Annotated in this window: 47 protein-coding genes and 1 riboswitch (1 of these 48 running past the window's edge); of the genes, 20 read left to right on the top strand and 27 right to left on the bottom strand. The window is 55.6% G+C overall.

Going from position 1 to position 57,671, the window contains the following annotated elements; translation table 11 throughout:
* The 5 genes from thiC to ACW8F6_RS10595 all read right to left on the bottom strand — a co-directional run.
* A protein-coding gene (gene thiC / locus ACW8F6_RS10615; RefSeq protein WP_491575840.1) for a phosphomethylpyrimidine synthase ThiC crosses the window boundary here: on the bottom strand, positions 1–523 show its start. 1,322 nt of this gene lie to the left of the window's left edge; the window shows 523 of its 1,845 coding nt (coding positions 1–523); it begins with the start codon at positions 521–523; its stop codon lies beyond the left edge, outside the window.
* A gap of 82 nt (positions 524–605) precedes the next feature.
* Positions 606–721, bottom strand: a riboswitch (TPP riboswitch).
* A 158-nt stretch (positions 722–879) separates the two neighbouring features.
* Positions 880–1,362 (bottom strand): Lrp/AsnC family transcriptional regulator, encoded by a 483-nt coding sequence (locus ACW8F6_RS10610; protein WP_290264912.1) that lies wholly within the window; start codon positions 1,360–1,362, stop codon positions 880–882.
* A gap of 326 nt (positions 1,363–1,688) precedes the next feature.
* A complete protein-coding gene (locus ACW8F6_RS10605; protein WP_491575839.1) occupies positions 1,689–2,387 on the bottom strand; it encodes a PEP-CTERM sorting domain-containing protein in 699 nt (232 codons plus the stop codon).
* 252 nt (positions 2,388–2,639) lie between these two features.
* Positions 2,640–4,043: a PepSY domain-containing protein gene (locus ACW8F6_RS10600; RefSeq protein ID WP_491575838.1), complete on the bottom strand. Its 1,404-nt coding sequence runs from the start codon at positions 4,041–4,043 to the stop codon at positions 2,640–2,642.
* 81 nt (positions 4,044–4,124) lie between these two features.
* On the bottom strand, positions 4,125–6,233 hold the full coding sequence (locus ACW8F6_RS10595; protein ID WP_491575837.1) for a TonB-dependent receptor: 2,109 nt from the start codon (positions 6,231–6,233) through the stop codon (positions 4,125–4,127).
* 421 nt (positions 6,234–6,654) lie between these two features.
* On the opposite strand from ACW8F6_RS10595, the gene ACW8F6_RS10590 reads away from it, so the two are divergent.
* Entirely contained in the window at positions 6,655–6,945 is a 291-nt protein-coding gene (locus ACW8F6_RS10590; protein ID WP_491575836.1) for a YciI family protein, read from the top strand.
* A gap of 271 nt (positions 6,946–7,216) precedes the next feature.
* Positions 7,217–8,176 (top strand): D-2-hydroxyacid dehydrogenase, encoded by a 960-nt coding sequence (locus ACW8F6_RS10585; protein ID WP_491575835.1) that lies wholly within the window; start codon positions 7,217–7,219, stop codon positions 8,174–8,176.
* Positions 8,177–8,179: 3 nt separating this feature from the next.
* Here ACW8F6_RS10585 and ACW8F6_RS10580 read toward each other — a convergent pair whose 3' ends face one another.
* Together ACW8F6_RS10580 and putA are read right to left on the bottom strand one after the other, a co-directional pair.
* A complete protein-coding gene (locus ACW8F6_RS10580; protein ID WP_491575834.1) occupies positions 8,180–8,674 on the bottom strand; it encodes a GNAT family N-acetyltransferase in 495 nt (164 codons plus the stop codon).
* A gap of 135 nt (positions 8,675–8,809) precedes the next feature.
* Positions 8,810–11,974 (bottom strand): bifunctional proline dehydrogenase/L-glutamate gamma-semialdehyde dehydrogenase PutA, encoded by a 3,165-nt coding sequence (gene putA / locus ACW8F6_RS10575; RefSeq protein WP_491575833.1) that lies wholly within the window; start codon positions 11,972–11,974, stop codon positions 8,810–8,812.
* Positions 11,975–12,126: 152 nt separating this feature from the next.
* On the opposite strand from putA, the gene ACW8F6_RS10570 reads away from it, so the two are divergent.
* From ACW8F6_RS10570 to ACW8F6_RS10560, 3 genes are all read left to right on the top strand, one after another.
* The gene (locus tag ACW8F6_RS10570; protein ID WP_491575832.1) at positions 12,127–12,615 is read left to right on the top strand and encodes an Lrp/AsnC ligand binding domain-containing protein; all 489 of its coding nucleotides are present in this window, start codon (positions 12,127–12,129) and stop codon (positions 12,613–12,615) included.
* A gap of 105 nt (positions 12,616–12,720) precedes the next feature.
* The gene (locus ACW8F6_RS10565) at positions 12,721–13,884 is read left to right on the top strand and encodes an acyl-CoA dehydrogenase family protein (RefSeq protein ID WP_491575831.1); all 1,164 of its coding nucleotides are present in this window, start codon (positions 12,721–12,723) and stop codon (positions 13,882–13,884) included.
* A gap of 51 nt (positions 13,885–13,935) precedes the next feature.
* On the top strand, positions 13,936–14,712 hold the full coding sequence (locus tag ACW8F6_RS10560; protein ID WP_491575830.1) for an SDR family NAD(P)-dependent oxidoreductase: 777 nt from the start codon (positions 13,936–13,938) through the stop codon (positions 14,710–14,712).
* Between the two features lie 20 nt (positions 14,713–14,732).
* On the opposite strand, the gene ACW8F6_RS10555 is transcribed toward ACW8F6_RS10560, so the two are convergent.
* The 3 genes from ACW8F6_RS10555 to ACW8F6_RS10545 form a co-directional block, all read right to left on the bottom strand.
* The gene (locus tag ACW8F6_RS10555; protein ID WP_491575829.1) at positions 14,733–17,114 is read right to left on the bottom strand and encodes a putative bifunctional diguanylate cyclase/phosphodiesterase; all 2,382 of its coding nucleotides are present in this window, start codon (positions 17,112–17,114) and stop codon (positions 14,733–14,735) included.
* Positions 17,115–17,181: 67 nt separating this feature from the next.
* Entirely contained in the window at positions 17,182–18,411 is a 1,230-nt protein-coding gene (locus ACW8F6_RS10550) for an MFS transporter (RefSeq protein ID WP_491575828.1), read from the bottom strand.
* Positions 18,412–18,500: 89 nt separating this feature from the next.
* The gene (locus tag ACW8F6_RS10545) at positions 18,501–19,808 is read right to left on the bottom strand and encodes a metal-dependent hydrolase family protein (protein WP_491575827.1); all 1,308 of its coding nucleotides are present in this window, start codon (positions 19,806–19,808) and stop codon (positions 18,501–18,503) included.
* Positions 19,809–20,105: 297 nt separating this feature from the next.
* On the opposite strand from ACW8F6_RS10545, the gene fabV reads away from it, so the two are divergent.
* The 5 genes from fabV (at position 20,106) to ACW8F6_RS10520 (ending at position 24,543) form a co-directional block, all read left to right on the top strand.
* Entirely contained in the window at positions 20,106–21,296 is a 1,191-nt protein-coding gene (gene fabV / locus ACW8F6_RS10540) for an enoyl-ACP reductase FabV (protein WP_491575826.1), read from the top strand.
* A 130-nt stretch (positions 21,297–21,426) separates the two neighbouring features.
* On the top strand, positions 21,427–22,341 hold the full coding sequence (locus ACW8F6_RS10535) for an MBL fold metallo-hydrolase (protein ID WP_491575825.1): 915 nt from the start codon (positions 21,427–21,429) through the stop codon (positions 22,339–22,341).
* A 10-nt stretch (positions 22,342–22,351) separates the two neighbouring features.
* Positions 22,352–23,395, top strand: a complete 1,044-nt coding sequence (locus tag ACW8F6_RS10530; protein ID WP_491575868.1) for an NADP(H)-dependent aldo-keto reductase — start codon at positions 22,352–22,354, stop codon at positions 23,393–23,395.
* 35 nt (positions 23,396–23,430) lie between these two features.
* Positions 23,431–23,928 carry an outer membrane beta-barrel protein gene (locus ACW8F6_RS10525; protein ID WP_491575824.1) on the top strand — a complete coding sequence of 166 codons (498 nt, stop codon included), beginning with the start codon at positions 23,431–23,433 and terminating at the stop codon, positions 23,926–23,928.
* 18 nt (positions 23,929–23,946) lie between these two features.
* Positions 23,947–24,543, top strand: coding sequence for a glutathione S-transferase family protein (locus tag ACW8F6_RS10520; protein WP_491575823.1), 597 nt, complete (start codon positions 23,947–23,949; stop codon positions 24,541–24,543).
* Here ACW8F6_RS10520 and ACW8F6_RS10515 read toward each other — a convergent pair.
* The 13 genes from ACW8F6_RS10515 to ACW8F6_RS10455 form a co-directional block, all read right to left on the bottom strand.
* Complete coding sequence (locus tag ACW8F6_RS10515) at positions 24,533–25,438, bottom strand: patatin-like phospholipase family protein (RefSeq protein ID WP_491575822.1); 906 nt, start codon at positions 25,436–25,438, stop codon at positions 24,533–24,535. The genes ACW8F6_RS10520 and ACW8F6_RS10515 overlap by 11 nt on opposite strands.
* Positions 25,435–28,569, bottom strand: a complete 3,135-nt coding sequence (locus ACW8F6_RS10510) for an efflux RND transporter permease subunit (RefSeq protein ID WP_491575867.1) — start codon at positions 28,567–28,569, stop codon at positions 25,435–25,437. Before ACW8F6_RS10510 ends, ACW8F6_RS10515 begins: the two co-directional genes overlap by 4 nt.
* A 3-nt stretch (positions 28,570–28,572) precedes the next feature.
* Positions 28,573–29,625, bottom strand: coding sequence for an efflux RND transporter periplasmic adaptor subunit (locus ACW8F6_RS10505; protein ID WP_491575821.1), 1,053 nt, complete (start codon positions 29,623–29,625; stop codon positions 28,573–28,575).
* Positions 29,626–30,091: 466 nt separating this feature from the next.
* Positions 30,092–31,066 carry a hypothetical protein gene (locus ACW8F6_RS10500; protein WP_491575820.1) on the bottom strand — a complete coding sequence of 325 codons (975 nt, stop codon included), beginning with the start codon at positions 31,064–31,066 and terminating at the stop codon, positions 30,092–30,094.
* An 11-nt stretch (positions 31,067–31,077) separates the two neighbouring features.
* Positions 31,078–31,413 (bottom strand): PadR family transcriptional regulator, encoded by a 336-nt coding sequence (locus ACW8F6_RS10495; RefSeq protein WP_491575819.1) that lies wholly within the window; start codon positions 31,411–31,413, stop codon positions 31,078–31,080.
* A 404-nt stretch (positions 31,414–31,817) separates the two neighbouring features.
* Positions 31,818–32,693: a GIN domain-containing protein gene (locus tag ACW8F6_RS10490; RefSeq protein ID WP_491575818.1), complete on the bottom strand. Its 876-nt coding sequence runs from the start codon at positions 32,691–32,693 to the stop codon at positions 31,818–31,820.
* Positions 32,694–32,704: 11 nt separating this feature from the next.
* Entirely contained in the window at positions 32,705–34,072 is a 1,368-nt protein-coding gene (locus ACW8F6_RS10485) for a hypothetical protein (protein WP_491575817.1), read from the bottom strand.
* Positions 34,069–34,941: an ABC transporter ATP-binding protein gene (locus ACW8F6_RS10480; protein WP_491575816.1), complete on the bottom strand. Its 873-nt coding sequence runs from the start codon at positions 34,939–34,941 to the stop codon at positions 34,069–34,071. Before ACW8F6_RS10480 ends, ACW8F6_RS10485 begins: the two co-directional genes overlap by 4 nt.
* Positions 34,941–35,312 carry a GntR family transcriptional regulator gene (locus ACW8F6_RS10475; RefSeq protein WP_491575815.1) on the bottom strand — a complete coding sequence of 124 codons (372 nt, stop codon included), beginning with the start codon at positions 35,310–35,312 and terminating at the stop codon, positions 34,941–34,943. Before ACW8F6_RS10475 ends, ACW8F6_RS10480 begins: the two co-directional genes overlap by 1 nt.
* A 31-nt stretch (positions 35,313–35,343) precedes the next feature.
* Positions 35,344–36,258 carry a head GIN domain-containing protein gene (locus tag ACW8F6_RS10470; RefSeq protein ID WP_491575814.1) on the bottom strand — a complete coding sequence of 305 codons (915 nt, stop codon included), beginning with the start codon at positions 36,256–36,258 and terminating at the stop codon, positions 35,344–35,346.
* Positions 36,259–36,286: 28 nt separating this feature from the next.
* Positions 36,287–36,616, bottom strand: a complete 330-nt coding sequence (locus ACW8F6_RS10465; RefSeq protein WP_491575813.1) for a hypothetical protein — start codon at positions 36,614–36,616, stop codon at positions 36,287–36,289.
* Positions 36,617–36,919: 303 nt separating this feature from the next.
* Positions 36,920–38,890: a hypothetical protein gene (locus ACW8F6_RS10460; protein WP_491575812.1), complete on the bottom strand. Its 1,971-nt coding sequence runs from the start codon at positions 38,888–38,890 to the stop codon at positions 36,920–36,922.
* Between the two features lie 108 nt (positions 38,891–38,998).
* Positions 38,999–39,319 carry a hypothetical protein gene (locus ACW8F6_RS10455; protein WP_491575811.1) on the bottom strand — a complete coding sequence of 107 codons (321 nt, stop codon included), beginning with the start codon at positions 39,317–39,319 and terminating at the stop codon, positions 38,999–39,001.
* 182 nt (positions 39,320–39,501) lie between these two features.
* Here ACW8F6_RS10455 and ACW8F6_RS10450 point away from each other — a divergent pair, with 182 nt between their 5' ends.
* The 8 genes from ACW8F6_RS10450 to ACW8F6_RS10415 all read left to right on the top strand — a co-directional run bounded on the left by ACW8F6_RS10450 (position 39,502) and on the right by ACW8F6_RS10415 (position 48,406).
* Positions 39,502–39,927, top strand: coding sequence for a GNAT family N-acetyltransferase (locus ACW8F6_RS10450; protein WP_491575810.1), 426 nt, complete (start codon positions 39,502–39,504; stop codon positions 39,925–39,927).
* A 91-nt stretch (positions 39,928–40,018) separates the two neighbouring features.
* Positions 40,019–41,506: a glycosyltransferase family 39 protein gene (locus ACW8F6_RS10445; protein ID WP_491575809.1), complete on the top strand. Its 1,488-nt coding sequence runs from the start codon at positions 40,019–40,021 to the stop codon at positions 41,504–41,506.
* Entirely contained in the window at positions 41,503–42,819 is a 1,317-nt protein-coding gene (locus tag ACW8F6_RS10440; RefSeq protein ID WP_491575808.1) for a phosphatase PAP2 family protein, read from the top strand. Before ACW8F6_RS10445 ends, ACW8F6_RS10440 begins: the two co-directional genes overlap by 4 nt.
* Complete coding sequence (locus ACW8F6_RS10435) at positions 42,819–44,051, top strand: glycosyltransferase family 9 protein (protein WP_491575807.1); 1,233 nt, start codon at positions 42,819–42,821, stop codon at positions 44,049–44,051. The genes ACW8F6_RS10440 and ACW8F6_RS10435 overlap by 1 nt, the downstream gene beginning before the upstream one ends.
* Before the next feature lie 152 nt (positions 44,052–44,203).
* Complete coding sequence (locus ACW8F6_RS10430) at positions 44,204–45,766, top strand: SulP family inorganic anion transporter (RefSeq protein ID WP_491575806.1); 1,563 nt, start codon at positions 44,204–44,206, stop codon at positions 45,764–45,766.
* Between the two features lie 118 nt (positions 45,767–45,884).
* The gene (locus ACW8F6_RS10425) at positions 45,885–47,186 is read left to right on the top strand and encodes a M20/M25/M40 family metallo-hydrolase (protein ID WP_491575805.1); all 1,302 of its coding nucleotides are present in this window, start codon (positions 45,885–45,887) and stop codon (positions 47,184–47,186) included.
* Positions 47,187–47,276: 90 nt separating this feature from the next.
* Positions 47,277–47,648, top strand: coding sequence for an antitoxin Xre/MbcA/ParS toxin-binding domain-containing protein (locus ACW8F6_RS10420; RefSeq protein WP_491575804.1), 372 nt, complete (start codon positions 47,277–47,279; stop codon positions 47,646–47,648).
* A complete protein-coding gene (locus ACW8F6_RS10415; protein WP_491575803.1) occupies positions 47,648–48,406 on the top strand; it encodes an RES family NAD+ phosphorylase in 759 nt (252 codons plus the stop codon). Before ACW8F6_RS10420 ends, ACW8F6_RS10415 begins: the two co-directional genes overlap by 1 nt.
* A gap of 37 nt (positions 48,407–48,443) precedes the next feature.
* Here the strand turns inward: ACW8F6_RS10415 and ACW8F6_RS10410 are convergent, their stop codons facing one another.
* Entirely contained in the window at positions 48,444–49,025 is a 582-nt protein-coding gene (locus ACW8F6_RS10410) for a YfiR family protein (RefSeq protein WP_491575802.1), read from the bottom strand.
* 1 nt (position 49,026) lies between these two features.
* A complete protein-coding gene (locus tag ACW8F6_RS10405) occupies positions 49,027–51,318 on the bottom strand; it encodes a TonB-dependent receptor plug domain-containing protein (RefSeq protein WP_491575801.1) in 2,292 nt (763 codons plus the stop codon).
* A gap of 212 nt (positions 51,319–51,530) precedes the next feature.
* Here ACW8F6_RS10405 and ACW8F6_RS10400 point away from each other — a divergent pair, with 212 nt between their 5' ends.
* A complete protein-coding gene (locus ACW8F6_RS10400; RefSeq protein ID WP_491575800.1) occupies positions 51,531–54,857 on the top strand; it encodes a hybrid sensor histidine kinase/response regulator in 3,327 nt (1,108 codons plus the stop codon).
* A 31-nt stretch (positions 54,858–54,888) separates the two neighbouring features.
* Here the strand turns inward: ACW8F6_RS10400 and glpK are convergent, their stop codons facing one another.
* On the bottom strand, positions 54,889–56,400 hold the full coding sequence (gene glpK, locus ACW8F6_RS10395; RefSeq protein ID WP_491575799.1) for a glycerol kinase GlpK: 1,512 nt from the start codon (positions 56,398–56,400) through the stop codon (positions 54,889–54,891).
* A 146-nt stretch (positions 56,401–56,546) separates the two neighbouring features.
* Between glpK and tal the strand changes: the two genes are divergently transcribed.
* Positions 56,547–57,476, top strand: a complete 930-nt coding sequence (gene tal, locus ACW8F6_RS10390) for a transaldolase (RefSeq protein WP_491575798.1) — start codon at positions 56,547–56,549, stop codon at positions 57,474–57,476.
* A gap of 85 nt (positions 57,477–57,561) precedes the next feature.
* Here tal and ACW8F6_RS10385 read toward each other — a convergent pair.
* A partial coding sequence (locus ACW8F6_RS10385) for an IS3 family transposase (RefSeq protein ID WP_491575866.1) occupies positions 57,562–57,671 on the bottom strand: 110 nt, incomplete at its 5' end.

Raw genomic sequence — 57,671 nt, 5'->3', positions numbered from 1 at the left:
CCTGACCGGGGTGCTGGTGACCGTACACGGGTTTGTCTGCCTGCTCGGCGCGCGCCATGTTTTCGCGCAGGGCGATGTACTCCATCTCGGGGGTAATAATGCCCTGCCGCGCGTAGTGCATTTGCGTCACATTGGCGCCGGCTTTGCCAATGCGCGGTTGGTGTTGTCCATTAAAGCGAAAGTTTTCCAGGGCGATATTTTGTGCGCGCTGGCGGCTGTAGGGTGCGCTGGGTTCGCGCAACAGCTGGGTGTCGTTGCGCTCTTCAATCCAGTGTTGGCGCATTTTCGGCAGACCGGCGCTGACATCGATATTGGCCTTTGCATCTGTGTAGGGGCCGGAGGTGTCGTACACCCGCACTGGTGGGTTGTGTTCAATGCCGTCGTCTTTCAGGCGCGTATCGCTCAACGCAATTTCACGCACCGGCACGCGCAGATCTGGGCGGCTGCCCTGCAGATAGACTTTTTTGGAGCCCGTAAGTGGGCCGGTGGTAATGGCGTGGGGGTGATCGGTGGTTTTTGACATAACAGCATCCCTCAGTTGGTTTCTGCCTTTGGCAGGCGTTAACTTTCGGGGCTGCTACAACCACAACAACAAACGACGGACAGGTCGTTCATCACTTGATTCCTACGCAGGTCTTAACCTGATCAGGTGCAGCGGGTTCTTATGGCCAAAGCCCAAGTCTCAGCCCTTGCAATTAGCAGGGCACCCCGACAAGTGTGCGCGCAAGGTTAACCAGTTGCGGGTTGCGCTGCAAGATCATTGTTGCGGCTTTGCAGGCACTGACGTGCACGGCACGCTGTGTAGAAACCAAAAAGCGAGGCCGGTGCCTCGCTTTTTAGGTAAATCATTGGGCGGCCGGCGCCTGCCCGGGAGCCGCATCAGCGCGGCATGAATTCCAGTGGCAGCTCGGTTTTGTAGCGCACCTGCTTGATGGAAAAGCTGGATTTGATGTGGTCGATGCCGGGCACCTGGGTCAGCTTGTCGTCCAGAAAGCGTTGGTAAGTTTGCAGGTCGGGTACTACCACGCGAATCAGGTAGTCAAAATCACCGGTCATCAAGTAGCACTCCATTACTTCCTGCCACTCGTTAACGGTGTTTTCAAAGGTTTCCAGCTCGCTTTTCACCTGGTGGTTGAGCGTCACCTGAATAAACACGCTTACCGGTAAGCCTACTTTTGAGGGTTCCAGTAAGGTAACAGCCTGGCGAATAAAGCCTTCATCGCGCAGGTTTTTCACCCGGCGCGAGCAGGGCGAGGGCGACAGGCACACCTTGTCGGCCAGCTCGATGTTGGGAATGGTGGCGTTGCCCTGCAGAATGTCCAGGATTTTGCGGTCTGTGCTATCGGGAATGTAATTGGCCATAGTGCGACTTTTGATCGTTAGTTTTATGGGAAGCCCCTGGTTGTTGATCGGGCCTGGCTAATGTCCACCTGTTTGCGACAGGGTGATGTGCAAACGGGGTGAACACGGCCGTTATGCGGCCTCAAGCCACGATCCTCGGGTGCCAAGTGGCGGCAACTTTAGGGCTTTTTGAGAACGAAATAAAGCGTTCTTGGTAAAAATTTAGTACAAATTGGTCATTTTTTCACGGTTGGTGCAATAAATGACTAGTAAGTCTTTTGAGCGTGCATTTCTATAGACGAAAAAAAAGCAGCTTTCCGCTGCTTTTTTTTACACTTTTTTTAAGCTTATTTAGCGAAGCGTCTGCGCTGGGCCATCAAGCCGAGCAGGCCCAGGGCGATGAGCACCAGTGAGCCGGGTTCGGCCACATCCACAGTGGGGAGGTTGCTGCGATCATACCAGCCTTGATTGGCAAAGCCGTATTCGCTCAGCAGGCTTTCACCATCTTCGCCGCTGCTGTATTGAAAGTCAGAACCGGTGGATATGTGAAACCAAATGCCAATGCTCTCGTCGAATTGAATGCCCTTGTAGTCTGGGCTGCTGCTCCAGCTATTGATCACACTGGTGTCAATCGACAGGCTCAAGCTGTTGCGAGAGCTGGTAAAGCTGTCTTGCTGAAGGAAAATGCCCGGGGTTTTATAGCTATTGGCATTGTTGGCACCATTGTACACATAGGTGGTTAGCAGACCAGTTTCCATGTCGCCGTACATAATAGCCAACTCGTTTACATCGGAGCTCTTGGGGTTGGGGCCGTTATTTACCACCAACCAAAAGCCGTCGACGTCTGAGCCGGCACTGTTGAATCCTACATCCCAGGTAAAAGTGTGGTTTTCGTTGTCGTAGGTGGAGTGGATGCTATCCAGACGATCTGCCATGCCGCCGTTAGAGGCGTTGGTGTCTTCAAAGGTAAATACCGTTGCGCCGGCAAGTTGTGCTAGGGGGAGCAGGCACAAACCGGTGAGCAATTTGGCGAGAGAGGTTTTCATGTTCAATCCTTTGTAGTTGCGGAGCTGCACCTTGCGCGGCGGGACGCCATGCCTGCCTAGAAGGTGCTTATTGGTTCGTAGTGGGTGTCATCAGTTAATAAGCAGATTATGTGCCATTAAAAACCCTCTGTAATAACAGTGGGTTATGTGACTTGAGGCGACAGATTGTTAATAAATTCGACAGCGCCTATTCATGTAAGGGCTGTAGCTGCGCAAATGTTGGCCAAGTGTCGAATTATTTTGCAGGTGGGTTCAACTCCTGCGCTGCCAGTGGCGCCAAAGCCCCAGCAGGGTTGCGCTCAATAGGCAGAGCGCAGCTAGGCCCAGCAGGAAATCGCGCGGGCTTCTGCCCAGGGCATCCAAGTGGTGCCATTTATGCAGGTAGCCAAAGCTCATGCTCTCTGCGCGGCTGAGCGCGGTGGATGCCGATGCCAAGGTGCGCGTGTGAGGCTGAATGTAGAGGGTGGTGCCGGGTTGCCCCGAAGGCGTCTGCGTGCGAATAGCCACCACCGGCAGGCGTTTGTTGATAAAGCCGTAGTCGCTGGAAAAATGCTGCTGCAATGTGGCGGAGACGGGTTCGGCGCCCTTCAGCCAGTGTGGTGCAAGCGCTTTGGCCAGCGCGAGGGGGGCGTCGGCAATGGGCTTGCCCTCGGCTAGGTACAGAACGTCGCTGGGCGCGGCGGTAGAGCCGTGGTGTAGCGCCGGTGCGGGTGCGTCTGTGCGCACTCGCCAATAGCCGACATTGCCCGCCGCCACCCACTGCGCCTCAAGCCAGCCGTCGGGCAGTTGCACACTGGCGGGCGGCAGGCTGTTGGGTTGTCGTTGCCCCAATTGCGGATGGTCGCCACTCCACCATAGGTGGAACAGGCCACTGCCGCAAAAGCAGAGCAGCGCCAGTGCGCCCAGGCCGCCCAGATGCGCGTGAAGGCGGCGACTAGTCTGCCAGTGACGTTGGCGGCGAAACAGGCCCCGGCGCCAGCCGCGGCAGTAGAGCCAAAACCCCAGCAGGCCGACGGATATCACGAGTAACAGTGCCGCGGTCATGACCCACGGGCGGCTGGCGTCATGCGGCCACCAGTGCCACGTGTGCAGCGCGCGAAAAAGCGAACCCACGAGCGCTTTGGTGTTGTCGATCAGGGTTGCCAACGCGCCTTGCTGGGTATCCACGTACACGCGCAAACCGTCATCGCGGGCAAAGTCCACGCGCCACACGGGCAGCAGGCGATTGATAGGGAGATAGTCAGCGTCGAATTGCGTTACCTTGTGCAGCGCAGCAACAGCTGAATGTTGGTCGCCGGAAAAATGGCGTGCGAGCCAGATGGCGTATTCGCGCTCAAAGTCAGGCAGCGGCTGGTGGGTGTCGGCATCGAGAAAAGTCTGCTCGTCTAATTGAAGCAGGGTTATGGTGCGCCCGTCGCGAGTGTAGCCAAAGGCGCGCAGGCGATTAATCTCGCCGGCGCTAAGGCGCAGGCGCTGCAGATCCAAGGTTCGTGCTGCTTGCGCAGGTAAGGGCGCGCTGAAGGCGCTGGCGTTTGGCGAGAGGCGACTCAAAATGGGGTGCGCCAAGCCACTCAGGGCCCAACACACCATAAAAATGCCGGCCCATAATCCCAGGGTTGGGTGATGGCGATAGCACCAATGGGTAAAACGTTTCATGGAAAAACCGCCGTGCTGGCTGTTGTGGTGGTAAAAAATGCCGCCTGACGGCGGCCAAGTGTGACTGATCGAGCTTTGTGCTTAAAAGGTAAGGCGCAGGCCGCCCATTAATGTTCGCGGTCGCCCTGGGGTATAGGTGGGGCCCCACTTACTGGTTGACTCGGCATAACGGCGATCGGCGGCATTGAGTAAATTGGCGTACAGTGTCAGTTGCTGGTTGATCGAATAACTGGCGCGGAGATTGATCAGATCGTGGCCGGGGTAGGTGAGGGTATTGGCCTCGTCGATAAAGAATTCGCTTTGATGGTGCCACTCGGCTTCCAGACGGCCACCCTTCAGCCAGTGGGGCCGGTAGGTCAACCACACCTGCGCAAAGACTTCTGGCGCCATTACCTGCCGGTTGCCACTATAGTCGTTGTCGCCCTCTTGCCAGTTTGCGTAAACGTGTTTGGCGAAAGTGCCGGCGAAGCCCACCTGCCAGTATTCACTCACTGCAGTGGCTAGCGATAATTCGAGGCCTTGGTGGCGGGTAGCACCGGCATTGGTATTCCGGCGTGCGCCTGTGTGATCGGTGCTGCTCAAGATCTCATCAGAGAGCGTCATATGGTAGGCCGTTGCCTCCATGTTGAGCCAATCGTGTAGCAACCCGCGCAACCCTAACTCAAAACTATCGGCTTTTACCGGTTCCAGCGCGGTGGAGTCCTCTGTTCGGCCCGAGCGAAATAATTGTGATTCTGTGGCGATACGAAAGGCGTGCCGGTAAGCGGCATAGGCGTTTAGGTGTTCGCTGATATTCCACGTCAGGCCGAGCTTGGGGCTGGTGTGGGACTGATGAATACGCGTGTCGGCGGGTCGTTTGTGAAGCGCGTTGGGGCTATCTTCCGGTGCTAAGCGGGTGTGGTAGTCGTAGCTGACGTGATCATAGCGCAGCCCGGCGGACAGGCGCACGCTGGGTGTGAGTTGTGACTCCAGGTGGGCATAGGGCGCGAGAGCTGTGAAATCTACGCGATAATCGTACAGGGACTGGCGTTTTTCATAGCTGAGCCAGTAGTCGCCGGCATCGGTATCGGTGCGCACTATGTACGTTTGCAAGGTGTCACCGCGGCTGCGATCCGTGTCGATACCCGCAATCCAAAAGCCCGCTAAGTTTTGAAAATCCTGTTTGAATTTTGCGTTCAAGCCAAGTGAGTCGTGGCCGTTGGCATTGATGTGCGCGTCCTGCGAATCCAGTTGGCAGGGGGGATTCAGCCAGGGTTTGCAGGTTTCGCGCCCGGTATTGAGCGTCCAGGTGGCGAGGTATTCGAGCCGGTTGTGACGGGCAAAGGGCGTGACAGTGAGTTCCCCTGCGCCCAGTGGCGTGTGCCATTCGCTGCTCAGGCGCACGGCATCCACCTGGCGAAAACCGATTAAATTGCCGGCCTTGGCGGGATTGTTTTGGTAGTCCGTCGCTTGCAGGCCACTGCCACCGCTTTCGTTGTCTAGGATGCTGCCACTCAGTACCGTGTTAACAGAAAATCCTGCAACTTCCGTGGCCCAATTAAACACGCCGTTGATTTTTTCATAGCCGGTGTGTGCGCGCCAACCTGCACTATTGAGCCATTCTAGCGAGGTGCCCACGCTGCCACCTTGAGTCACCTGGGCACCTTTAAACTGGGCTCGTTTAAAATTATATTCGCCCGCCTCTAGCTGCAGGCGGGCAAAACTGACGTCGGCCGGTTGACCATTTAAAATATTGATCACGCCACCAATGGCGTCGCTGCCGTAGAGCGCAGATCCAGGCCCCTTAATAACTTCCGCGCCGTCGGCTTGTGCGGTATTTATTTCATAGAGTGCATTGTGATTAAAAAAAGCCGCAGAGCGGGTGGGCACATTATTCTCTAAGTAGAGGTACACGGGCCCGTAGGACAGCGGCTGCCGAATGGCCGCAGCGGCGCCGCTACCCGTGCTACCCAACTGCGCAATATTAACGCCGGCGATACGATTTAAACTGTCGGCGGCGTGTACTCCGTTTATCTCTGCCAGTGTCTCCGCCGACATGACGCCAATGCTGGCGGCAGTATCGGCCAGCCGCGCATCTTCCTGGGTGGCTGTCACGGTAATGGTTTCTAAAATAGATTCGGTGTGGTTTGCCGCATGTGTAGAAAGGCTAGCGGTCACAAGTAGCGGCAGTGCGCAGATAACGCGGGGCATGTGGCGTCCTTATTTTTATGGGTGCGATAATTTCTGCCGCAGTATAAAGTTGCAGGGCGCCGGGCAACATAGGACAAAATGTCGCACCTAGAGTTGAGGGAACATTGTCAGGTGGCGATACGCACGTGCCGCTTAGAAGGGTTTGCAGTTCTGGTCTTGGTTTGCACTTGACGTGTTGAAAAATGTTGGATTTACTGTTGTTGCGATGGCGTTATTGCTGAATGTACTGATGCTCGCTACCCGCAGGTGTGAGTTTGATTCGAGTGCTAAAGACTATTGATCAGTGCGTGTTGGACCAAAAAAAACAGGTGAAAAAGCAATTATTGTTTTATGATCCGGCTGCTCGATAACATTGGACTGAGTGTTTTTCAACTAGCCGTTTATGGGTTGGGTAGGCGTCAACCAAAAAGGAGTTTGGTATATGTTTATGGTTTTTTTAAAGTTTTCGAAAAAGAAAGCCCTCGCCGGTGAATTTATGGATGGCCATAATCAATGGATTAAGCGTGGTTTTAACGATGCGGTGTTTTTAACGGTGGGCAGTTTGCAGCCCAATCAGGGGGGCGCCATTCTTGCGCACAACACCACTCGGGCAGATTTACAGCTTAGATTGAATGAAGATCCTTTCGTCAAAGAAAATATTGTCACCTGTGAAATATTTGAAATATCGCCAAAAATGGCTGACGACCGATTAAACTTTCTATTGGCCGATTAGCTGCTTAAGTCGATTGACCTCTTAATGAAGTGCCGGTCCACGCTCGAATATCGACTTCTGAATTTCGTATTCTGATAGTTACCCTGATGTACGCCAATAATGGCATTCGCCGACCGTTGGATGCCACGGTATCCGGAATTACAGTAGATAATATGGGTTTTGGATTTTTAGTCGAGCGTGGGCGCGACATTGTGCGCGGTATTCTGGTTGGCACAAGCGGTTTCAACGGGTATTTTAAGCTTCTATTTACAAGCCGCCCACGGAACATTCTATGTCGCACTGCCTGATTGCCGCGCCGGATGCTCAAGCCATTGCCGAGGCGCTAGCGGCGCAGGGTTTTCCGCACCTGGCAGACGTACGCTTGGCGAGCTGCGCTAAAACCATCGCTGACAATGTCGAGCAGGCGAGGGTGATATTGGCAAAACCGGCACTGATTGCACCACATTTGGAACAGGCTACAAGTCTGCGTTGGCTGCAGTCTACCTATGCCGGTGTGGAAGCCCTGATGGCGCCCGGGCTGCGGCGCGATTACGTATTAACCGGTGTGAAGGGAATTTTTGGTCCGCTGATGCGGGAGTATGTCTTTGGTAAATTGCTGGAAATAAATCGGCATTTAAGCGATTACCATCGACAGCAAGCAAAACAGCTATGGCAACCGATACCCTACCGCAGTCTGGTGGGGCAAACGCTGGCAGTGGTGGGGCTGGGGTCTATTGGCGGCGACATTGCCCAGTCAGCACGGCATTTTGGAATGCGGGTGATTGGCGTCAATCGCAGCGGTCGGTCGGTGGCGGGTCTCGACGCCTGCTATCGTCTGGATCACGTGCTCGACGCATCGGGTGAGACAAACCTCTTGCAAGAAGTGGATGCTGTGGTGTTGGCATTGCCGTCAACGCCAGCCTTGACCCGTCGCATCGGCGAGACATTTTTTAATGGCTTAAAGCCTGGGGCAATATTGATTAATGTGGGGCGCGGCAGCTGTATTGATGAATCGGCATTAATGGTCGCTTTGCGCAGCGGCCAGCTGTCGGCGGCGGTATTGGACGTTTTTGAGCAGGAGCCACTGCCCGCGGGGCACCCTTTTTGGCGCACGCCCAATCTACACGTAACGCCGCACATTTCGGCGGTCACTTTTGCCCGCGATATAGCGCGCCTATTTGCCGACAATTACGCCCGCTATTTGGCCGACGAGCCGCTGCTGCACCGCATTGATTTTGAACGCGGCTACTGAGCCTTAGCCATTGCTCGGCGTGTAGCGCATGTCGATATGGTCAATGCCGTCTTCGTCGTATACCTCTGAAATGGGGTGAAAGCCCAGCGACTGGTAAAAATTGCGCAAATGATACTGCGCACCGATGGTGATAGGTTGCCCCGGGTAGTGATCTGCCATACGCGCCAGTGCCTCTTGCATCAGCGGTCGGCCTAGTTTTTGGTAGCGGCCTGCGCGGCTGGTCATCACTCGGCCGATGGACGCCTGCGGGTAGCTCACTCCGGGCGGCAGCAGCCGTGCGTAGGCCAGCAGCACTGGTGGTTCGCTGCTGGAATCTGCGTGGTCGTACGCGGATTGCCAGCCACACAGGTGCAGTGCGCACAGGTCTTTACCGTCCAATTCTTGGTAGGCGCAGGCCTGCTCAACCACAAATACGTCGCTGCGGGCTTGTAAAATCTGGTATAGCAGACGGGTTGTTAGCTGATCAAAACTCAGGCACTGCCATTGAATGTCGCGCATGGGCGCACCTCCTGTTCGAGCGGGGAATCAGCCTACCATTGGCGTGGGTGTGGTGCGAGTAGCGCTGCGGGATTTGTCGCGTAGCCCATGAAAAAAGGCGACCCGAAGGCCGCCTGTTGCCGAATGAATAGGCTGTTACAGTTGGCGTACCGGCATCGGGGGTTCGTCGCTGCCGGCGACACTGAACAAGGCAATGTTGCCACCGGTGGCCGATACATTGTTGGTGTAAGTGCGCTCTGTGGCAAATCGGCGCACGTACAAGGGGCCGCCGGCTTTGGGGCCAGTTCCCGACAAGCCCTGGCCGCCAAAGGGGTTCACACCGACGACGGCGCCCACCATGTTGCGGTTGATATAAGTATTGCCGACGCGGGCCTCGCGGAACACTTTTTTGGCGGTTGCCTCTACCCGTGAATGCACTCCCAAGGTGAGCCCGTAACCGCTGTTGTTTATTTGAGCGATGACTTTATCCAACTCGCCTGTTTTGTAGCGAATCACGTGCAAGATGGGGCCAAAAACTTCGCGTTCTAACTGCGCAAGTTCTTTGAGCTCAACAATTTGCGGGCCAAAGAAAGAGCCTTCTGTGGGTACTTTTTCTTGCGGATAGCGATACAGCACCTTGGCTTCTTTTTCCATGCGCGCCATATGCTCGGTGAGCAGTTTCAGCGCGTCTTCGTCGATCACCGGCCCCATATCGGTATTGAGTTCCCAGGGGTTGCCCAGGCGCAGTTCATCGCAGGCGCCGGTTAGCAATTCGAGCGTGCGGTCGGCAATGTCATTCTGCAAAAACAACACGCGCAGGGCCGAGCAGCGCTGGCCGGCACTTAAAAAGGCCGAGGTGATCACATCGTCCACCAGCTGTTCTGGCAGTGCGGAGGAACACGCAATCATGGCATTCAGGCCACCGGTTTCCGCAATGAAGGGCACGATGGGACCGGGCTTTTGCGCAAGTTGCAGGTTAATAATACGCGCTGTTTCGGTGGAGCCCGTGAACGCCACGCCGCCAATGCGTGGATCGCTCAGCAGGTGCTTGCCAATGGCGGCGCCGTCGCCCACAAGCAAGTGCAGCACTTCCAACGGTACGCCCGCTTGGTGCATAAGATTGACGGTAAAGGCGGCCACCAGGGGTGTTTGCTCGGCGGGTTTTGCCAGCACGCAATTGCCCGCCACTAGCGCCGCGGCCACCTGGCCCACAAAAATTGCCAGCGGGAAATTCCATGGGCTGATACACACAAATACGCCGCGGCCGTGCAATGACAGCTCGTTCACTTCGCCTGTGGGGCCAGTGAGTGCGCTAGGCACCACAAAATGCTGGCGGGCGCTGGCGGCGTAGTAATGGCAAAAATCGATAGCTTCGCGCACTTCGCTAATGCCGTCGTTGAGCGTGCGGCCGGCTTCGCGGCTGATCAGGCTGATGAGCTCGGCGTAATTGGCTTCAATGAGCTCGCCCACCTTGTCCAAAATTAATGCGCGTCGCTCGCCGCCCAGGGCATTCCACGCCGCTTGCGCGGCGCAGGCGCTGGTGAGCGCGGCATCTATGCAGGCCTGATCGGCGTCGCGCACTTCGCCTACCACGATGCTGGTGTTGGCCGGGCTGACTAGTTGGTGGGTGTGGCTGCCCATGGCCTTGCCGTTCACAATGGAGGTGGCTTCGTATTGTTTTTCAACCAACAGGTTGGTTTTTTCCAGCAGCCAGTTGCTGTGTTCAATGTGTTCTAAGTTGAACCCGGGCGCGTTAGAGCGCGGCATTTCACTTTGGGTGAACAGTTGTGCCGGCACGGGAATCGCCGGGTGGCGGTAAGGGTTAAAACTGGCCACCTTGAGGGCGATGTCGGGCACCAGCCACTCTGCCGGCGTGTCGTCGTCCATGAACCGGTTCACGAACGATGAGTTGGCGCCGTTTTCCAGCAGGCGGCGCACCAGGTAGGGCAGCAAATCTTTGTGGGCGCCAATGGGCGCGTAGACGCGCACGGCGGTACCTGGGTGTGCGGCTTGCACCTGCTCAAACATCAACTGCCCCATGCCGTGCAGGCGCTGAAACTCAAAGGCCTGCCCGGGTTTCACCAGCTGGGTAATGGTGGCTACAGTGTGCGCGTTGTGGGTGGCGAACTGCGGGAAAATCGCATCGGGCGCGTTCAATAAAATACGCGCGCACACCTGGTAGCTCAAATCGGAATTGGCTTTGCGGGTGTACACCGGGTAATCGCTGAGGCCCAGTTCTTGAGCGTGTTTGATTTCGGTATCCCAGTAGGCGCCCTTCACCAGGCGCACCATGAAGTTGCGGTGGGTCTCGCGGGCCAGCGCGATCAGCCAGTGGGCAATGTGCGGTGCGCGTTTTTGATAGGCCTGGAGTACGAAGCCCAGGCCGTCCCAGCCGGCGAGGTCCGGATCGCGCGCCAGGGCGGCGAAGATATCCAGCGACAGGTCGAGCCGCTCGGCCTCTTCGGCGTCGATATTAAAGCCCATGTGCGCGGCTTTGGCCTGCAGCGCCAGAGTTTTTATGCGCGGCAGCAGCTCGCTGAACACGCGGTCGCTCTGGCTGTATTGGTAGCGGGCGTGCAGGGCAGAAATTTTAATGGAGATGCCGTCGGCATCGATCACATTGTCGGCTTTGTTGTGCTTGGCAATACTGGCGATTGCCTGTTGGTAATCGTCGAAGTAACGATTGGCATCTTTTTGCGTGCGAGCGCCTTCGCCGAGCATGTCAAATGAAAAGCGCGTGGCGGCGGTTTGGCTGCTGCCGCGCTTAATGCCCTCTTTGATGGAGCGCCCCAGCACATACTGGCCGCCCATGATTTTCATGGCCTGCAGCATGGCGGTGCGCACCATGGGCTCACCCATACGGCCCACCAGGCCTTTGAACCAGTGGGTGGTTTGGCCGGTAATTTCGTTGTCCAGACGGATGACTTTACCGGTTAGCATCAGGCCCCAGGTTGAGGCGTTCACAAACAGGGAGTCGGACTGGCCTTTGTGGTCTTTCCAATTGCCGCTGGCGACTTTTTCCGCGATCAGTTTATCGGCGGTTTCGCCATCGGGAATGCGCAGCAGTGCCTCGGCCAGACACATAAGGGCGATACCCTCGCGGTTAGACAGACCGAACTCTTCAAGAAATGCATCCAGTGTGCCGCGCTTACTGCGCTGGTTGCGCGATTGCATCACCAGTTCACGACCAAAACTTAAAATGCCTTCACGGGTCTGGGCCGGAAGATCGGCCTGGGCCAGCAATTCCCGCACGCACTGATCTTCGTCGGCGTAGGTGTACAGGCGCGCTTTATCGCGCAGGGCTTCAAGGGTGTGATTCATGTGTGTCATTCCAAAAAAGTGGTCACAGTGACCAATTGTTGATATAGCATATGTCTCGCATTATCTGGATCATTTAAGAGTATTTGTCTCCAATTTTTGCTTATTAGCAGTATATAATTCTGATATTGGTCAACTTTATAGAGTAAATAACTATGCCAAATAAGCCCGATAGCCCCCAAATTGACCGCACAGACCGGAAAATACTGGCGTTGTTGCAGGCCGACGGTCGCATGTCGAATGTGGAGTTGGCGCGGCAGGTGAATTTGAGCCCTACGCCTTGTCTGGAGCGGGTGCGGCGCTTGGAGCGCGACCGCTTTATCCGCCAATATGTGGCGCTCTTGGACGCCGACCGGCTCAATATGTCGCTGGTGGCCTATATTCAGGTAACGCTCAATAACACGGCCACCGAGCATTTGGATCGCTTTAACAAAGAGGCGTCACGGCTGCCGGAAGTGCAGGAGTGCCATATGGTGGCGGGTGGTTTTGACTATATGCTTAAGATTCGCGTCTCGGGTATGAATCACTACCGCAAATTTTTGGGCGAAAAATTTTCCAGTCTGCCGGGCGTCCGGGAAACCCACACCTACGTGGTGATTCAGGAAGTAAAGTCGGAAACAGCGATTCCTGTCCCAAAATCTTAATCAGCTAGTTAATTTGTGCGCGAAAAGCACTTTGCTTAATGTAATAGGCCGGATATTGCCCGGGAGCTGCGCTATCGTATCTGGCTAACCTTTGTGGAGATTGCCATGCATTTTGCACTGACTGAAGAGCAGCAAATGATTGCCGATACCGCGCGCGCCTTTGCCGAAAGCGAACTGGCGCCGGTGGCTGCGGTACTAGAGAGCAGTCCGGACGCCAGACCCCTACTGCTGGGGCATTTGAAGCGGTTGGCCGAACTTGGTTTTATGGGGCTGAATATCCGCGCCGAATATGGCGGCACCGAGGCGGGCGTCACGGCCTTCAGCTTGGCCATTACCGAGCTTGCCAAGGCCTGTGCATCTACGGCAGTCACCGTGTCGGTATCCAACATGGTGGCCGAGGTTATCCAGGCGGTGGGCAGCGACGCTCAAAAACTGCATTACTTGCCCAAACTGTGCGGCGGCGAGTATGCCGCTGGCGGCTTTTGTTTGACCGAAAGCGGCGCGGGTTCCGATCCCGCGGGCATGAAAACCCGTGCGGTCAAAGACGGCGACGACTACCTGCTGACCGGCTCAAAAATTTACATTACCAGTGCTGAGTACGCCGGCGTGTTTGTGGTGTGGGCAGTGACCGACCCCGGGGCGAAAAAGGGCAAGGGTATCAGTTGCTTTCTGGTGGATGCCGATACACCCGGCCTGACCATTGGCAAGGCCGAAGAAAAAATGGGCCAGAAAGCCTCGGCCACCAACGAAGTGCATTTTGACAACTGCCGCGTGCCCGCCAGCCAGATGCTGGGGCGCGAGAACGACGGCTTTCGCATCGCCGTTGCCGAGTTGGCAGGCGGGCGTATTGGCATAGGTTCGCTGGCACTGGGTATCGGTCAGGCGGCCATGGACTACGCCGCGCGCTACATAGCCGAGCGCGAGCAATTTAATCAGCCGCTGATACAGTTTCAGGGATTGCAGTGGATGCTGGCAGATAGGGCCACCGAACTCGAGGCCGCGCGCTTATTGGTGATGCAAGCGGCCTGGCTCAAGGAGCAGGGACAGCCGTTTGCCAAGGCGGCCTCTATGGCGAAACTCTTTGCCAGCGAAAAAGCCAACGACGCATGTTATACCGCGCTGCAATTGTTGGGCGGGGCCGGATACATTAAAGAGTATCCGCTCGAGCGCATGGCGCGCGACGTGCGCATTACCACTATTTACGAAGGCACCAGTGAAATTCAGCGCATAGTGATCGCGCGTGAATTGATTAAAGAGCTGGCGCTGTAAACACAACCTGGTGAATCAAGTTGTGAATCGACAATCTTGCGAGGAGTAAACATGGATATTAAAGGAAAAATTGCCCTGGTCACCGGCGGTGGATCGGGCTTGGGGCGGGCCACCTGCGAGCAGCTGGTAGGCGCCGGTGCCAAGGTATTTATTTTTGACATGAATGAAGCGGCTGCGGCAGAAACCGCTGCGCAACTGGGCGCGGAGCAGGCAGGCTTTGCCGCGGTAAACGTGGCAGATGAAGCGTCGGTGCAAACCGGGTTTGATGCGCTGAAAGCAAAGTTTGGCGCGCTCCACCTGTGCGTGAGCTGTGCGGGTATTGCTACCGCGGGAAAAATTCTAGACCGCGAAAACAATCCTTTGCCGCTGGCGGACTTCGCGAAAACCATTAACGTCAACTTAGTGGGCTCGTTTAATGTGGCGCGTATGGCGGCGGCGTTAATGGTGAAAAATAAACCAGATGGCGAGGCCCAGGAGCGTGGCCTGATCGTGAATACTGCGTCGGTGGCGGCCTTTGAAGGTCAATTGGGGCAGTGCGCTTACTCCGCCAGCAAGGGCGGCATTGTGGGTATGACATTGCCCATGGCGCGCGATCTGGCCAAGCAGGGTATACGGGTGAACGCCATTGCACCGGGCATTATGGGCACGCCTATGTTGTTGGCCATGCCAGAAAATGTGCAAAACGCACTGGTGGCCAATATTCAATTCCCCAAGCGCATGGGGCTACCCAAAGAATACGGAGATCTGGTGGTGCACTTGGCGTGCAACAGTTACATCAACGGTGAGACGATTCGGTTGGATGGCGCTATTCGCATGCAACCCCGCTAGTGAAGTGGCGGCGTGTGCGGTCAGCCCCGAATGGGCTGCGCCGTCGCACCGCGCTGGCTTTCCAACACAATCATCGCTTTGTGGGCTGGAATGGGTTTGCTGAACAGATAGCCCTGGGCCAGGTCGCAATGGTTGGCCTGTAAAAAGGCCAGCTGTTCGGGGGTCTCCACACCTTCGGCCACCACCTGGAAGCCCAATTGGCGGGCCAGGAATATAATTACCGCCGAAATGTGCATGTCGCTTTCGTCGTAGGGAATGTCTTTAATAAATTCCCGGTCGATTTTCAGGGTGTCGACAGGCAGATTTTTCAAGTAACTGAGCGACGAATAGCCCGTGCCAAAATCGTCGATTGCCACACTCACTCCTAACGCCTTCACCTTCTCAATGGTGCGCAGCGCCAGCGTGATGTTGTCCATTAACAGGGTTTCAGTGATTTCCAATTCCAGTTGACCGGGGCGCACGCCGTAGCGGTTGATAGTCTGCTGCAAGAATGGCAGAAATTCCGCGCTGGAAAAATGATCGCTGGCCACGTTGACGGAAATCTTGATGTCCGGATAAAGGCTTTGCCAGGTTTTTAACTGGCGACAGCTGGATTCGAGCATCCACTTGTCGAGCTGCGTCTGCAGGCCCAGGTCGGCCATGATTGGCACGAACTCAACGGGATTCAATATGCCGCGATCGGGGTGATCCCAGCGGCATAAGGCCTCGAAGCCTTTGATGGTGCTGGCCATATTTACCTTGGATTGCAGGTACAGGCGAAACTCTTTTTGCTCCAGCGCGCGATGCAGCTCCGCTTCTAATGAGACCTTGCTGCGCGAAATGGATTTAAACTCCGGTGTAAACTGCAAATAGCTGTTGCCGCCTTTTTGCTTCACGCGGTACATGGCAATTTCGGCATTGCGCAAGAGCTCCACGGCAGCCACCCCGTGCTCTAATTGGGATACCCCGATGCTGGCGGTAATCATTAGCTTTTGTTGCTTGATAATCATTGGCTGGCGGATCATTTCGCTGATCTTATTGATCCGGATTTTCACGTCGGCCGGGTTCATGCTGGTGATCAGCACGCCGAATATATTGCCCGACAAGCGCGCGCAAAAGTCTTTACCGCCCACCGCAGCCCGAATACGATCGGCCACCTTGGCCAGCAGCTGATCGCCACTTTGGTGCCCCAGAGAGTCGTTAATGCGCTGAAATTTGTCCACATCGATGACCAGCACCGTGGACTTTTGGACATCGACGCCCGAATCCAACAGCTGTTCTATTTCGTACACAAAGAGGTTGCGGTTGGGCAGGTTGGTGAGCGGGTCGTACAGTGCCAGTCGTTCCATTTCGCGGTTGCGATGATCGGCAGAGCGGGCCGACGCCTCCAGCTGAAAGGTAAGTTCGGCGGCGACATCGGCGAGCAGGTCGAGTTCATCCAGGGTAGATTTTGGTTTTTTTGGCAACCGCTGGCGGGCAAGTTCAAACTGCTGCTCCGCCAGCAGGTGAAAGGTTTTGGTGTGCTTACTCAGGCGGAACAACTGCTGGCGGCTGATCAACCAGTTCAAGCAAAGCAGCGCAACCAGCGCGCAGCCGGCGATGATGGCTTGCAGTGTCAATAGGTCCAGGCGTTGGTTCAATGCCGCCTGCTCGTCGCTGACCAGTAGCCAATTGAGATTTTTTGTGCCGGCCAGCGGCAGAAGTTTGTAGTGATAGCGCGCAAGTCCCCAGCCCAGCGGCTGTTGCCGCAATTGTTGGCGCAGTTTTTGGGGCGTGTCGAAACTGGCCAGCTCGTCCTCGGCGGTGACATTCCAGGCGTTTAGCCATTGATCCTGGGCATTGGTTTCCACCAGCAACACATGGTGCGATTGGTGGTTGGCAAAGGTTTCTATCAGGCTTTGCAGCTGCACTTCGCCCACCAGCAGCCGGGTGGGTTGACCGGGCAGGCGCAATGGCAGGCCAATGTACTGAGCGCACTGCTGCTCGCAGGCCAATTGGTTGTCCGGTGAGTCGCTGCGGTAGAGTGCGTTAATCCAGTCGGCATCTATGAGGGCGGGCCAGGTGCCGGTGTGCTTGATCAGTGGCTCGCCGGTGCGCTCATAAACCTGCAGGTTGCTGAACTTACCGGCAGCGTGTAGCAGACTCCAGTCGTGCATCAGGTTTTGCACGATATCGTGTCTGTTGTCCATGGGCAGGTGCTGCGCCCATTCCTGCAAGAGGTGCACGCGGTTGTGGAATTCTTTATCCAGGACGCGGTTGAGCTGCTGGGCCAGCGTCAGCTTGCTTTGAGTCAGGCCGGCCTCGCGCAGTTTATTTTGTTCCTGCCAATGAAAATAAAGTAGCACAATCATAGAGAGCACGATTAACGTACCCAAGAGCAATTGCGCTTTAATCGCCAGGCTAAACAGCCGGGGTTTGGCCATACATCAACCCTTGTAAAGAATGGCCACGAGTATACAGCAAGGGCCCCAATTCAAAAGGGCTTGATGCTCATATTCCTTGGGTTTGCGGCGGGCGAAATTTAAACCACAGCCACAGACCTGACAGCAAAAACAGAAAGCTGGCGCACCAAATTACCCAGCGCCCCCCGAGCAGTGCCAGCAATGCCCCCACCAGCGCCATGATGACGTTGGCTAGGCAAAAATTCGTGGTCAGTAAACCCATGATGCGGCCCTGGCCGTAGTGACCGTACTCGGCCGACATAAAGGCGGGAAAGATCCCGTTTTCCAGGGCAATGGTTGCACCCATTAAGGTGAATACCAGTATGCAGGCCCAGGCGTTGAGCCAGGGCAGTAGCCCTGTGAGCAGCCCCAGTGCCAGCACGCAAAATAAAATCATCTGCCGTTCGCTGGCCAGTCGACTGAGACGCGCCACAAAAAAGGCGCTGGTGACGATCATGGTCAACGACAAGCTGACCGAGAGCCAGGCAATTTCTTGAGGCCCGTGGCCAAAGGCCTCAACCAACCACAGGGGGAAATATTCGTAGAAGGTGTTGAGCGCCAGGGAAAACAACAGATGAAAAATAATCAATGGCCGTATGCTGGCGTCTTTGAGCAGCCCCAGGGAATTACTGGCGCGCAGGGTTTGCCAGAACCGCGTTGTGTGTGCGGGTAGGGCATCGCGCGCAAGGCCCAAATTCACCACGACCAAACACACCAACACGGTGGCTGCGGCGACCATAAAACTGACCTCTACACCGAAGGGCATTAAATAACCGCCGGCAATGGGGCCCACCAGCCAGCCGGCATAAGTAGCGGCAAAAACCAGTGACAGGCTGCGTTTGCGGTCAATGGCAGGGTGCAGGTCGACGGCGATGGCGCGAGCGATGGCGATATTGCCTTCGCACAACCCAGTGAGCAGGCGCATCGCCGCGAACCCTAGGTAGGATTCTGCAACCAGTGCCCACACGGTGCCCAAGTAGCTGAGCGCCGCGATGGCCAGCGTGGTATTCAACAGGCGTTTGCGCCCGTACAAATCGGACAGAGCGCCAATGACAGAGCCGCCCAGCAGCAGGCCGAGAGGGTAGAGCGCCAGTATGATTCCGAGCAGCACTTTCGGGTGCAGACCGGCGTATTGGGTTAGGGCGGGGCTACTGGTGGGGTCCAGAAAGTAAGGCGCGAGTATGGGGTAGGGCAATGCGATGCCCACGGTGCCAATGAACGATACCAGCATGACGGCGGCGAGCGCCGCCCGGGGGTTAGTGATCAAGGTGTGGGACATCGACAAACCTGCAGATCGCGCGGAAAATTCCCGGCCGCGCTAACGGGAGCACAGTGCGCGATGTGCGCGCGCGGATGGCTCTGGTGGTGTTAAGGGTGTACGGGCTGGCCGTCGCGCTTGTAGATCTTGCCGGCCTTCATCACAAAGTCTACGGCTTGCATGCGGCTGATATCGCTTAAGGGGTCGCCTTTTACCGCGACGATGTCCGCCCACTTGCCCGCGCTGATAGAGCCTGCCACATCGCTAATGCCGAGCAGTTGCGCGGCAGACCAGGTGGCCGACTGGATGGCCTCGAGGGCCGGCATGCCGGCGTCTACCATGTGCACGAACTCCTGCGCATTGTCACCGTGTGGAAAAACACCGGCGTCGGTGCCAAAGGCGATCTTCACGCCGGCCTGGTAGGCGGCGGCAAAAGTGCCCTGAATTTTTGGTCCAATAGCGGCGGCTTTAGGCACCACAATGGCGGGAAAATAGCCATCGATGGCGGCTTTTTCCTGCACAAATTTGCCGGCGCTAATAGTGGGTACAAACCAGGTGTCGTGCTTTTTCATTAGCCGCATGGTGTCCTTATCCATATAAGTGCCGTGCTCTATGGAATCTACTCCTGCGCGGATGGCGCGCTGCATGCCTTCAACACCGTGGGCGTGCACCGCCACAGTCATGCCATAATCTTTGGCTGTTTTAACAATAGCCTCCACTTCATCGGCGAAGAATTGCGGATTCTGGCCGCTTTTCGCAACACTCAAGACGCCGCCAGTGGCGGTGATTTTGATCAGGTCGCTGCCTTCTTTGTAGCGTTGACGCACGGCGGCGCGGGCATCGGCCACGCCGTTAATCACACCCTCTTTAGGGCCTGGGTGGCCCATGGTGGCCTGGCTGTGGCCATTCGTGGGATCGGCGTGTCCACCCGTGGTGGCGATGGATTTGCCGGCTGTGTAAATACGCGGCCCGACCACCAGCCCTTGATTGATGGCGTTGCGCAGCGAAATGCTGACTTGGTAGTTGTCGCCCAAATTGCGCACGGTGGTAAATCCGGCGAGCAGAGTTTTTTGCGCATAGCCCACCGAGCGATAGGCGTAATCGGCGGCGTTAAGTTGAAACCGCTCGGCGTAGGCCTTGGGATTCATCTCGTGATCCAAATGGGTATGCATATCCATCAGACCGGGCATCACTGTGTGCTGGCTCAGATCGATCACCTCGTCGACGCCGGCCTGCCCTGGTTCAAAGCCCTCCGTCACACCGGCAATTTCGCCGTCGTGGATGCGCAGGGTTTGATTTTTCAGCACTTTGCCATTGCGGGTGTCGATCAGTTGACCTGCGTGAATAAGGGTATCGGCCAGAGTGCCGGCACAGGTGGCAATCAGCGCAAGCGCTAGTAAAAAAGGAGCTTTGGTCATCTTGAAATCCTGTGGCGTAGTGATTTATCCGTGCGCGCATCGGTACCTCGAGGGCCACATGCTAACGCACATCGGCCGACTTGCGCACCTGTGCGTCAGGATGGCTCTGCCGATTGGACGAGCCCCTCGGCTGTGGTCTCAAGGTCAATCCTGCAGAATGCTCGAAAATTGAACACCGGTGAGTAGTGAAAAAACCTGTTTTATGGCCGGTTGGTCATTATAATAGCTGCCTGAATTTGTGCCCTGCCTAAGGGCCGCTGTGTTAAATGCCAATTTGGGCTAGACAGGAAATAAGCCATGATCATAAAACCAAAGGTGCGTGGGTTCATCTGTACCAACGCTCACCCACAGGGCTGTGCAGCCCATGTCCGCGAGCAAATTGACTTTATCAAAGCTCAGGGGCCTATCGCGCAGGGGCCAAAAAACGTATTGGTCATAGGTTGCTCCACGGGCTACGGCCTGGCTTCGCGCATTACCGCGGCTTTTGGCAGTCAAGCCAAAACTGTGGGTGTGGCCTTTGAAAAGGAACCCACCGACCGCAAAACCGGTTCTGCTGGTTTTTACAACACCGCCGCCTTTCACGCTGCTGCCGAAGCGGAAGGTTTATTTGCCGCCAGCATTAATGGCGATGCATTCAGCAATGAAATCAAAGCGCAAACTCTTGACTTGGTAAAAGCGCATTTGGGCAAGGTTGATCTGGTGGTTTACTCACTGGCGTCACCGCGTCGTACTGACCCAAAAACCGGCGTGATGCACGCCTCTGTGTTAAAACCCATCGGACAGGGCTATACCGCGAAAAATCTTAACACCGACACGCTGAAAATTTCCGACATTACTGTCGAGCCCGCCAGTGAGGAGGAGATTGCCAACACTGTTAAAGTGATGGGCGGTGAAGATTGGGAACTCTGGATTGACGCACTCAAACAAGCGGACCTGTTGGCCGACAATTGCCGCACCGTCGCCTATACCTACCTGGGTGAAAAGCTGACCTGGCCCATCTACGGTCACGCCACTATCGGCAAAGCCAAAGAGGATTTGGATCGCGCTTCAACGGCAATCAATCAGCAGTTGGCAGACGTGGGTGGTAAAGCCAATGTCTCGGTGTTAAAAGCGCTGGTGACCCAGTCTTCCTCGGCCATTCCCATTATGCCGCTGTATATCTCACTGGTGTACAAGGTTATGAAAGAGGAAGGCACGCACGAAGGCTGTATCGAGCAACTCTATCGCTTGTTTACCGAGGGCCTGTATACCGATCAGCCGCGGCTGGACGATCACAACCGCTTGCGTATGGATAATCTGGAGTTAAAGCCAGACACCCAGGCAAAAATTGAGGCGCTGTGGCCAAAGGTGACGGAAGAAAATTTGTTTGAGATTACCGACTACAAAGGCTACAACGACGACTTCTTGAAGTTGTTTGGTTTTGGCTTGGCGGGTGTTGACTACGAAGCAGATGTCGATCCGGTAGTGCCTTCGCCCTTCCAGAACTAATGCGCTGAAACTATTGTAGCATTTATTGAAGGCGACCTTGGGTCGCCTTTTTTGTCGTTGGCACAGGCCCTTTAGGCCGCCAGCCACAGCGCGTAAACTGTGCGTTTCTCCATCGGGAATTTACGAGTCAATGGCCGCTCTATCGCAACACCTACTGGAATACCCGCTGTCGCACGAAGAAGCCGTTACTTTGGCTCCGGGCGTGCGACGGCTGGTGTGTAATAACCCCGGTATGATGACGGGCCCTGGCACCAATACCTATATTTTGGGCGAGCGCGAGCTGGCGGTCATTGATCCCGGCCCGCTCGATGAAGTGCATTTGGCACGCCTGTGCGCCCTGGGGTCCATTCGCTGGGTGTTGGTAACACACACCCACCGCGATCACTCGCCGGCGGCGCAGGTGCTCGCCTCGCGCACCGGTGCGCGGCTATTGGGCGCGCCCGGCCCCGACGACGGCCATCAGGACACCAGCCTGCAACCCGACGAGTGTCTGGTCGATGGCTTGACGCTGGCGACGGATGAATTCACGTTAACCGCGCTGCACACCCCTGGACATGTGAACAACCACTTCTGCTTTTTACACGCGGCAACGGGTATCTTGTTTACCGGCGACCATCTCATGCAGGGCGCAACCGTGGTGATCATCCCACCCAGCGGTGATATGCAGGCCTATATTCGCAGTGTCGAGCGCTTGGCGGCGCAGCCGGTCCAGTGTCTGGCGCCCGGGCACGGGCACCTGCTGGGCGATGTGCAAAACTATTTGTCGGCGCTGATCGCACACCGTCTGGGCCGCGAAGCTAAAGTTCGTCGGGCACTGCATCGGCATGCGCGCGCGCAAACCATGGCCGAGCTCACTGCGAAGGCCTATGACGATGTGGATGCATCGCTGCACGAGTGGGCCATCTATTCGCTTTGGGCACACCTGGTAAAGTTGGAGCGCGAAGGCAGTGCGCGTTTGTGCACGCCCACACCCGATGCGCTGCCCGAATGGCAGTGGCAGCCGGTGTCGGGTACCACTGAAAATTCGATAAGGACAGGAGAATGAATCCGTGACAATTCGCTATAAAACCTTAGGCAGCTCGAATCTAACAGTGAGCCACCTGTGCCTTGGCACTATGACCTTTGGCGAACAAAACACCGAGCAAGAGGCCTTTGAACAGTTGGATTACGCGCTGTCGCGGGGCATTAATTTCATCGATACGGCCGAGCTGTATCCAGTGCCGCCCAGGCCAGATACCCAGGGCAGTACCGAAACCATTGTGGGTAATTGGCTGGCCGCCCGAGGCAATCGCAAGGATGTTGTGTTGGCAACGAAGGTGACTGGCCGAGGCGATGCCAATTCGGGTGTCAGTCATATTCGTCAAGGGCCAAGGCTTACTGGCGACCACATTCGCAGTGCCGTAGAGGCATCGCTGACGCGCCTGCAAACCGATTATATCGATCTCTATCAAGTGCATTGGCCCGAGCGGCGCACCAACTTTTTTGGCCAGTTCGGCTATCGCCACTCGGAGGATGACGGCGTCGCCATCGAAGATACGCTGGCGGCACTGCAAGAGTTGGTGGAGTGGGGCATGGTGCGCCATATCGGTATTTCCAACGAAACGCCCTGGGGTGTTTATGAGTATCTTCGGTTGGCGCGCGAGCGGGACATGCCGCGTATTGTGTCTATCCAGAACCCCTACAATTTGCTGAATCGTAGTTTTGAGTCGGGGCTGGCGGAAATGGCTATCCGCGAAAAGGTGGATTTATTGGCCTACTCGCCCCTGGCCTTTGGCGTGTTAACGGGTAAATACTTACAGGGTGCGCAGCCGGCCGGCGCGCGGCTGACGCTGTTTGAGCGCTTTGTGCGCTATGCCAACCCGCAGGCAGTGGCCGCCACCCAAGCCTACAGCGAGTTGGCGCGCGAACACGGCCTGTCGCTTACACAGATGGCGCTGGCCTTTGTGAATCAGCAGCACTGCCTGGGTAGCAATATCATTGGCGCCACCAGCTTGGCGCAATTGAAAGAAAATATCGACAGCTGCAACTTGGTTTTGAGCGAGACGGTGCTGGCGGGCATTGAAGCGATTCATAAGCGCTATACTGTGCCTGCACCCTAAAACATCACTTACTCACTTGGTAACAGGATTCTGTCATGTTGAAAACAATCGGTGTTATGTCACTCTTGCTTGCCCCCTTCAGTTGCGCACTGGCGGAAACAGCCAGCACGGCGAAGGGTGGTCTGTATTTGGGGATGAAAGCGATCTATAACGACCTGGCACCCGAGGGTTCCGATAACGCCGGCGGCCTGGGATTAATCGTTGCCGATCACTACGATAACGGTTTCGGTGTGGAGGCGGAGGTGAGTCGCAGCAACGCCGACATTCACCTACTGGATTTAAATGAAGACTATACCTTAGACACCGCTGGCCTCTATGCGGTTTACCGATCACCCGGTGCGTTTTACGTGAAAGCGCGTGCGGGATTGTTGTGGAAGCGGCTCTCAGTAGGCCGCGAATCGACCGATAAAACGGCCTTTGGCGGTGGTCTGGGCGGTGGCTATGATTTTGGTCGAGTGCTGTTGGAAGGCGAGTACACCTACGTCGACCAAGATATCGCCCAGTTCAGTTTTTCTGTAATCGGAAAATTTTAAGTTTTTAAGGTGCGCTAGATGATTGTGTACGGCGATAAAAGGTCAGGCAATTGTTACAAGGTGCAGCTGGTTCTGGCAATGCTACAGCGGCAGTACCGCTGGGAATCTGTCGACATTTTACGTGGCGATACTCAACAGCCAGATTTTTTGCAGAAAAACCCCAACGGAAAAATTCCTTTACTAGTGTTGGATGATGGGCGCTGTCTGTGGGAATCCAATGCGATTATCAATTATTTGGCCAACGGCACACCGCTGCTTCCCTCTGAGCCCTTTGCACTAGCCAAAGTACTGCAGTGGCAATTTTTTGAACAATACAGCCACGAGCCGTTTATTGCGGTGGCGCGTTTTATTCAAAAATACCTGGGGCTACCGGCTGAGCGCCGCGCTGAGTACGAGGCTAAGCAGGTGGGCGGTCACAAAGCGTTGCAGGTGATGGAGCAACAGCTGGCGCTCACGCCCTTCTTAGTGGGCGAGCATTTGACCACGGCCGATATCGCGCTCTACGGCTATACGCCCGTGGCTCACGAAGGCGGCTTTGAACTGAGTCGCTACCCACACATCCAAGCCTGGATTCAGCGGGTGGCCGATCAGCCGGGATTTGTGGCTATGGGGTAGTGTCGCCCATGTGGCGGTCGGCGAGTTGGTAGCCCTGTTCTATCATTTGGCTGGCGCAGTCAAAGTCCATTGTGCCGCAGGCATTGCGCGGCAAGGTTAGTTCGATATCGGGAGGATAGGCCGCCAGCATCTGGCGGGCGATAGTGGCTTGCATGGCGTCAAAGGCTTGATCGGCGATGGCGTGGGCGCTCCATCCGGGCGCCTGTGTTTTGTCGGCGGGCAGCCAGTTGTCGGTTAATCGATCAATAAACTGTTGAATTTTTGGATGCAACAATGAATTTTCGTCGCTGGGTTTATCTGAGTCGGGCAATCGTTTGATCGGCGCTTGTCGCTCGGGCATGCCGCCCAGATTAACAGCCACCGTCAAGTCAGAGTGATCCCCGAAAGTGGGGGCAATGGGGACCGGATTTAAAACGCCGCCATCCACAAGGGTTTTGCCTTTGAGGGAATAGGGCGTAAAAAACAGCGGCAGCGAAATGGAGGCGCGAATGGCATCAAAGAGCGGTCCTTTCTGAATCCACACCTCTTTTTCAGTTGATAAATTGGCGGCAACGGCAGTGTATTTAATGGGCAGGTCTTCAATGTTGTGATGACCTACCTTTTCAATCAGCGCATTGATAATTTTGTCGCCCTTTAGCAGGCCGCTGCGCTGCCAGGAAAAATCCATCAAACGCACAATGTCCAAGCGATTGAGTGCCGTAATCCACTTTTCAAATTCGGCTAATTTTCCGCAGGCATAGATGCCGCCCACCAATGCCCCGATACTGCAGCCGCTGACAGAAACGATATTGTAATTATTGGCTTCCAGCCATTTGATGACGCCGATATGTGCCATGCCTCGGGCGCCACCGCTGCCCAGCACCAGCGAAACACTTTTACTTGCATTGTCGGTCATGATGCGACATTGCTCTGTGATTTGTGGGTGTGCACGGATTCAGCCAGAGCGTCGTCCAGGGCGTGCGCGCGCGCGCCCGGTGTGGATGCCCTGTGTGCAATCAGATTGTAGGCCGCCGGCACCACAAACAAGGTAAATACCGTGGCCGCCAAGACGCCGTAGAAGAGTGTCACGCCAATCATGGTACGCGTTTCAGCACCGGCGCCGAAGGACAGAATCAGCGGCACGGCACCCGCCATGGTGGTAATGCTGGTCATGATTATGGGACGTAGGCGAATGGCCGCCGCCGTGCGGATGGCCTGGCCTATATCCTGGCCGCCGGCGCGCAATTGATTGGCAAACTCCACGATGAGAATGCCGTTTTTCGCGGCCAGACCGATAAGCATCAGCAGGGCAATCTGGCTGTAGATATTGAGTGAGTTGCCCGTGGACCAAAGGCCAAACAAGCCGCCGGCCATGGCCAGGGGAACCGTCAGCATGATGATCATGGGGTGAATAAAACTTTCAAATTGCGCAGCCAAAACCAAAAACACCACCACCAGGCCGAGTGCAAAAATAAACACAATGGATTGACCGCTGGATTGGTAATCCAGCGAGTCGCCTTTGTAATCGACCTGCGCGTACTCGGGCAGTTGCTCGGCCACCAGTTGATCTAGATAGTCGAGCGCTTGGCCCAGCGAAATACCGTCCACATTGGCCTCCAGGGTGATGGCGCGAATGCGGTTATAGCGGTTGAGTGTGCCGGCGTCGGCAAAGGCCTCCAGCGTCACGAGGTTGGCCAGTGGAATCAATTGTTGGCTGCGCTGGGAGCGCACGTAAATGTTTTCCAGATCGGTCAGGCTGCGCTTATCGGCGCGCTCGCCCTCGATGATGACATCGTATTCTTCACCATCTTCGATAAAGGTGGTCACTCGGCGCGAGCCCAGCAGGCTTTCCAGTGTCGTGCCAATGGCGCTCACGGTGACGCCCAGCTCGGCGGCGCGATCGTAGTGGATGTTCACCTTAAACTGGGGCTTGGTTTCCTTGTAGTCCCAGTCGATGTCGGTGAGCCCGGGATTGTGCTCGGCAAGGTGCGCGTTAATCTGGTCGCGCCAGGCGGCCAGTTCGCCATAGGTGGCGCCGCCCAAGACAAATTGCACGGGTTTGTTGGTCCCGCCGCGAATGCCCTGGCGCATGACCGGGAAGGCGCGCACGCCGGGCAGGTCGCTTAGCTTGGCGCGCAACTCGTTCATAATGTCCCAGGCCGAGCGCCGTTCGCTCCAATCGCTAAGCGTCAGAATGACCACCCCGCCGGAAAAGTCTGTGAGATTACCAAAACTGCGCGGCGCCCTAACCAGCACGCGCTGTGCTTCGCCCGAGCTGAGCAAATATTGCAGACGTTGCTCAATTTCATTCATGTAATCTACGGTATGGGCGTAGCTGGCGCCCTCGGGTCCGCTTACCACCACAAAAAACGAACCGCGATCTTCCTTGGGTACGTATTCGTGCGGGATACTCTGTTGGATCAGTCCGGCAAAGACCAGCAACAGTAAGGCGGCTATGCCCACCAGCCAAGGCCGACGTAGACTGCCGTCCAACACTGTTTGATAGCCGGTGCGCAAGCGCGCAAACAGGTTGTCCATGGTTTGAACCAGGGCTGATGGGGCCGCGTTTTTCTTCAGTAGTTGCGCCGCCATTACCGGCGACAGAGTCAATGCCACAAAGCTTGAAAAAATCACCGCCGCCGACAAGGTCAAGGCAAATTCGGTGAATAGCTGGCCTAAGTCTCCTTCCAAAAAGGTGATGGGCACAAACACGGCGACGAGTAACAGCGTGGTGGCAATGACCGCGAACCCCACTTGGCGGGTACCCTTAAATGCGGCCAGCAGCGGGTTTTCGTGTTTTTCTTCGATGCGTCGGTGAATGTTTTCAAGTACCACAATGGAGTCATCCACCACCAGACCAATGGCCAGCACGAGTGCCAGCAGTGTTAGCAAATTGATGGTGAAGCCAAAGGCGAACAGCATAATGGCGGTGGCAATCAAGGACACTGGCACGGTAACTGCGGGAATCAGCATGGCGCGCAGGCTGCCCAGAAACAGGTAGATTACCAACACCACCAGGCCGATGGCGATAAACAGTGTTTTATACACTTCGTTGATGGAGGCTTCGATAAACACCGAGGAGTCGTAACTGGGCTTAATGGCCATGCCCTCTGGCAGGGTGGGGTTGATACGCTCCATGGCATCGCGGGCATTGCGGGCCACGTCGATAGTGTTGGCGGTACTTTGCTTGGAAATTCCCAGCCCCACCATGGGCTCGCCATTGCCGCGAAACAAGGTGCGGCTTTCGACGGTGCCCAGTTCCACGCGTGCTACGTCCGCCAGCCTGACCAAATAGCCGCTGTCACCCTGGCGCAGTACCAGCTTTTGGAAGTCTACGGCGCTGCGGAAACTGCGCTCCACACGCACGGTAAATTGCCGCTCCAGGGATTCTACCGAACCCGCGGGCAGCTCGACGTTTTCAGAACGCAGTGCCGCCTCCACGTCGTTGACCGTTAAGTTGTGGGCTGCCAGAGCCTGGCGATTGAGCCAGATGCGCAGTGCAAAACTCTGGGCACCGCCAATGCGCACTCGCGCCACGCCTGGCAGTACGCTAAAGCGATCCACCAGATAGCGCTCGGCATAGTCGGTGAGCTCTGGCAGGGTCATTTTCGTACTCACCAAATTCAGCCAGATAATGGGTGAGTCGTCGGCGTCTTCTTTCTGGATATCGGGCGCGTCTGCCTCGCGGGGCAGGCTGTCGCGCACGCGCGATACCCGGTCGCGGATGTCGTTGGCGGCGGCATCGATGTCGCGCGAAATATCAAATTCCACCGTCACCCGCGAGCGGCCATCTTCACTGGAGGATTGAATGTACTTGATGCCCTCCACGCCGGAGATGCGGTCTTCAATCACTTTGGTAATCCGGGTTTCCACTACCGTGGCGCTGGCGCCTGGGTAACTGGTGTCGATGGATACCACCGGTGGGTCTATGTCTGGGTATTCGCGCAGGGGTAGGCGATCGAATGCCACCAAGCCAAAGGCCACCAGCAGCAATGAAAATACGGTGGCCAATACCGGCCTGCGAATGGAAATTTCTGACAGCAACAGGGTTTATTGCCCCGCTGCTTTGTCGAGCAGGCTCGGCAGGCGCTCGCCATAGGCTTGCTCCGCCAGCACTTTCACCTCTGAGCCGTGGCGAATTTTAACGGTGCCGTGGGTGACCACCAGATCGCCGGGTGCGAGGCCCGATAGTATTTCCACCTGCCCCGGTATGCGGCTGCCCACGGTGACTTCTACCTGTTCCACTAGGGCGGGGTTGTGTTGGCTGTCGACGCGCAAAACGGAGTGTTTGCGGCCTTCGGGAATTAGCGCTTCCTCGGCGATTACCAGTGCTTGGCGGGGGTTTTTCTGCAGCGCCACACTCATCAATAGGCCGGGGCGCAGACGGTGGTCGGGGTTGTCGAGCAGCGCTCGCACGCGCACGGAGCGGGTGATGGGGTCTACCCGAGAGTCGATGCTGGCAATTTCTCCCTCAAAGACTGAGTCGTTCAGCGCTTTCGCCTGGGCGCTAACGGCCAAGCCTGGTTTCAAAAATGGTAGGTAAGTAGAGGGCACGGAAAAGTCTAGCTTCATGACCGAATCGTCGTCGAGTGTAGTGATAACTTCGCCGGCAGCGAGCAGGGTACCCACACTCACATTGCGCAGACCCAGTACACCGGAAAAGGGGGCGACGATTTGCAGTTCCTGCATGCGCGCATCCAACGCGTCCAAACGCGATTGGGCCGCCTGAAAGGTGCGACGTTGTTCGTCTAATTGTGACTGGGGTGCAAGTCCGTCCTGCGCCAGTTTTTGCACCCGTTCGAATTGCCGGCTGGCCTCGTCTACCACCAGAAAAAGTTCTTGGCGCTGGGCTTTTTCTTCCAGGTTGTTGAGCTCGACCAAGAGCTCGCCCGCCTTAACCCGCTGACCGTCTTGAAAGTGTATCCGGGTTATACGGTCGGTTACGCTGGCGGTGAGTACCACCGACTCGTTTGCGCGCAATGTGCCCAAGGCCTCAACTCTGTCTGAAAAATCGGTGAGCTGAACCTGCTGTACATATACCCCTGTGGGGGCGGCAGCGGTATTGAAAGAGACAATAATCAAGGCAAGTGCGAGCAAGCGCATGGAGAACTCCAAAGGCATAGCCGTTTTAGTCAGTAAATAGTGTGTTCGGTACTACAGCTCGACAGATAATCCGCCGGACGCGCTAAAAGCAAGGTAAACCTAGCTGATGCATCGGGCACACGCAGTAAAAAGGTGTGCTCATTAGCGTGATCTACTCAGGCGCCGGTTAATGGGATCGGGCTGTGGCCAGTGGCTTTTCGTACTTTAGCGTTAGTACGTATGTACCTTGAACTGTACGACATCTTGACATCAGGTGCACTAGCGGGTGTGACAGAGTGCCGATATATCTGCGTAAAGAAATGCAAATGTGAGGTGTCTGACCGGGTTGGGATAAAAAATCTGTGAACTTTATGTCTGCCTAGTGCTCAAAGAAACATGAATGCTTACTGGCCTTCATATCTCTCCCCAATGTTATGCTTGTTGTGCCGCTCATAGAGCGGCATTTTTTTTACCTGTCAGATAGATTCTAGTGATCTGCTGAGACTGATCCGCGCAACAGCCGCAGGCGCCGGCCATCGCGCACCAATTCGTACACGGTGACCAAGCCAATGACCACAAAAATACTGGTCAGTGCCTGATTAAGAAAATGGGTAATGCGCTCGCCTTCAATACCGTTGCTGACCAGCTGTGGCAGGTCGTTATTTGGCACGGCGAGCAGTAGACCAATGACGGCCAACCACGCGATATTGAGTGCGAGATTCGCCGTGATGCTGATGCTATTCCAGTAGGGATGCAAACAGTGGTAGAGATGTAAAAATGCGTGCATGAGCAGCAAGCTACCGATCACTGGGGTTAACAGACTGATTAATTGCAGCGCGGCGGCGCTGGGATAGTGCAGTGTAAAGGTTTCCAGTGCGGGAAAACCGCCAAACACCATGCCCGCTACGATTAAATAAACCACAAAGTTGAATGCACTTTCCCCACGCGAGCGCTGGCTCCAATGTGGCCGGATGGGGGGCAATTGGCGCGGATGCCAGCGCTCTGTGCCGACCACTTGCTGCAGCGGTGTTTCGGCCAAATAAAATACAATAGTTACCGCGGCGAAAAACCAAACAAAGTGCTCGAGAGTATTAATGGCGACAAACAGCAGTATGTTGAGCGGTCGCACCGCGTCGTGTGAAATGGCGTGCAGTAGTGCATAGGCACTAAATACGCCCGCTAACACCCAACCTATGTAGCGCAAGACCAGCTTGTAGGTCTCCAAAAGCGGCTGGGCAATGAGTGCCTGGCGCGGGTGAAATTTGCTGGCGTAGTGCATGGGGGGGCCAAATGCGCACAAAAGCGCTTCTATTTCTTCGTCTGTGGCGGGGCGACCGGTGTTGGCCTCCAGCGCGTCCAGTTGATCGTGTAGTTGGGCGCTTAGCTCATCGCTCAAATCATCGCGTTGATCGGAGGGGAAATAGGCGCGCGCGGCCTCTACATAGCGTTGAATCCAATTCATAGGGTGTGCTCCTAGGTGGCGTTGCGTATCAGTTCCAGCGCCGCAGACAGGCGCTGCCACTCTTGATCGAGTTGCGGTAACAAGTGTTTCCCGAGTGGTGACAATTGGTAAAAACGGCGTTTACGGCCCGAGGCTTCGCGCCACTCACTGGTTAGCAGGGCGTCTTTTTCCAGCCGTCGAACCAGCGGGTAGAGGGTGCCTTCATCTACGTCTAAGCCGTGTTCTGCGAGATAGCGGCGCAGCGAGTAGGCGTAGTGCTCCCGGCGAAACGCCAGTAATACCGCTAGCGAGAGCGAGCCGCGCCGCAGCTCTTGCGTCATTTTGTGAAGCAGGGCCTCGGTTTCCATTGATTTCCCTGTGGGATGGCAAAATACTGTGCGTTACACAGTAAATACTATGTGTTGCACAGTATGTATGTCAAGGCCGTCGGAGCCGCTGACAACAGGGGAGTGTCGCTTGGGCGCACAGAGCGCAATACGTAGCCCGGGCAGTGGGCGGCAGGCGAAGCGCTTGGGGTGGAAAATTAATTGAAAAAAGAAGGAACTAGTTGGCCGCCTGTGTATCAAAGAAGCATATGGACAGCCATGGTGTGTTTTTCATATGTCTCCTCATTGATATTTGCTTAGCCGCGCCCTGAAAGCGCGGCTTTTTTATGCCAGAAACAATGGATTTGATAAAAATATAAAAGCGATTGGCATAAAGAATCCGAGTGCAGCTGACACTCGGATCTGAAGCGTTTTCCGACGAAGACTTAGTAATAGATGCGCGCTTGGTAGCCGCTGTGGGCGTGCTTTATTCGGTTGCCGCTGGTATTCACCTTGGGTTGGCCATAGTAATTTATCTGGCCCTGGCCTTCGGTGTGGGCGTTTAGATTTTGCTTTACGCTTACGGTCATTTGGGCTTGGTCGGCAATGTGCAGCGCCGCCTGCTCGGCGCGCAGACGGACGGCGGTACATTGACCACTGCCCGTCATGTGCCAATCCAGGCTACTCGCCTTACCGGCAAGCAGGCATTGAATGGCACCATTGAGACGCCCGTTTAATTGATCGACGCTAATGCCGCGCGCATCCAGTTGGCCGCTACCACTAAAGGCCAGGTGGAGCTCATTGCCTTGCACACGGTCCGTGTTTAGTGTCAGGTGACCATTGGCGGTGAGTGTTAAGCTGTCGGTCTGCAGTCGTTTGATGTCGAGCGAGCCGATGCCGTTAAACGTAATGGCTACAGTCGGCTGGGATAGCTGTTGCACCCGAGCGGCAAAATGGCCGTTCAGCGTCAGCGACTTGGGTTCAGCCAGCGTGAGCTGATAGTGCATGTCTTGCGGACCGATGGCGCCGCCCAGCAGTTGCTGGAACCATTGTTTAGTTTGATACCAGGTCGAACTGGTGCGCGTATCGGTAATCACCAGTGTGTCGTCGTGCAGGGCCATGTGTAGGTGCGATCGGAACTCGTCGCCCGCGGTAACCTGCAATTGATTGACGGGCCCTTGGGTCAGCTCGACGCTACCGTAGGCGTCGAGTTGTACTTGCGAGACGGTGTCGAGCGCGTAGGTGTGGCGAACTTCTTCAGTTGCAGACACCGACGTGGCCAGAGCGGAAATTGTCAAAAGCAAAGCCGTTGCAATTTTCACGATCGCATCCTTTAGATTTCGTAGCGATGGTTACGCAACCAAATGGCGGCGTAGGTGATACCGGCGGCTACAGCTAAGCCCATCCACAAGCCGGGCGTCGTCAAAAACTCGCCCAAGGGACTCACACCGGTTTCGCTAAAGCGGATATAGCCGCTATAGCCGTTGTCGTCCACTGCGATACCTGGAATGCGTGCACTGATTACGCCCAGCAGTAATTGGCTATCGAAGGCAATCTCTTCTGCCAGTACCAACACCGCTGGCGGTAGCAGGGCCAGCATGAAGGGGGAGCGTTTGGCCGCTGCGGAGCAAAAAGCCAGCCAGGCAAAAAACGGCAAGCTCCACAGGGCGACGCCCATGGCGGTGAACCAATGACCCAGTGCAATGCTGAACAAGTTCACACCAGCAAGGATTTCCCAGGGCGTTGTGCTGGCGGCGTAACCGGCAACATACAGCAGCGTCAGTATGACGAAGACAAAGCCCACAGCCAATGCACACAGTGTGGCAATCGTTGGCAGTGCCACCAGCGCGACTGCCAATTTGGTGAGTACCTGTTGCGTTTCGGAGACCGGCATGGACTTCCAGAACAATATGCTGTTGTCTTTGCGGTCTGTGTACAGGCAAGACAGAAGATAGTAGATACTCACCAACAACATCAAACCAGAGAAAAGCGCGAAAAAGCCCGTCAGCACGTCGTTGACGCTGTCGATATTGTCATCGGTAAAGCCTAATCCCTCGGACTTTTCAATCACCGTAACAGTTTCGGGGAAGCGGCGAATGTCGCTCGCCTTGGGGACCTCGGGTGCCTGTGCGCTCAGCTCGGGTGCCGCAGGCGCAGGGGGTGCCTTGGGGGCTGGCGGTGCGACTGGCATGTCCGTTGTAGCGCCGTCTGCGAGTAGTGCATCAATGCGTGCTATTTCTTCATCGATGCGCGCTAACTCGCGATCCAATTGGCGACGCACCTCTGTGCGAACCTTGCTGTGATCGATGCGGACGTCTGAGCGCTTAATGGTTATATCGATACCCTGGCGATCCAGTTCGCGCTGCGCCTTGTCCAGCTCTTTGTTGATATCCACGTTAAATTCTTCAGTGAAGCGCTGCTCCACCTCTGCGCGGGCTTGTTGAATATCCGCGCGCGCTTCCTGCAGGGCCTCGCGCTTGTGGATAAGGTGTTCGCCGTGGCTGTAGTGACTTGAGTTGCTCGCTCCGCCGATACGTAAATTATCGTCATCTAAGTGGTAATCGATCAGGCCGCTGGCATAGAGTCCAAGGGCGCCAATCATGCATAGGGCAATCAGGGCTGCACAAATGATAGGCAGGCGTGTGAAGGTGCCCCGGTATTCCCAGAACTCGCGCTTGACGGGTGTAATTAGCTGCTTCATTGGGTGTGCCCCCAAACAAGATTCGGTTGAATTTTTGCGACAAAAAGATCGGTAATGCTGGGGGTGTGTAAGCTGCCCAGAGGTTCCAGCTGCGCTCGCTCAACGCCGTCAAAAATCGCTGAGAAGCCGCCCAGGCGCGGGCTGATATGTATAGGCTCTAAAGCTGCGGCTTCGGTTTGTTGCTGTTTATTGAGATGCACCTCAACAAATCGACCAGGAATATCTTCCATGGCGATATTGAGCGCCAGTTGCCCCTCGTTGATAAACACCAAATCGGTCAAGATGGCTTCTATTTCTTCCACTTGATGAGTGGTGATGAGAATGGTTTTTTCCTCATCGAAGTAATCGTTTAACAACGAAGTGTAAAACTGCTTGCGGTATAAAATGTCTAATCCCAAGGTGGGCTCATCCAACACTAGCAATTTACTTTCAATGGCCATGATCAACGATAAATGTAATTGCGTAATCATGCCCTTGGATAAACTGCTGATTTTTGAGCGGGGGTTAATTTTTGTTTTCGCTAAAAAGGCTTCAGCTTTTGGGCGATTAAACTTTGGATGCACACTGTCGGCATAGTCAATGGCTTCAGACACCTTAAGCCAGCGCGGCAAGATCGCCGTATCGGCAATAAAGCTGACCTGCTCTAGCAGTTCTTTACGCTGTTTAACGGGGTTCATGCCCAAGACATTTAACTCGCCTTCCACTTCGGCTAAACCTAATATACCTTTGAGAGCCGTAGTTTTGCCGGCGCCATTGGGGCCAATCAGCCCAACTATGCGGCCCGGTGCTATGTCAAAACTAACCTGGTTCAGTGCTTGGTGATTGCCGTAGCGCTTGGAGAGGCCGCGGGCTTGAATGATCGGTTCCATCAGTTGTTTTCCTCGGCCTGCGTGATGCGCTCTATCAGCTCTTCCTTGCTGATGCCCAGCTGCATGATGCGTTGTAATAGTTGTGGAAATTCCACGCTCAGAAATTTCTCTTTTTCGGCTTTCAAAATGTTCTCTCTTGCACCTTCGATAACAAACATGCCCAATCCCCTTCTTTTTTCTACCAGACCTTCGTCCACTAATTCTTGATAGGCTTTGGACACGGTCAAATGATTTATTTGATACTCTGCGGAAACCGCGCGTACGGAAGGGATAGCTTCGCCTTCGTTATAGGCGCCTTCCATTATCAGGCCTACCATGCGGTCTCTTAGTTGCCGGTAGATAGGCTGATCATCATTCCACTGCTGTTGCATAATACGTACCTTGTGTGGAGGGCTTAGTTGCTCACTTGGGAGTTACGCCCAAGGCTTTCACGCTGCTGGCACCGCTGGTATCGACTTTGATGAGTGGCTGGCCGTAGTAGTGCACATCGGAGGCGCCGCTGGCGTCTACACGCAGCTCTTGGGTGACCCAGATTTTTGCATCTGCAGAGCCGCTCAAGTCCATCTCTGCCACGGCGCTTTTAAGTCGTGCAGCCGAATAGTCGCCGGAGCCGCCAATATCGACGGACTGGCTAGCCACTTCGCCCTGCCCAATTTCTGTATCGCCCGAGCCGGCCATGGCCAGTACTAAGCGGTCGGCGTAAAGTGTGTCGATACGAATGTCGCCTGATCCGGCCGAGTTAATTTCGGCTGCGGCGGCCACTTTCAGCGTTTGTATGCGCACATCGCCAGAACCCGCCGTGGTCATGTCGATAGACTCAGCCTCCAGCGTTTCGGCAGAGAAATCACCAGAGCCAGCTGAACTCATATCGAGTTGCTGCAGCATCAGATCCTTGAAACGCATGTCGCCGGAGCCTGCGCTATCGAGCTTTAGGCGCTTGGCGGTCAGGCTAGTTGCCAATTCAACATCGGCTGAACCAATGGTTTTAATTCTGTTGAGCGCTTTCACTGTCAGTTTGTACTGAATGCCGTCATCTATGCGGAAAAAGCCCCACTGAGTGCCATCTTTTAGGCGCAGGCGCAGCGTGGTGCCGCGCGCATCCACTTCTATGCGCTCCATCACTTTGGCGCTGGCAATAATTTCCAGGCTTTCGGTGTCGCCCTGGGTAATCGTCAACTGGCCTGGACCAGCCACTTCTACCTGGTCGATGTCTTCGATAGCGACATGTTTTTTCTGAATATCTTCAGCCTGGCTGGCGGCGCTGAATATCAGCGCCAGGGCGATGCAAAAGCTGTATGTAAGTTGCTTGGCGTTCATGGTGCGTCCCCGTGACAAAGGTGTAGTGTTAGATGCCTGCCAAATCCATGGCAGAGCGTACGGTGTGTTTGGCAATTTCTTTCGCCAGCGCGTTGGCGATTTCTGTGATTTCGATTTCGATGATTTGGCCATCGATCAATTCGCGAAAAGTCCAGCTTTCACCCTGTTGAACTTGCTGCAATGGCTTCACTTGCGCCACAACGGCCAGGCTGGGTTGGCTGTTTTCAATCGCAGCCAAGGCCCACTGGGTATCGATCACTGGGCTGGGTGCCTGCACACTCGGCGCTGTGTCGGCCAAGGTGGCGGCGCTGGCGAAGAGAGTAATGGCGGCGAAACAGGTTGTGCGAAAAATGTTCATGTCAGTTGTCCTCAATGTTTGGTCTGCAGGTGGATCTCGCAGAAAACGTCCTTGCTGATCCGGTGTTATACATAACTATAACACTAGATTTGTATATCGCAATAGTTTTGTGTGTTTTTTGCGCTATTTTTTTTGAGGCGTTTGATAAATATCAATAAAAACAATGGCTTATATTGTCTTTTTGTCGATTCGGACGAGTGCGATTTGGACCTCTCCGGTGCTATAGGGGGGGCATAGCGTGTTTTAGCGAGGGGACTTAAGCGTGGTTTGGCGTTTGAGCTATGGGCTGACTGGTTGGCGGGGCTATTCGGTACTCATGGTGGTAAGCCGCTCCATGATTTTGACAAATTGCTTGCGCACGATGGCCCGATTGGCCTCCAGCAGCTCAGTGCGCTGCATTGCCTCTTCCTCCATGGCCTGCAAAACCGTTTGTTGGCCGGGGGTGGCCTTTTCGCCCACCAGCATGTGGGATTGATCCACGATGCTTCGGATAATTCCAAGTGTTTCGTCCTTCTGATATTTGTATTGGGCTTCGAGATTTTTACTGATTGTTTGCAGCATGTCGTTAAATTGCTCGTAACTGCTGAGCCGCTTTTTAATATCTTTTTGCTCCGCAACTTTTTCTGCTAGGTTCGAGCTAAAGCTGAACAATGCTGCCAGTACGCCCGTTTGATTGTCGCTGATCGTCTGATCGCTGCCTTGCTTTTTCAATATGGCGCGCACATTGCGGTAGTGAATGGTGGTGTGTTTGGTCCCATTTTTAATGGGCTCATCGGGTTTGAATTCCAGGTGTTCTATGAGCAGCTTATCTTCTTTGCTCAACTTGCCCATGGCGGCTATGTCGACTTTGTTTTTTCCCACCACCACGCGTATGAGTGATTGGAAGCCCATTTCGCTGACGGCGTGTTGCAATACGGTGATCAGGTCTTCCAGTGAGCCAGATTCGATGGCGTTGGTCATGAATTCGGTTAGAAATTGTGCATTGCGTGTATCTTCCAAGATGCCACTGTCGACCGGCGCTTGCGCCTCAATAAATTCTTCCGACAAATTGGTGAGGATTTCCTGGTCGGACTTTTCTTTGTAGTGCTCCTGCATTTCTTCGCGCTGTGTTTGCAGCTCCTGCAGGTGTTTGTACAGGTTGTCGACTTCATCCTCCAAAATTTTGATGCAACCTTCAGATTCCATCAGTGCGCGTTTGAGTTGTTCAAGTTCAGTGCGCTTGGCATTATTTTCTTCCCCACCATCGGTCAACTCTGCCTCGAGTGCGGCGATGGTGCTTTCCATTGAGAGAATGGATTTTCGCTGGTCGAAAATGGTTTTTTGCAGACCATCAATGTTTTTGCGGCTTTGGGTGCCAATGTGCTGGGTGTCGGCAATGAGTTCGTCGAAGATTCCGCCTTTCTCTGAATCGTCTTCCTTGCGCGCCCGGATCACACTTAGCATGGTCTCGCTTTGGCGCTCGGTTTTGGGTTCTCTTATATTAAAGGCGCCGTCCACTTCGTTCAGACGGCGCTGTGCATCGCGCAGGGCCTTTTGCAGGCTGGCCGATTCGTGCTCCATTTTGTAGAGCATCTTTTCGTACTCGGCAACGCGCTGCTCCAGGCCACTACTGTTCTTTTCTTTTTTTATCAGCATGGTCAGGTTGCGGGTGTGTTGCTTTTGCTTCTCGAGCCGCTCGAATAATTCGTTGCCACTGCCGGTAGCTTTCTTGGCGGTTTGATGGGTAACGTCAACATCGCGTGCAAAACGCAGTACATAGCCCGGTTGCTTTTTGTTGCTACTTGTCAGGGTGCTGTTCTGGTCTGCCCACTCCTTGTCGCCGAGTTTTTCTAGACGCTCGCGCATGAGTTTCAATTTTTCGCGCAGTTCGGTATTTTCCATGCCGGTGCGCCTGGCTTCCTGGGACAGCATGCCGATGAGTTTGTTGAGCTCCTCTTTAAGCACCAGCCAATATTCTTTGCTGTTTTCGGGTTCCTTTAAGGCGCGGCGCTCGGCGTTGAGGTAAGCGCAGCGTACGCTGGTGACCAAGGGTGGCAAATCCAGCTCGGTGCCGAGCTCGGTGTCCGATAGCGAGCGGGTGCGCTTTAGCTGTCCTACCAGATAAGAGATGACGCCCACATCGGGGGGCGAGGATTCGTTGGCGCCAGCAATGGTGGGGTTAAGACGTTTGGCCAAGCGGCTGAGGCGCTGCTTGAGGCGATACACCATATAACCACATAGGCCACAGACAAAAAGCAGTTCAGCGATTATTACAATGTAGAAAGTGTCAGACATCTGGCCTTTCCGTGGACAAAGTGGCGTAAGTGGTGATGTGCGTGGCCGAGGCCCTAGGTTAAGCCTAGTTGCTTGAGGTCAATACTGCCATTGTTGGTCGGCGCGGGATCAGTCTTCGACCCATTGCCAGCGTAGGGGCTGGCCGAAATCATCGTAGATCAGTTTCTTGCGTGGCTTATTGGCTCGGCGCAGGGGCTTTTTAACGCTTTTATTGTGGCGCCGCTCCTCAATGGCACTGATGACCGCGGTGACAGGGGTGCGTTCGGTGTGATTTTTGTCAAAACTAATGGGGAGTGGGGCCTGAGTGGTGGGTTCGCGGCCGCTGATACCCTGTGGAATGGCTGCCACATTGCCGCCTTCATCGATGTAGGCTGCAATTTGACGCTCAATCTCGTCTCTGATTTGGGCTTTCGTCTTCAGGGGTTTCATGGTGCCGTCGCGGTCTTGCGACCCAATACCTAAAATACAACTCGACTGGATAGAGTAGTACAGGGAGGCATGGCGCGGCAACTTTACCGGCGCCGCTGGTCGGGGCAAAATGGCCGCGAGCGAGGGCAAAGGCCGCAATAGGGCGGCAAAGGCTCACTAACATTGCGCGTAAGGAGCACCAAGTGATCAAACTTGCGGTAACGGATTCCGATATTCAGGCCTGTTTTCCCGTAATGCAGCAACTCAGGCCACAGCTGGTTGCCGCGCGCTTTGTGGCGCTGGTTCGACAGATGGAGACAGAGGGGTATCAGTTGGCCATGGCGCAGGCTGACGGGCAAGTGGTGGCGGTGGCCGGATTTCGCGTTTCGGTGAATTTACACCTGGGCAAAAACTTGTACGTGGATGACCTGGTGACCGATGGCGCTGTGCGCTCACAGGGTTACGGCGAGGAAATGCTGGCATGGCTTGAGGCCTATGCGCGTGTGCAAAACTGCCTCGCCGTGCACCTGGACAGTGGCACGCAGCGCGAGCAGGCCCACAAATTCTACTTTGCGCAGGGTTTCACCATTACCAGTTTCCACTTTGTGAAGTCACTCATTGCACGCTAACCGGATTCGCATTTTGGGGGCACTCTGTTGTTGCCGCTTGCCGAAGCGGCTGGGATAATGCGCCCTTTTACCTAAGACAGGCAGGCGCTTTTTGCAGTTTCCTTTCCGTTGGCTGGGCCATAGCGCCGCAGTTTATATTCTGATTTCTGGCTTTCTGGTGGCACACCTTCTGCTGGCGCCCTGGATTGGGCTGGGCGTCGACGAGGCGCACTACGCGCTCTATGGCCTAAGACCCGATTGGAGTTACTTTGATCACCCACCTATGGTGGGTTGGTTGCACTGGCTGGGTTTGCGGCTTGGGCATTCCGAGTTTTTTGTGCGCCTGCCGTCCATGGTGTTGTGGACCCTGATATTGGCGCTGGTCTGGCAATTGGCCCGCCGCTGGTACGGCGCGCTGGTGGTGGCTAATCTGGCCGTGGCGCTGCTGGTGTTTTCGCCGCTGATCGTGGTGCTGGGCTTTGGGCTTGTCCCCGATACGCCGTTGATCGTGGTGACACTGCTGATCTTGTTGTTGGTTGATCGAATTGAGGCCACCGATGGGCGGGGACTGGGGCAATGGCTGTGTTTGGGCGTGCTGCTCGGGCTGGCTGGGCTCAGCAAGTACACCGCAGTGTTTGTGGCGCTGGGGTTACTGCTGTCGCTGGCGGTTCATCGCCGCTGGTACTGGTTGGGTCAAACAGGTCCCTGGTTGGCGGTAATCCTGGCGGCGATTTTGGTGGCGCCGGTGTTTTATTGGAACTGGTTGCACGATTGGGTGTCTTTTGGTTACCAAGTGGATCACGGTGCCAAAGGTGACTGGTCGGCGCTGGATTCGCTGCGTTACGGGGTGATTTTGCTGGTGAGCTACGGGCCCTTATTGTCGGTGGCAGGCCTGATTGCGGTGCTCAAGCCCGAATTGGCCAACCCGTCCATGGGGCGTCAGCTGGCCATTTGGATTGCCGTGTTACTGCTATTGGTGGCGCTTTGGTCGGCGGGAAATGGCGAGAATTTACCCCATTGGACGGTCTTGAGCTGGGTGTTGCTGGCGCCGGCGGCGGCTAATTGGTTGTACGTGCGCGCGGGCCTTGGCAAGCGGGTATTTTGTTGGTTGGCTGGTGGTTTTTCGGTACTGCTGAGCGCGCTGGTGTGGCTGCTGTTGGTTGCACCACCGCTAGCGACCCTACCAAAATCGGCACAGGCCGTGCGGGACTTGCACGGTTGGCCCGAGGCCTCGCACAAAGCCCTGGCGCTGCGCGAGCACTGGCAGGCAGAGGCGTCCGCACCGGTGCACTTTTGGGTGTCTAACTGGACGCAAGGCAGTCGTTTGGCTTGGTATGCCGGTGCGCCGGTACAGGTGATGTCCGAAAAAACCAGCCAGTTTTCGCTGTGGTGGGGACGGCCCGCCTTGCCTGGATTGTTGCTGCGCACCGAGCGCAGACGGCCCGCGCAGACGGCTGTGGCTGCGCCCGCGGGCGTGCAGTGCGATTTGGTGGATACGCTCGACTACCGACAGCAGGGCGTGACGCTCAACTATTTTATGTATTACCGCTGTTTGCCGAACGCGTCAGCGGAAAAGAATAATAAGGATAATCGCGAATGATAAGTCAGCCCAGCCCCGCTAACTTGTTTGGGTTGCTGCCCGATGCACGGGCCGCCCAGCGTCGCCCGGTGTTGGAAAATACGTTAATTGCGCTGGCCTTGGTGTGCCTTGCGCTCGGGGGCGCGCTGCACAGCTTGCCCGAGTGGAATCAAGCGTTGTTTTTGTACCTCAATCGCGCGGCAGCGCATTTGCCGGCGGATTTGCGCGCATTTGCCACAGTGTTTGGCGACGGCTCTATTGCCGCCTGTCTCGCGCTGGGGGTATTTATTCGCAACCCCCGGGCGCTGGCGTACATTTTCTTGGCGGCGGTGGTGGCCGGTATTTTGATTCAAGTGCCCAAGCACGCCTTTGACGCATTGCGCCCACCAGCTGTGTTTGATTTGGACACGATTGCCGTGGTGGGCAAGGCTTATAAATCCAACAGTTTTCCCTCTGGTCACAGCGGGTCGGCCCTATTGGCAGCCGCCTTGGTGGGTTTGGCCAGCGGCCGCGCCTGGGCCTGTGCGCTGCTGCTAGTGCTCGGTGGATTGGCCGCGCTGTCGCGTGTGGCCGTGGGGGTGCACTGGCCGGCGGATGTACTTGCAGGTTCGGCCATTGGCATATTGGTAGCGGTGGTTATTTTTCGCGGTTTTGCAGACAAGCCAGTAAGTATTCCACTGTGGGGGCAGTGGGTGCTGACGTTGTTGTTGGCTATCGTCAGCTTGAATGGATTTATGCACGACACCGGCTACGAAAAATACACGGGCGTCACGGGCCTGCGGTGGATTGCCTCGGGCATGGCGGCCGGTGTGGCGCTGTATTGGCTGGCCATTTTATTGTGGCCGGTGGCGGAGTGGCTGACCCAAAAATTATTTCGCGAATCGGCCCGCCAATCGCTCACGCGAATTTTCAAGTTTGGCATGGTGGGGGGCAGCGGTTTTGTGGTGGATATGAGCCTCTACGCGTTGTTCCACTCAATGCTGGGTATGAATTTATTGGTTGCTCGCTCTATTGCTTATTGGCTAACGTCTTCCTGGAATTGGTATTTAAATCGAATTTTTACCTTTAAGGACGCGGAAAATGGCCGCAAGCGCGATCAGTGGGCCAAGTATATCGTGATGTGCTTAATCAGTTTTGCACCCAGTATGGGCACATTTTACGGCCTGACGCACAGTTCGCAATTTTTTATGGACAACAGCCAGTTGGCGCTGATTGCCGGTGTATTGGCGGGGGCCCTGTTTAATTATGTGGTGGCCGGCTTTTTGATTTTTAAAGTCTACGGACGAGAAGACAGCGCGGTTGACGCCGACGCCAAGATAGAGAGTGCCAAATAATGAAAGTAGATACCATGCGCAAGATCGACCGCTGGGCGGGCATGCCGCTGTGTTTTTTGCTGTCGGTCTGGTTTTGGCTGTGGGAGTTGATTTTTAAACCCAAGCCCGTGCGGGCGCAAAAGGTGCTGTTTTTGGAGCTGTCGGAAATGGGCAGTGCCATTATTGCCGACCCGGCGCTGCGCTATGTGAAAGCACAGCCCGATGCCGAAGTCTTTTTTGCCATCTTTAAAAAGAATGTCAGTAGTTTACACCTGCTCAATACCATTCCCGCTGACAATCTGTATACCTTTCGCGAGGACAACCTGCTGACACTGGTGTGGGATACGCTGCGCTTTATGGTGTGGTGCCGGCGCAAAGGCATAGACACAGTGATCGATATGGAGATGTTTTCGCGAGTGTCTGCCTTGCTGTCGCGGGTGACCGGAGCAGTTAATCGCATCGGTTTTGTGGCCTATCACAGCGAGGGGCTGTACCGAGGTAATTTTTTGACGCGCCCCGTGGTGTACAACGCCCATCAGCACATCGCCAAAAACTTTATGGCATTGTCGCATACGGCGATGATGGCCGAAGAGCAATTGCCGTTTTGTAAAAGTTTGATTACTGACGATCAGATACAACTGGCACAGGCCGAGCGCGACGAGGCCGCCATTGCCACCGTGCAAGGGACATTGGCCGAGCTGTACGCCGATTACACGCCCGGTCAGCGGGTGGTGTTGATCAATCCCAATGCCAGCGATCTTCTGCCGCAACGCCGCTGGCCGGCGGAACATTTTCAGGCTGTGATTGAGGCATTGCTGGCGCGCTACGACGATATTCTGGTGGTCATCACCGGCGCCCCCGGCGAATTTGACGGCGCACAGGCGTTGTGTAACGCCGTGGGCCAACCGCGCTGCGTCAATTCGGCGGGCAAGTTTGCCTTTAAGCAGCTGGTGCCGCTGTATTTTGTGTCCGATATGATGCTGACGAACGATTCGGGCCCGGGTCACTTCTCGGCGGTGACGCCGCTTAGAACCTTTGTAATTTTCGGGCCTGAGACGCCAGCGCTGTATAGCTCGCTGGGCAATTCTACCCCTCTCTATCTGGGCTTGGCCTGTTCGCCCTGTGTAAGTGCCGCCAACCACCGCAAAACCGATTGTGTGGATAATCGCTGTGTGAAGGACCTGTTGCCCGAACAGGCGCTGGCTGCCATCTACCCGCACCTAGATCGGCTGGCGGCTGTTGTTCAGAGCTGACGTGCGCGCCTTGTGCGATAGAGCCGCCTGCGGGCGGCTTTTTTGTGGCTGGCTGTTTTTTGTGCGCTTTGTTGGTCTGCGGGCCCACATCTGCTAGTATGCGCGCCCTTTTCGCGCAGTGCTAAGCTGTATCAAAACTTTTGGAATGACCCATGTTCAATCTGATTAACGGCGCAGAGTCGAATGTCAAAAACGACCTGCTTTCAGGTACCACTGTGGCTTTGGCGTTGGTGCCAGAGGCGGTGGCCTTTGCCTTTGTGGCGGGCGTTGAGCCCATGGTGGGCCTGTATGCGGCCTTCATGATGGGGCTGTTAACCTCAATTTTTGGCGGCCGCCCGGGGATGATTTCCGGCGCGACCGGTGCTACGGCGGTGGTGATGATTTCGCTGGTGGCGCAACACGGCGTGCAATACCTGTTTGCGATGGTGGTCTTGGCCGGTGTGCTGCAGATGCTGGCGGGTATTTTCAAACTCGGCAAATTTATTCGCATGGTGCCTTACCCCGTCATGCTGGGCTTCGTGAACGGCTTGGCAATCGTGATTTTTCTCGCCCAAATGGGCCAGTTTAAATACGAGGTAACCGAGGGCACCATGGCCTGGCTACAGGGAGAGATGCTGTACACCATGGGTGTGTTAATCGCCGTGACCATGGCCATCATGCACTTTTTACCCAAGTTGACCCAGGCGGTGCCGGCGGGCCTGGTGGCTATTGTGGCGGTAACCCTGGCGGTGCTTGGGCTGGATCTGGAAGCGCGCACCGTGATTGATTTTGTGCGCGATATGCTGCCCGCCGAGCAGGCTGCCACCGCTTCGTTAACCGGCGAATTGCCGAGTTTTGCCATTCCCGATGTGCCGTTTAGCTGGGAAACACTGCGTATTATTTTCCCCTATGCACTCATTATTGCGGCCGTAGGTTTAATTGAATCTTTGCTGACCTTGTCATTAATCGACGAAATTACCGACACGCGCGGTAACGGCAATCGCGAGTGCATGGGGCAGGGCATCGCCAATACCGTCAATGGCTTTTTTGGTGGTATGGGTGGCTGCGCCATGATCGGTCAGAGCATGATCAATATTAACTCGGGCGGTCGCGGTCGTTTGTCCGGCGTGACCGCTGCGGTGGTGTTGCTGCTGTTTATTTTGTTTGGTGCGCAGTACATCGAAATGATTCCGCTCGCGGCCTTGGTGGGCATTATGTTTATGGTGGTACTGGGCACCTTTGAGTGGTCGTCGCTGCGCATCATCGGCAAAATTCCGCGCTCCGACGCGCTGATTTTGGTGCTGGTGTCGGCGGTTACTGTTTTCTTCGATCTGGCCATTGCGGTGATCGTGGGTGTCATCGTGTCCGCCCTGGTGTTTGCCTGGCAACACGCCAAGCGAATTCACGTGCACGCCTATGTGGACGAGCAGGGTTACAAGGTGTACGAATTGCGCGGCCCCATCTTTTTTGGTTCAGTGGCTAATTTTAAAGAGTTGTTTGACCCAACTGGTGATCCAGAGCATGTGGTCATTGAGTTTCAGCGCTCGCGGGTGGCTGATCACTCTGCGCTGGAGGCCATTGATGCCTTGGCGGAAAAATATCGCGCTGCTGGCAAGACGCTGCACCTGCGCCACCTGAGCAAAGACTGTATTTCACTGCTGCGCAAAGCCGGTGATTTAGTGGAAGTCAATGTGATGGAAGATCCGAACTACCGCGTGGCTGTCGATCCCGAGTAGTTGTTTCTGCACCTCCAAAATAGCCGGCCATCGCCGGCTTTTTTGTGCCTGCTCAGTCGCGCTCTTGACTCCTTTGACCTTTGGGTCAGTATGCCTTCTTTAAAATAAGGAGTGGTGTATGCAATCAGCAGTGATATTCGGACTATTTCTTTGGGTGTGTGCGGCAATGCCCGCACAGGCGAGTGCGCTGAATGCCACCGAGCAGGCCTTGGTTAAGGCGGTGGCAGAGCGCGAACCCGCCGCGCGACAGCTGTTGGAAACTCTGGTGAACATCAACAGTGGCACTGGCAATCACGCCGGTATCAAGCGGGTTGCCGACCAGTTAGTGCCGCCCTTGGAAGCGCTGGGTTTCACCGTGGCGTGGCAAGCCGGGGGCGCCTTCGGCCGCGCCGGTCACTTGCTAGCCAGCCGGGGTGAGCGGGGCCCCAAGGTGTTGTTGATTGGTCATCTAGACACCGTCTTTGCCTCCGACAGTACTTTTCAGCGCTATGAAGTTATCGATGAGCGCTATGTGAAGGGCCCGGGCATTACCGATATGAAAGGCGGCAACTTGGTCATGCTCATGGCCTTGCAAGCTCTTCACGATACCCGGCAACTGGATCAGCTGCAGATAAAGATTGTGCTGACTGGCGACGAAGAGGATCGCGGTGAGCCTATGGATCTCGCCACCCAGGCACTGCGCGAAGCCGGCGTCTGGGCCGATGTGGCGCTCGGCTTTGAGGACGGCGATGGCGATCCGTCCACGGCTGTGGTGGCGCGCCGCAGCTCGGCCAATTGGCGTTTGTCGGTGGCGGCTAAGCCCGCGCACTCCTCACAGATATTTCGCGACGATATGGGCTATGGCGCCGTGTTCGAGATGGCGCGTGTACTGGATGAATTCCGAGCGGCACTGGCGGGCGAGCCGCTGTTAACCTTTAATCCCGGTGTGGTGGTCGCCGGCACCGATGCCGAGCTCGAGCGAGGGGGGCGGGGCGGCGCGTTCGGGAAAAGTAATGTGATTGCGCGCACGGCTTTAGTCGAGGGCGATTTGCGCGCTATCAGCCCGGCGCAGCAGGCCAAGGCTTGGGCGAGCATGGTGCAGATCGCTGCACGCAGCCTGCCGCACAGCCAGTCGACGTTTAGCTACGAAGATCGTTATCCCGCCATGGCGCCCAGCCCGGGCAATCATGCGCTGCTGGCGCGCTATAGCCAGGCCAGTGAAGACCTTGGTCACGGCAGCGTGCAGGCCGTGGACCCACGGCGGGCCGGTGCCGCGGACATTTCCTTTGTGGCCGGTGACGTCTTGCAGGCCCTGGACGGACTGGGGTTGATGGGCAGTGGTGGGCATACCGACGGCGAAGTGGCCGACATGCAAACCTTTAAAAGCCAGGCAGAGCGCGCCGCTGTACTCTTGTATCGACTGGCTCAGACGGAGATCTAAATTGTGTGTGCATATGCACTTTTATTACTTTAAAAGTGCAATTGTATCGGCTATGCTACCCTGGAATTCGATAGCTGAGGGTGAAATGCCATGAGTGCGTTGCAAATGGATCAGCCAGAGGCAGGCCTTGTGCTGTGCAAAGCGTTGCACAATACGCAAAAGGCGTTTGGCTTGTCTAACGAAGAGTTGGGTCGGGTAATCGGGAAAGATCGGACAACTGTTGGACGAATTTACGACAAGGGCCTGTTATCGCCCCGCTCGAAAGAAGGTGAATTGGCGCTGTTGTTGGTGCGGGTTTATCGCAGTCTGTTTGCGTTGTTGGGCGGTAGCAGCAGTCAGATGCAACACTGGCTGAATACGGCCAATCATCACTTGGGGGGCAAGCCCCGTGAAATGTTGGCCAGTGTGCAGGGGTTGGTTAATTTGGTGACATATCTGGATGCCATGCGCGGGCGGGTTTAATGGATTTATGGACACAGTTAGAGGGCCCGAAAGCCATAGGCCCGCTGACCTTAGAGCTGGTGCGGGTGGTGGAGTCCCAGGAGGAGATTGCCACCCTGTCGCTGGTTGATAGCATGGAAGAGCAAGACATATTGGAGTCGTTGCTCGAGCAGACAAAGCCGGGCCAACTGCGGGGAAACTTGCACTATTTGTTGTCCAGCCCATTTCGCTATCCGCCCCTGCAGTGGGGCAGTCGCTTCGGTCGCCGTCACGAACCGTCGCTGTTTTACGGTTCGCTAAACATTGAAACGGCGCTGACCGAATGTGCATTTTATCGCTTTGTCTTTTTGAGCGGGGTGGCCGAACCTTTTCCTAAGGCCGTGGTGTCGCAACACACCAGTTTCCGCGTGCGCGGTCACGGCGAGCGAGGTGTAAATCTAACGCTGCCACCGTTTTCCGAACACGTGCAGGCACTGCGATCGCCAGATGACTACAGCGTACCCCAGTCGCTGGGCAGCGCCATGCGAGGGGCCGGCGTACAGGTTTTGATTTATTTGTCGGCGCGGGATTTGCGCGCCAGCGCGCTCAATGGCGCAGTGCTAGATCCCCAAGTATTTCAAGGCAGCCAGCCGCAGCGATTTCAGGCCTGGACCTGTCACGCTACCCACGACGCTGTGCGCTTTGTGGCGGCGCCAGGGGCGACCCCAGGTCGGGAAATATTTGCCTTTAAGCGCGAGGATTTTTTAGTGGCTGGCAGCTTGCCCATGCCACCGAGCTAGGGTCGCTATCCAATAGATGGCTATCCATTCCAGCGCTTCAATAAATCAGTTGCGAAACTTCCAAGACTTTTGGGTCCCAGCGCAGCCCCAGCTCTTTTGAGGGCGCTACGCTGATGGTAATGCCGGGTAGGCCGCCGTCGTCAAACAGAATCAGTGCGACACCCTTGTGGGCCAGTGCGAGTTCGTGACCCACCGTAAGTGCGCCGCGCTTTTTAGCGTAGACGCGAAGCTCGGCGAGCTGGCGTTCACTGTTTAAATAAATTACATCAGCGGCCGTGCCTTGGGGCAGGGTGTCGCGATAAACCGCGGCAAGTCGGCCGCCAAGTGCCGTGCCGATTTTTTGCGCCAGGTGATTGGCCAGTGCCAAATCATTCACAACCAAGATGCGAATTTCGTTTTTCTGTTTCAAGCTGTCTTCGTAATCGATCAGCTTTAACAGTAGCGCGCCATTAAGTGGTGTGGGAAGCGGCTCTGCCTGGGTCAACGGCGCGCTGCACAGGCAGCACACCAATACCCAGGCCCATAGCCACGCGCGGCGCTCTGGTTGGCCAGCTGTTGCTCTCGCCTGCGCCCGCTTCAGACGCCGCCGAATCAGGCTGCCGAAGTCCTGGGTGCGCATGTTAAAAGTCCACCGCAAAATTCAAACTGTACACCGGCCGGTTTACCTGTGGGATCAGAGAGTTCTGAAAGCCGTTGGCGTCGCGGCTAAAGTCGTTGCCGCTGGCGGCACCTTCCACGCCTGGCGCAAGGTAATTCGCAGCCAAGAGGTTTTCACCTTTCAAGCCCAGGCGCCAGTGGCCCTGTTGATAGAGTAAGTGAGCGTCCCAGCGCGCATAAGCCTTGGCTTTCACACCTTGCGCCCGCAGTGGATTTTCAGAGAAGAGCCTACGCGCAGCACTCCAGTGGCCGCGCACATTGAGATTCCAATCACTGGCGAGCGGCAGATTTACAATGGCGGTGAGCTTGTGCGGCGCCACATCTCCCTGTGTCCCCCAATCGTTAATCCAAATCTGCGTGTCGGTATTGTATTGTTGCTGTGCGCGCGCGTCGGTGTAGGTGTAATACAGCTGGGTGGTGATGGGGCCCTGGTTGTTGATCGGGTTAGGCCAACGAATGTCGCCCCGGTATTCCAAGCCTTGGATACGCCTATCGCCAACATTTTCAGAGCCGGCAATGGCATTGTGGTAGCGCGCGAAAAATACCGAAACTTCGTGCATCGCCAAACGGCCTTGGTGAATGGCGATAAATTCGAGGTTTCGGGCCTTTTCGGGTTTAAGTGTGCTGTTAGCTGCGCGTCCGCTAAATCCGCCGTAGAGCTCTTTCGGCGAGGGCTCCTGGAATGCTTCGCCGTACACCAGTTTGAACGTGGTATCTGCGCGCATGTGATAGATGGCCGCCAGTCGCGGGTTGACCTCGCGCCCGTATTCGCTGTTGTGATCCCAGCGCAAGCCCGCGTTAAACCGCCAGCGCCCGCGCTGGTACACGGCTTGGCCGAATAAGCCCAGGTCTTCGGTGGTGGCCCGGTTGTTGGCAGGCACATTGCGCTTGGCCAGCTCCGGCGGCAGGGGTAAAGGATTAATAGAGCTAATCTGATCAGCCTGTTTGACCCCGCTGCCGTCCGAGCCGACACCATTGCCGGCATTGGCGGCTTGAGCAGGGCAGACGCCCAGGCTGTCGTAATAATTGCAGGCCATGTAGAGCCGGGTCAATTCTTTGCGTTCGAGCTTTAAGCCGCCGGTGAGTGTCAGCGGGTCATTCACCGCCAAGCTGAGTAGCTGTTCGAAACGCCAGGCGCTGTTAAAACTATTCCAGTCCGAAATACTAACCGCGCCATCGAGCGACTCTATCCAATCGCCGCCCACGCGACTCTCGCGATACACCAAGTCTGTGCGGCTGTTGAGGTTTTCATCCCACTGCCCCTGATGGCGGACAAACACCTGTCGGGACTCATGCACCCAGTGGGCATTGGGTTGCGCATCGGCGAAGGAGTAGTAGGGGCCGTAGCCCTCATCGGTCAGCCAGTAGCTGGCGCCCAGGCGCCAATCGCCCAGACCCATTTCACCGTAAAAGCCCGTGTTTTCAGAGGGGTCCTGATAGCTGCCGAGCGGCCTATTATTAATCCGTTCGGCGTCTTCCAGCCGACCGTTGACGTTGATGTCGCCCACCGGGCTCGGATTGCCGGTGGCGGGATCGGTGCCTTGGCCAATGCCGTTGCCCCAGATGTTGGGGTCACTCAACCAGGCGGGATCGGTATAACCCCAGCGGCTGTAGTCGTCGATGGGAGCTTCGTCGCTGCTGAACAGGCGCGCGCCCAGGCTAAATGTGATGCCTGCTTGATTGCCGATCCAGGCCAAATCCAGTGTTTGGGTGTTGTAGCTGGCCAGCCCAAGGCTGGCCGTTAACCGGTTGCTGTCTGCCTCCAGTTGATCCCCCTGGCGCGTGATGATATTGATTACGCCCAAGAAAGCGTTGGGTCCGTATACCGCTCCGGTGGGGCCGTACAAAATCTCTACTCGGTCAATAAGCTGCATGGGGTATTGGCGAGACAACTGCGCCGCGTGATTCCACAGATGGTTGTCCACGCGCCCGTTAACCAGTACCAGTGTTCGCTGTGTCCAGGGTGTGCGATAGCCGCGCTGGTAGGCCACGACTTGCAGGGTGCCATTAGTCACAACCGTGTCAAAGCCGGGCAGGTCTGCCACCAGTTCGTCCAGGCTGTCGTAGCCGCGCCGTTTTATTGCGTTAGCGTCTACTATCACTAAGGTGCCGGGTGCGTCTCTCACACTTTCTGCGGTAGCGGAGGATGTGACGCTCGCATTGTGCAGCGCCGAACGCTGACCTAGCAGCTCGTCGAGCGACATGTTGGCCAGCGAACCCTCAGTGGCCTGGGCCGCTGTCACAGGTGAAAACACGAGTGCCCATGCGAGCGGGACTAAACTAGAACGAATCATATTCCTCGGGGGCGGTAAATTAGCCAGAATCTACTAGTCTTGCAGTGTAGCTGCTGCGTTGCCAGTTCGCGCGCCCCGGCGTGCATCGCGGCCATGTTGGTGTGAAAAGGAACAGCTGGAGAAAATGGGATGGCAGTAAAACCTGTCAGATTCTGTGCCTAGATTGGGAAAATATGGCTAACGGCAAACGTGATCAGGCGCCCTCGCAAGTATCGGCGCAAAGTATTAGCCGCATGAGTGCGGGCTTACTGGCTACGGCAATCATTCTGGTTGTGCCGCTGCTGGTGCTGGTGTATTTGTACTTAAGTGAGTTAAATCGCGAGCTGCAAACGTTGGAGCGCCAGCGCGGCAGCGTTGAAGTTCTGCAGCAGTGGGTGGCCTTGCAGATCCATCACATAGACGATTACTACGGCCGCTATTACCCCAGCCAAGAGTCCATGCAGCGCATTCGGATGGGGGAATCCTCGGCCAATGCCCACGCGCCTCAGCTCGATCAGGGGTTGTGGGAGCTGCAGCTGAGCGCCATGGACGAAATTCTGGCCGACAATTTCCATCGCGACCTAGCTGAGTGGCAGCAGTTGAAAGCGATACTTCAATCCCTGGGAAAAACGGAAACCTGGTCGGCACAACTCGCGCAATTAACCCGTATTGACCCGCTGGCTGAACAGCTCGCAAAACGATTGTTGGTGGACGCCAATTTGGTTTGGAGTCGCGCTGAGCCTGTGCGTCGGTATTCTCAATTGCTGTTTTTAGATTTGCTGCACGCCAAACAAGCGCTGCTATTGGGTACCGAAGAGCTTGCGCAAACCGCTTTAGATATGCGCGATGGCGATTTAGAAGCGGCCATTCGACAGCTTCAAAACGCCATGACGCAATTAGAAAGCCTCGAGCGGGAAAAGTTGGGTGACGCGTCGGGCGCAGATATCCAGCTTGATAGTATTGAACTTACCGATATTGCGATCTTGGGGCGTAAAATATTGGAAAAGAAACGCCGGTTAAATTTTATCGGCGCACTGGACGAAGAGTCTGGTGATATGGGGCTGGCCCTAGAAGTTGAGAAATTGCGCGGGCTCAGTTGGGACAAATACAGTGAGTTTAGTCGCGCACAACTTCAGCTGGCGGGTAATCTCAATAAATTTTTAAGTGCCGAACTAGACAAGCAAAAGCAATGGCGTGCGGTGGTGATATTTTGGGTGGCATTGCTGGTGCTCACAGCGACTTTTTTAGGCGGTTATATTGTACATAACATTCGAATTACCCAACTCTTTTTGGGCGCTGAAAACTTACAATTAGAGGCTAGGGTAAAATCCCGCACTGAGGAAATTGTGGCGGCCAAAAATGAGGCCGAACAACTTAATAGAATTCTTGGAAAACAGACGCAAATATCCACAGAGCTTGCGCGTAAAGCCGAGATGGCAAGTTCAGCAAAAAGCCTGTTTTTGGCCGCCATGAGTCACGAGATACGCACGCCGCTTAATGCCGTGTTGGGTGGTGCAAGAATCCTTGCGAAAACCGCTCTCGACAGTCGACAGAAGAGCATCTTAACGTTGATCACCCAATCGGGTAAAACCCTGTTGGAATTGATCAACGAGATTCTGGACTTCTCCAAGATTGAAGCAAATCAGCTGGAATTGGACTCGCACCCGTTCAATTTAGAAGAGTTGCTACTGGATATTGTGAGTATGTTCTCGCTAAAAGCGAAAGAAAAGAATGTGCAGCTCGGTTTGTTTTTTGACAGTCGCTGCGAAGGCGAATGGGAAGGGGACGCCCTTCGCATTAAGCAAATCATCATTAATTTACTTAGCAATGCCGTTAAGTTTACCGATACCGGTGGCATATCTGTACGCGTTGGCCTAAGTGATGACCACCATCTGTTAATCAGCGTAGAGGACACAGGTGTAGGCATTAAGTCTGAACATTTGAATAATTTGTTCGAGGCATTCGTGCAAAGCGACAGCTCCACAACCCGCAAGTACGGAGGGACGGGCTTAGGTTTGTCAATCAGTCGGCGATTGGCTGAAATGCACGGAGGCAATATTTCTGTCGTGAGCACTTTGGGCAAAGGTTCTACCTTTGTGGTGGCATTACCCTTAACACGGGTAGATGCCCAGCCGGTGTTAGAGGTGGCAGACAAACTGGGTATTTGTTTGCTCAGCGATCAAGCAGACCTGGAACGGCAGCTGCGGCAGTGGTACGGCCGCATTCATATGGTGACCGATGTGGCGGAAGTGGCGCGGCATTTGACGGATGTGCCGCGCAGTCAAAAATCCCATTGGGTCGTTGTGGCCGAAAGTTCGTCTTTAGTACGGGCCATGGCTCAACAAGAGGCCGACGATTTATTGGCTAAAATCAAAGTTATCGCCGAGGAAGTCCCCTGGGTACTGCTCACGAGTCAGGACGCCATTGACTGCGACCACATGCACGAGCTCTCCAATAATATGCGCGCGCTGGGCGTTCGTATTCAGTTGCCTTTGTTAAGCCCGGGCAAGTTGATTCGCAAGGCTATTTTATGTGCGGCAGAACATTGCGACGAAAGCGAGTTTATTTGGGGCGATCAGAATCAACAGGACAGCGCTCGGTATTTTTCTGGGCGTGTATTGCTGGCCGAAGATGTGGAGTTTAATCGAGTTATCGCACGAGAAATACTGGAGGCGAGCGGGTTAGAAGTAGATTGCGTGAACGATGGCGACCAGGCTGTCAAATACATGTGGCGATACTACAATCAGCCAGACAACGACCGCCAGCCCCTGAAGTTGATATTAATGGATTTACACATGCCGGAGCTCAATGGTCTGGATGCCACTTTGAAAATACGGGAAATGGAAGATAATCGGCGTTTGGCGCCCATGCCGATTGTGGCAATGACCGCTGATGCATTGGTCGATACTCGCCAGCGCATTGTGGATGTGGGCATGGAAGGCTATCTGCCGAAGCCGTTTGAAGAGGAGGAGTTAATCGGTATTCTTAGTCGCTATTTCCCTGCTGCTGTGGCTGGGCGCGAAGGCTCGCACCCGGGTGCGCAATCCATCGCTCGCACTGTACAGCGCGAAATACTGCCTCCGGAAAATCAGACGGCACCAGAATCACCTGCGCCCCAACCGGTGGTCGAGACGAAAGTGTCGGATGACCCAGTATTCGATCACGCGGCGCTATTGCGCAGGGTGCGTGGGCGCAGCGATCGATTGGCCGAGCTAACCCAATCTTTTCTGAATTCGCTGCCGGCGTCGCTGGTAAACATAGAGGGTCTGATTAAGTCCAAGGCCTATAAAGAGCTCATTTTCGCCGCTCACACACTGAAGGGCTCGTCGGCCAACTTGGGGGCCGTTGAAATGCAGCAATGCGTCAGCCGATTGGAGTCCTTGGCGCGGCAATTGGATGCCGAGTCTACGCAGCCGCACCTAGATAAGCTGGCGGCGGAGTGGCAGCTGTTAAAAGCCTGCGCCGAGCGACTGACGCAGGCCATGGAAAGCCATTTAGAAACACTGTCGGCTGGCGCCTAACGCCGCCTTTACGCCTTCACTTCGGGGCCGGCTAATCGGCTTGCGCAAACAATACCGTGGCGGCTACTGCTTGTTGCCAATCCTGTAACAACTTTTTGCGCGCCTGCGCGGGTAGTTGCGGCTCGCAGCGCTGCAACTCGCCGTGTAATTGGGCGAGTTCCTCTATCGATGTCAGCCAGCCCAAGGCAAGGCCCGCCAGGTAAGCGGCGCCCAGCACGGTCATTTCTTGCTGGGCCGGGCGCGCCACAGGGCGGTTGAGAATGTCGGCGAGACAGTGCAGAAAGCCGCTATTAGCCGTTACCCCGCCATCCACTCGCAGCTCCGATAACTGTATGCCGTCTGCCCAGAGGGCCTCTGTCAGATCGTAGGTTTGCAGGGCAATAGACTGCAATGCGCCCACCACTATGTCGGCAATGCCAGTATCGCGGGTCAATCCAAATAGTGCACCGCGCGCCTCTGGATTCCAGTGCGGCGCGCCTAGCCCGGTAAAGGCTGGCACCATGATGACTGGGCTAAGGGCGTGGGGGTAATTAGCTAACAGCGCATTACAATCGGCGGCCTTATCGATGAGATGTAGGCCGTCGCGCAGCCACTGAATCGCCGCGCCAGCGATAAAAATTGCGCCTTCGCTAGCGTAGTGACTCACACCGTTTAATCGGTAAGCCACCGTTGAGAGCAATCGGTGCTGCGAACGGGGAATCTGGGTGCCGGCATTAACCATTAAACACGCGCCGGTGCCGTAGGTACACTTTGCCTGACCTGGCGCGATGCAGGCTTGGCCCAAGAGCGCGCCTTGCTGGTCGCCTACCATGGCAACAATAGGCACAGGTGCGCCCAACCAGTGATCCGCACACAAGCCAAAATCACCGGCGTTATCGCTTACCGTGGGCAGTAGAGACGCCGGTACGTCAAACTGGTCCAACAGCTGTGGGTCCCAGCTACCCGTTGCGAGGTTGTACAACTGGGTTCTGGACGCATTGGTCGCGTCGGTTTTATGTTGAGCTCCGTCTGTGAGCTGCCACAGCAGCCAGCAGTCGATAGTGCCGCAGGCTAACAGCCCTTGCTGGGCAAGGTCGCGCGCGCCGGGCGTGTTGTCCAGCAACCACTGGATTTTGGTGGCGGAAAAGTAGGGGTCTAGCAATAACCCCGTGCGGGCTTGAATATCTGCCTCCAGCCCCTGTTGGCGCAGCGCTTGGCAGCGCGCTTGGGTGCGCCTGTCCTGCCAGACAATGGCGGGACCAATGGGCTGCCCGGTGTCGCGGTGCCAAACCACGGTGGTTTCGCGCTGATTGGTAATGGCGAGCCCCGACAGTTGATGTGCGCTTAACGCCGCCCGGCTCAATGCGTCGCGACAGGTGTTGAGTACAGATTGCCAGATTTCCAGCGCGTCGTGTTCCACCCAGCCGTCGGCGGGAAAGTGTTGGGTAAACTCTTGCTGGGCGGAGGCCACCACAGTAAAGCGGCGGTCAAATATCAGCGCGCGGGAGCTGGTAGTGCCTTGGTCGATAGCCAGAATATAGCCTGGGGTGTGATCGGCGGTCATGGAGTACAACTCGTGCTTATTTTCAGGGGAGTGTAATTCAAAGGTGAAGTGGGTGCGAATCTGCCAGGCCCTTGAACGGCAGGTATCACAATGGGGTATTATCGGGGCAGTGACGGACCTAACGTTAAGGAAGCAAAGGTATTTTAATGACAAGTGTATTGCAGCAACTCACCAACATGACCGATGTGGTCGCAGATACCGGCGATGTGGATGCCATCAGCCGTTTTAAGCCACTGGATGCCACCACGAACCCGAGCCTGATCCTGGCTGCTGCACAGTTGCCCGCCTATAAGGCGTTGGTCGACGAGGCAGTAGCGCATGCTCAGGGCAATATGAGCCAAGCCGTAGACGCGCTGGCGGTGGCGATCGGCCAGCAGATATTGACCCAGATTCCCGGTCGGATATCCACAGAGGTAGATGCCCGCCTATCGTTCGATCAGGCGGCCATGGTTGACAAGGCGCGGGCATTGATCGGCGCCTACGAAGCTCGAGGGGTGAGCCGAGAGCGGGTGTTGATTAAAATTGCATCAACCTGGGAAGGCATTAAAGCCGCCGAAGTGCTGGAGCGCGAGGGTATCAACTGCAACCTCACGCTGTTGTTCTCCTTTGCCCAGGCGGTCGCCTGTGCCGAGGCCGGCGTATATTTGATTTCTCCCTTTGTGGGCCGTATTTACGATTGGTACAAGGCGCAAGGACAGCTGCCAGCGAGTGCCGAAGAAGATGAGGGCGTACGCTCGGTACAGCGTATTTACCACTACTACAAAGCCCACGGTTACAAAACCATAGTGATGGGCGCCAGTTTCCGCAATGTCGAGCAAATTAAAGCGCTTGCCGGTTGCGATCGACTGACCATCAGTCCGAACCTGCTGGAGGCGCTAGCGGCCGATCAAGCCGAACTTCCTCGTCAATTGCAGGCCAATACCGTTGCTGCAGAGCCAAAGTTTGCGCTGGATGAGTCGCAATTTCGCTGGTTGCACAACGAGGACGCCATGGCCACTGAAAAACTGGCTGAAGGCATTCGAAAATTTGCCGCCGACCAGGAAAAACTGGAGCACTTGTTAAGTCGCTGGGCTTAATCCGCACGCCATCGCTGGCAATTGCACGCTCGGGCCAGCGCCGGCGTTATCATATGGTGTTCCCCACAAAAAGTAGACACTCCAATTATGCAGCAATCGCTGCCCTCTCCTCAAACTCAACAGGGCTAACCCCGTCGTTTGCAGAATGCCTTCTCTTGCGGTTATAAAATATTTCAATGTAGCTAAATATACCTG

This window comes from Simiduia sp. (assembly GCF_058345725.1).
The sequence above is the reverse complement of the archived record's forward strand: the minus strand, read 5'-3'. Positions and strand labels throughout refer to the sequence as shown.

Coding starts and splice junctions, on each gene's coding strand:
- ACW8F6_RS10610 (WP_290264912.1), bottom strand. CDS start 1,362: ATGGCCAATTACATTCCCGATAGCACAGACCGCAAAATCCTGGACATT.
- ACW8F6_RS10605 (WP_491575839.1), bottom strand. CDS start 2,387: ATGAAAACCTCTCTCGCCAAATTGCTCACCGGTTTGTGCCTGCTCCCC.
- ACW8F6_RS10600 (WP_491575838.1), bottom strand. CDS start 4,043: ATGAAACGTTTTACCCATTGGTGCTATCGCCATCACCCAACCCTGGGA.
- ACW8F6_RS10595 (WP_491575837.1), bottom strand. CDS start 6,233: ATGCCCCGCGTTATCTGCGCACTGCCGCTACTTGTGACCGCTAGCCTT.
- ACW8F6_RS10590 (WP_491575836.1), top strand. CDS start 6,655: ATGTTTATGGTTTTTTTAAAGTTTTCGAAAAAGAAAGCCCTCGCCGGT.
- ACW8F6_RS10585 (WP_491575835.1), top strand. CDS start 7,217: ATGTCGCACTGCCTGATTGCCGCGCCGGATGCTCAAGCCATTGCCGAG.
- ACW8F6_RS10580 (WP_491575834.1), bottom strand. CDS start 8,674: ATGCGCGACATTCAATGGCAGTGCCTGAGTTTTGATCAGCTAACAACC.
- putA (WP_491575833.1), bottom strand. CDS start 11,974: ATGAATCACACCCTTGAAGCCCTGCGCGATAAAGCGCGCCTGTACACC.
- ACW8F6_RS10570 (WP_491575832.1), top strand. CDS start 12,127: ATGCCAAATAAGCCCGATAGCCCCCAAATTGACCGCACAGACCGGAAA.
- ACW8F6_RS10565 (WP_491575831.1), top strand. CDS start 12,721: ATGCATTTTGCACTGACTGAAGAGCAGCAAATGATTGCCGATACCGCG.
- ACW8F6_RS10560 (WP_491575830.1), top strand. CDS start 13,936: ATGGATATTAAAGGAAAAATTGCCCTGGTCACCGGCGGTGGATCGGGC.
- ACW8F6_RS10555 (WP_491575829.1), bottom strand. CDS start 17,114: ATGGCCAAACCCCGGCTGTTTAGCCTGGCGATTAAAGCGCAATTGCTC.
- ACW8F6_RS10550 (WP_491575828.1), bottom strand. CDS start 18,411: ATGTCCCACACCTTGATCACTAACCCCCGGGCGGCGCTCGCCGCCGTC.
- ACW8F6_RS10545 (WP_491575827.1), bottom strand. CDS start 19,808: ATGACCAAAGCTCCTTTTTTACTAGCGCTTGCGCTGATTGCCACCTGT.
- fabV (WP_491575826.1), top strand. CDS start 20,106: ATGATCATAAAACCAAAGGTGCGTGGGTTCATCTGTACCAACGCTCAC.
- ACW8F6_RS10535 (WP_491575825.1), top strand. CDS start 21,427: ATGGCCGCTCTATCGCAACACCTACTGGAATACCCGCTGTCGCACGAA.
- ACW8F6_RS10525 (WP_491575824.1), top strand. CDS start 23,431: ATGTTGAAAACAATCGGTGTTATGTCACTCTTGCTTGCCCCCTTCAGT.
- ACW8F6_RS10520 (WP_491575823.1), top strand. CDS start 23,947: ATGATTGTGTACGGCGATAAAAGGTCAGGCAATTGTTACAAGGTGCAG.
- ACW8F6_RS10515 (WP_491575822.1), bottom strand. CDS start 25,438: ATGACCGACAATGCAAGTAAAAGTGTTTCGCTGGTGCTGGGCAGCGGT.
- ACW8F6_RS10505 (WP_491575821.1), bottom strand. CDS start 29,625: ATGCGCTTGCTCGCACTTGCCTTGATTATTGTCTCTTTCAATACCGCT.
- ACW8F6_RS10500 (WP_491575820.1), bottom strand. CDS start 31,066: ATGAATTGGATTCAACGCTATGTAGAGGCCGCGCGCGCCTATTTCCCC.
- ACW8F6_RS10495 (WP_491575819.1), bottom strand. CDS start 31,413: ATGGAAACCGAGGCCCTGCTTCACAAAATGACGCAAGAGCTGCGGCGC.
- ACW8F6_RS10485 (WP_491575817.1), bottom strand. CDS start 34,072: ATGAAGCAGCTAATTACACCCGTCAAGCGCGAGTTCTGGGAATACCGG.
- ACW8F6_RS10480 (WP_491575816.1), bottom strand. CDS start 34,941: ATGGAACCGATCATTCAAGCCCGCGGCCTCTCCAAGCGCTACGGCAAT.
- ACW8F6_RS10475 (WP_491575815.1), bottom strand. CDS start 35,312: ATGCAACAGCAGTGGAATGATGATCAGCCTATCTACCGGCAACTAAGA.
- ACW8F6_RS10470 (WP_491575814.1), bottom strand. CDS start 36,258: ATGAACGCCAAGCAACTTACATACAGCTTTTGCATCGCCCTGGCGCTG.
- ACW8F6_RS10465 (WP_491575813.1), bottom strand. CDS start 36,616: ATGAACATTTTTCGCACAACCTGTTTCGCCGCCATTACTCTCTTCGCC.
- ACW8F6_RS10460 (WP_491575812.1), bottom strand. CDS start 38,890: ATGTCTGACACTTTCTACATTGTAATAATCGCTGAACTGCTTTTTGTC.
- ACW8F6_RS10455 (WP_491575811.1), bottom strand. CDS start 39,319: ATGAAACCCCTGAAGACGAAAGCCCAAATCAGAGACGAGATTGAGCGT.
- ACW8F6_RS10440 (WP_491575808.1), top strand. CDS start 41,503: ATGATAAGTCAGCCCAGCCCCGCTAACTTGTTTGGGTTGCTGCCCGAT.
- ACW8F6_RS10435 (WP_491575807.1), top strand. CDS start 42,819: ATGAAAGTAGATACCATGCGCAAGATCGACCGCTGGGCGGGCATGCCG.
- ACW8F6_RS10430 (WP_491575806.1), top strand. CDS start 44,204: ATGTTCAATCTGATTAACGGCGCAGAGTCGAATGTCAAAAACGACCTG.
- ACW8F6_RS10425 (WP_491575805.1), top strand. CDS start 45,885: ATGCAATCAGCAGTGATATTCGGACTATTTCTTTGGGTGTGTGCGGCA.
- ACW8F6_RS10420 (WP_491575804.1), top strand. CDS start 47,277: ATGAGTGCGTTGCAAATGGATCAGCCAGAGGCAGGCCTTGTGCTGTGC.
- ACW8F6_RS10415 (WP_491575803.1), top strand. CDS start 47,648: ATGGATTTATGGACACAGTTAGAGGGCCCGAAAGCCATAGGCCCGCTG.
- ACW8F6_RS10410 (WP_491575802.1), bottom strand. CDS start 49,025: ATGCGCACCCAGGACTTCGGCAGCCTGATTCGGCGGCGTCTGAAGCGG.
- ACW8F6_RS10400 (WP_491575800.1), top strand. CDS start 51,531: ATGGCTAACGGCAAACGTGATCAGGCGCCCTCGCAAGTATCGGCGCAA.
- glpK (WP_491575799.1), bottom strand. CDS start 56,400: ATGACCGCCGATCACACCCCAGGCTATATTCTGGCTATCGACCAAGGC.
- tal (WP_491575798.1), top strand. CDS start 56,547: ATGACAAGTGTATTGCAGCAACTCACCAACATGACCGATGTGGTCGCA.